This window comes from Sphingomonas sp. HMP6 (assembly GCF_013374095.1).
In the GTDB taxonomy this organism is placed as follows: Bacteria; Pseudomonadota; Alphaproteobacteria; order Sphingomonadales; family Sphingomonadaceae; genus Sphingomonas.
Genome location: NZ_AP022672.1, coordinates 1 through 57,671, shown reverse-complemented (window position 1 = coordinate 57,671; position 57,671 = coordinate 1). Strand labels below are relative to the sequence as shown.

The window sequence follows — 57,671 nt, the reverse complement described above, 5'->3', positions numbered from 1 at the left end:
TGAGAACCTTGTCGTCGGGCTTGATCTCAGTACTCCGGAGGATCACCTCGGTCGCAGCGAGACATTCCTGCGTCGCCTTGATTGGCGCGCTGTCCCGCAAACCTTGCGTTACGTTTTGGGCGGCGATACCAGTCGAAAAGGTATTACCCAATTTGAGCGTAGCGCCTTGGGCATTGCCGGTCGAATCGCCGTTAAAGGTGCCATAAACTGACAGTGCGTCAGACTTTTCGTCGCCCGTCTGTTCGTTTCTTTGCGCAAGTAGCGGCCCTAAACGCTCCCGCGCCTGATCAACCAACTTCGCAGATGCATTATTGTCGATGTCGATCTTGTCGACTTCGGCCTGAATCGCTGTCGCATCAAGCGCCGCCAACCGCGCTACCTTTGCCTTGATCTGCACCAGCTCACTTTCCTCAGACGGCGTTAGCGCACGAGACGGGGTGGCAGTGGATACACTCTCCAGCTCCGTTACGCGGCTCCGGGTCTTTGCAAGGTCGCTAATCTCGGCCAACTGAGCGGTGAGGACCCCTTTTTGGCGAGCACGTTGCTCGATCGCCTTGACCCCGTCATCGATGATTCTTCGGTCGGTTGCGATCTGTCTCTCATCTACTTTGCTCAGCCCGCTCACGGTGTTCATGCCGTTGATCGGCACGACATTATACGTGATGCCGCTACACGTTTGGCCTTGCCCGCATTGCTTGGCCACAGCCACCGGAACATAGGCGGCATCAAGCGCGCGAAATCCAATATGTACGTCGAGGCCTGGTGCGTCAGGCGCGCCTGATTTCACGCCAATGCCAAACTGCTTGCTCGACGAATATACCAGCGGCGCCTGCTCCAACGGCGCGCACCCTCCCAAAAGAGCAAGTACGCAGATCCATCCTCTATTTCGCGACATCTGATTTCCCCCTTTTTATTAAACAAATATCTGGACGCCCCGCGATCAGTTTACGCCATTCCTCGGCTTGCACGCGATCACTCGGAAGCTTGAAAATAATGATTTGGCATTTGCCTAAATCTTCCCTTAGTACACCCTCTTCGCGCTGCCATCCAAAGATGATCCCACGCTGCCCCCAGCGTAGGCCCAACATCTCACTCCGATATACACTTACCCCCGGCAGGTTTTTTGGCACGCCACTGCCCAAAGTCACATAGCTATCGCTAACACCGCCCGGCAGGGCCGCAATTTTGACGAAAGTGCAACCACTTATAATAAAGACAGCAGGTATTACTATACACCTGGACATATGCACATTTCTCTCCCCCACTTCACATAGTGACATCATTCTCCCGTATTAAACAGAGGCAATTACAGAAAATACTGATCGCAATATGTCGGGTCGATTTCCCCTAGACATTCCGCCGTCTAGGTCTTCGAAGATCATTTCCGTTGAGCTTTGGACGACGAGATGATTTTTAATTACAGTAACTTAGCGATGTTTTTGCGCCTCCATCTATTAAGGGGCTTTCGTACTTCTACTGTGTTTCCAAGAGAATGGAGTGCAGTGCCAGAACTCGGGGTAAGCAGCACACTGTGGCGCGTGCAAATGATTGCGTGAAAAAGTGCAGCGTCAGAATGCACGGACGAAACCGCTCACCCCTACCGCCACCGCACTTGCGCTAGATCCGGCAGAACCGGCGCCCCCGGCTCGTGCGGCGACACCCCCCGTCCCTCGCGTCGGGCCGCTTCCGCCACGTCATAATCCTCGCGCAGGCGTTGCTGGTTCGCTTCGTACATCGCGCCCAGCCGATAGCTGCGCGCTTCCTGCGATTCACCGCGGCGGCGCTTTATGTGCGGCGGCTCGGCGATCAGCCGCACTTCCTTCTGGTGGAGTTGCAGCACTTGCATCGCCTGGTCGAAGGTCAGCGGCGGCACCGGCGGGGGATCGTTGTGGCGCCACGCATCGTCGCGATGACTGTCGGCCAGGCTGGCCGCGATCAGCGCTGCCTCGACCCGTTCATAGCCCATCTCCAGCGCGAGCCGCATCTCGCGCGCGAAGGCCGGGTTCTTGCGGCGGCGGCGATAGAAGGCCGCGACCGATGCGCCCGCGGCCGCCGCCGACAGCCGCACGTTCGCGGTGGCGGACAGCGCCGACAGGAACGCCTGTTCGCATTCTCGCGTCAATTTGCCGGGCTGGGCGCTGCGCACTTGCAGCTTGCCGTCGTTGCGGCGCACCACCGTCACCTCGCCGCCACGCGTACGATGGCCGCGGTCGTCGGCGTCGCGCGCGGCCTTAGCGGCCAGCGGCGCGGCGCGACCCCCGGCAATCTCGCAATCGGCTTGCGCCAGCGTGAGCGCGGCGTCCCACTCCTGCGCGAACGCGGGGTGGTTCGCGCGGCGACCGTGGAGTGTCGCATGCGACACGCCGATCTCGCGCGCCGCCAGCCGGATATTCCCGCTGCGGCGCAACGCCTTCAGGAAGGCGGCATTCTGCAAATGCTGATGGCGGGTGAGCGGGCGCGGCATGTTGCCAGTTTGTTTCGAATCTTTTCCTACATTGCAACCCGCATTCAATACCATGGCGATCCGGCCGGATCGTGCGATCGTCCTCGCATCCGATCCGGCCGCCCCGCTTCCGTCAACGTGCACTTATTGCGCGAACAGCAATCCCCACATGAAGTCATAGGCGGTATAGCCCTTGGCCGGCGCATTCGGCCCGATTGGCGATCCGACATTGGCCGGCCCCGCGGCGTTGAACGACGCGCCCGCATGGCACGAGATGCACGACGATTGCGCGAGCGGGACGTTGGCGTTGAGCGTCTCGACCACCGAACTACCGAGCAGCGTCGGCTTGGCCGTGGTCCCGAAGGTGCTTTGCGATCCGCTCAGGCAATAATTGGCGAAGACCGCGGCCACATTGGCTTGCTGCATCAACCCGGTGACGTTGGCGGATTTCGGGCATGCACCATATTGACCCCACGGCTTCGCGTTCGCCGGGGTGGTTGGCGTCGTCGCGCCGAAGCTGTCGCTGCACCCGGTCAGATCGCAGCGTCCCGGCGTATAGGCATTTTCGAAATCGGCCCAGATCCAGTCGGGAAAGCCGGGGGTCTTGACCGAAATGTGCATGCTGGTCATCGCATAGGACGTGGCCGGGCCTTTACCGACATTCGCGCTCGACGTGTAGAAATTGGCGCTGACGAAGCTCGCCGGCTTGCCCAGCCATGTCGCCAGCGTCGCGACCGGAATCCAGTCGGCTTTCACTTCCAGCGCGTTCCACGGCGCGGTGACGGGCTTGCCGGTCGCGTAATATTGGCCGATCCCGGCCGACGACCACAGGCCGTTGCCGACCAGATAATCATAAGTCGCGCGGTCGCGGCGCACCTCCTCGCCGACGCAGCCCGTCGTGGGGAAGCCCGAACCGGCCGCCGCCCCGCCCAGCCCCGGTGGCGTGCCGCAGCCCTGCGCGGGTCCGATCACTTGCACGCCGAAGCCCCGCCGTCCGCTGCGCTGCGCTGCTGCCGCACGCATGTGCGCCATGCCGAGCAAACTGCGCTGGAGCGACTTGGGCGCCCGTTTGGATGTCGCGCTTGGCCAGGCCGGCACATTGCAGCCGGGTGCAGGATTCGTCGGTGCGCACGGATTGGAAACATAGATATCCTGGTCCGAGGCAAAGGTCTCATAGGCGACTTTGCCCGGCACACCCGACGGGGTAACGGCAAGGATGAATTGCTGCCACGAGACCAAGTCGGTCGAAATTGGCGGCGGTGGAACGATTTGGGCTGGTTTGGCGCTACTTTGCACGCCGCCAAGCGCGAGTGCGGAAACAGCAATCGCCGATAGTGACAGCGACACATAAGCACGACGTGATGTAACGGTCGATACAGACATGGTCTTTGCTCCCCATACAAATGATGAACGCGCTGTTACCCGTCGGTAGTCTCTCCGATACCGTATTAGAGACCGCAATTACGCATTGAGTCAACGTCAGTTCTGTAACACAGCTATATCCATTACGGCGCTACTTACGGCGTACGTCGGCGTTGCGACCATTGCCGGTTGCGAGAATGACGCAAAGCGCGGGCACAAGCATTTGCATCGCCGCGCGCATTCGGTTATGCGCGCCAGCTTCCAACGTCATATCGTCGGAACCATCTGCGGGAGATGGGCCATCGGCCCGTCGTCTGGACCGCTAAACTTGAAACAGAGTGAGGCTGCCACATGGCAAAAAAGATTACCGGCTATATCAAGCTGCAGGTCCCTGCAGGCAAGGCCAACCCCTCGCCCCCGATCGGCCCTGCACTGGGTCAGCGCGGCGTGAACATCATGGAATTCTGCAAGGCGTTCAACGCGCAGACCGGTGACCAGGAAGTCGGCACGCCGCTGCCGACCGTGATCACGGTCTATGCCGATCGTTCGTTCTCGTTCGAAACGAAGACGCCGCCGGCGTCGTATCTGATCAAGAAGGCCGCTGGCCTCAAGTCGGGTTCGAAGGAGCCAGGCAAGATTTCGGGCGGCACGATCAAGCGCTCGCAACTGTCCGACATCGCGACTGCGAAGATGAAGGATCTCAACGCCAACGATCTCGATGCCGCGACGCGCATCATCGAAGGCAGCGCCCGCGCAATGGGCCTCGAAGTGGTGGAGGGCTGAGATCATGGCATTTGTCAGCAAGAAGCAGAAGTCGGTCACGATCGATCGTGAAAAAATGCACGGCATCGATGAGGCCATCGCCCTCGCCCGCGCCGGTGCCACGTCGAAGTTCGACGAGACGATCGAAGTCGCAATGAACCTGGGCGTCGACCCGCGTCACGCCGACCAGATGGTCCGCGGCGTCGTAACCCTGCCCAAGGGCACCGGCAAAACGGTCCGCGTCGGCGTGTTTGCCAAGGGTGCGAAGGCTGAGGAAGCTCTGGCCGCTGGTGCCGACGTGGTCGGTGCGGAAGATCTGATGGAGATCATCCAGGGTGGCACGATCGATTTCGATCGCTGCATCGCCACGCCCGACATGATGGGCATCGTCGGTCGCCTCGGCAAGATCCTGGGGCCAAAGGGCATGATGCCGAACCCCAAGCTCGGCACGGTTACGATGAACGTCGCGGAGGCCGTGAAGGCAGCCAAGGGCGGCCAGATCGAATATCGCGTCGAAAAGGCCGGCATCATCCATTCGGGTATCGGCAAGGCGTCGTTCCCGGCGGAAGATCTGCGCGCCAATTTCGACGCGCTGGTCGATGCGATCGTCAAGGCCAAGCCATCGGGCGCCAAGGGCAAGTATGTCCGCAAGGTCGCGGTTTCGAGCACGATGGGTGCCGGGATCAAGGTCGATGTGGCGGAAGTTTCGGCAGCCTGATCGCAGCCGACTTTGCTGAGAAACGAAAGGGCCGGGGCGCAATCCCCGGCCCTTTTTCGTGAGCATTTGCTATCCGCGTGAAATGCGCCTAGGGCGGACAGGCTACTTTCGCAAATCGACGGTCTAGGGCGCTTTGCGGCACCATCTTCCTTCTTTCACTGCTGATTTCGGCACCCCCGGCGCGATGTTCGCGGCGGGCAACCAAAGAAGGTTCATGTTATGACCATCGGAACCGTAAAATTCTTCAACGCCGACAAGGGCTATGGCTTCATCGCGCCGGAAGGCGGCGGCGAAGATGCCTTCGTGCACATCACTGCAGTCGAGCGCGCCGGCATGGCGACCCTCGATAAGGACCAACGCGTCCAGTACGAGCTCGAGCAGGACAAGCGCGGCAAGATGTCGGCTGTGAACCTGCAGCACGCTTAATAGCGTCTGCTACAAGAAAGGGCGGTCCGGTTTCCCGGGCCGCCCTTTTTTTGTGTCGAGCGTCGCGACGGCATCCGAATACCCCCACCCGTTAGGGGAATGCCCGCACGCGCTATCGCAGCGCCTCGGCGACCGCGCTCGCGCAGCCGAAGGTCGCAGGCGGCGGGATCGGGATGTTGGGCGGAGTCTTGGTGATGCCCAGCGCTTGCCCAAGCGAACGGCCGAACACCTTGAGCAGCGCGCCGGGCGTCGGTTTGTCGGTGGTGCCGGCACCCGCGACCGAGACGGTCGGCGCGCTCAGCGTGCCGCCGATGCGGATCGGGTCGGCAATGCGGAGCAGCGCGCGGCTCTTGCTTGTGCCCGCAAGCGTCACGTCGATCCGCTCTTCCTCCAGCACGATCCGCCCCGCGCCGCGCCCGACCGAGCTGCCGGTGTCGATCCCGAGCGGATGCGGCACGAGCACACCATTGGTCGCTTTGAAATTGGCGACGAGGCAACGGAGCGGCACTTGCTGGCTCGGTCGCTCGATCGCGTGGACCACCGCGCCGCTCAAATTCTGGCCGAGCACATCGGCGACGATCCGCTTCACATGCCCTTCTGTCGCTACGATCGCGGCCTTGCCGGAGGCATGCGACAGCGCCTCGCGCACGGTGTCCCCCTGCCCGCTGAGCACGATGTGCCCGCGCACTTGCCCGCCGACAATATCGGGCTTGCCGATCAGCCCTTCGAGCGTCAGCCCGGCGAGGCGCAGGTCGACCGCCAATTTGGGCCGTCCGCTGCGGTGATCGACGCGCGCCGTGCCGGTCATCCGGCCATTCGCGAGCGTCGCGACGACATTGCTGACGGTCAACAGCTTGTGGTCGAGGCTGATCGTCCCCGACAGGCTCCGGAACACGGTGCCGCCCTTGGAAAGCAGCCGATCGGCGGAAAAGCGGATCGTGCCATCGGTCTTCCACAGTTTCGCCAAATTGATTCGCGTCGGCGGCAGGACGCGCGGGCCGATTGCGGCGCGGCGCTGTTGCGATGCGGCCTGGCCCTTGGCGTCGGCAAGATCGTCAAAGTCGAGCTGCGTCGCGTGAAGCCGCGCGTCGATCGCGGTGCGCTCGTCGATCTTGTGCACCGTCGCCACACCGGTGAAGCGCGAACGGCCGATGCTGCCGCCGATCCGGTCGACATACCAGTCGCGCCCCTCATGCCGGATCGTGCCGGTGACTGCGACGGCTTGCGTGCCAAACAGCCCCGCCTCGATGATCCGGTCGATGTTCTTGAGCGTCGGGGCGCGCGCCGTGATGTCTGCTTTGAAGTGCCGCGTGTCGAGCACGCCGTTCATCACGCCCTTGGCCGTCATGTTCAGCGCGGGCGACGTGAGCTTCGCGGCAAAGGGATAGGGCGCGGCGGGATCGATCCCGGTGATGCGCCCGCCGGACAGATCGAGCGTCGCGGGCGTATCGAGAAAGCTACCCTTGGCCGAAAGCCGCAAACCGCGCGCCGCATCGACCGTCAGCGGCCCCGCCACGACGAGGCCGCGCTTCGCATCGCGCAGTTCGATCTGCGTGTTGGTAACCGTGAGGTCGGACAAGCTGGGACCGGTCGAATCGCTCTTCCCCGATGTCGGGCCGTCGGGCTTCCAATTCGCGCGGCCATTGGCATCGCGCACCAGCACGATGCGGGCACCGTCGAGCGCGACCCGATCGGGGCGGAAGGTGCCGAACAACAAGGCAAACACCGGAACGCGCAGGCTGGCCGAGCCCAGCCGGACGAAATCGCCCGTCCCAGCCCAGGTCGGCTGCGCGATCCGCACGTCGCGTATCGCCACGACCGGCGTATAGGAAAACAGGCTGTCGCGCGTAATCGATCCGACCGCGACTTGCGTGCGCAGGGCGCTCGACAGGCGCTGCTCGACTACGCCCCGCAGCAGGCCGACCGGAAAGGCACCGAGCGCGAGCACCAGGATCGCAAGCGACGCCACGACGGCAAGGGCGATGCGCGGCAACAGCCAGCGCCAGCGCGGCGACCGCGCGGGGAGCGGTGGGATTTCTGGGATGGTCACAGCGGTAGAACCCGGCGACATGGAATTTGTTTCAGCCGCGTAGCGAAACTGTGACGCAAAAGGGCCGGAGGTCTCCCCCGGCCCTTCCGCAATGACACCTAGCGCGAGATCAAATGCCGATCACGCCGCCATCGGCCTTGGTGATGACGATCGTCGCCGATCGCGGGCGCGAGCCAGCAGCGGCCGTGCCGGACTGGTTGGCCGGCCAGTTGCTGGTGGCGGTCGTCGCATTGCCGTTTTCGCCGGGATGCTGGATGTTCACGAACAGCGATTTGCCATCCGGCGTCGAGTGAATGCCGGTGATCTCACACTCCTTCGGCCCGACCAGGAAGCGACGCAGTGCCGTCCCCGGCGTCTTACCGATGCGCGTCGTAACGGTGTTCGTCACGCCGCCCAGCGTGCTGGTCACGCTGCGCGGGCCGCCATCGCCGGTGACGCCCGGGATCGAGGCGAGCAACATGCAATTGGTCTGATCGACAAAGGCACCGTCGTCCGTCTGGATCCACATCAGTGGCGTGGATTGGCCGGTGATGTTGGTCGGCAAGCCAAACCACAGGCCATCGGGCGAGGAGAAATCATTGGTCGCATCGAGGCCCGACAGGTTGATATTGGTCGGATCCAGATCGCTGCCCGCACCGAAACCGTACACGTCCCAAGCAAAGCTGGTCGCCTCCGACGTATCACCGGTTTCGCGCAAGCGGATGATATGGCCGTTGGCATTGCCGTTGGTCGATCCACCGGTCGTACGCGGATCATTATAGGCACGCGGGTTGGCGGCATCGACCGTAGCGGCGGTACGCGACGAATTGTTGGTGAGCGTGCAGTACATTTCGCCGGTCGCCGGATTGACCGCAGTCCATTCGGGTCGGTCCATCCGCGTCGCCCCAAGCGCATCGGCGGCGAGCCGCGTATTGACCAGCACGTCGGCCTGATCCGCGAACGCATACGCCGCATTGGCGGCGGTCAGGGGGCCGGTGCCGAACACCAAAGGGAGCCACGTGCCGCTGCCATCAGCGTTGAATTTCGCGACGTAGAGCGTACCGGCGTCGAGATATTTGTCGCCAATCGCCAGCCGGTTGGTGATCGCCGCATCCGCCGCCGACCACGCAGCGGTCGAGACGAATTTGTAGATATATTCGTTCTGCGCATCATCGCCCATGTAGAAGGCCGGGCGGACGCCCGCGATCGTGCGACCGATCTGGCAGCCTTCATGGTTCATCCGGCCAAGCGCAGTGCGCTTGCGCGGGGTCGATGCCGGATCGAACGGATCGATTTCGACGATCCAGCCATATTGGAACGCCTCGTTGCGGAAATCGCCGGTCCCGTCGGCTGCCGCGGCCGGGTTCACCGTGATGTTCCACTTCGAATAGTTCGTGCTGGTCGCATCGGCGGGGACGACGGTCGCCCAATTGTTGTTGCCGGCGCGGCCTTCGGGAATGCCGTAACGCGCAAGGCTGACATTGACCTTGGAGGTCGCACCGCCGCGCGCGGCGACATCGCCGGTCGAGCGGCGGAAGTATCCGGCCCAATTCTCTTCAGCGGTCAGATACGTGTTCCACGGCATCGTGCCATTGGCGCAATTGTTGATCGTGCCGCGGCCCGCAACGCCAGTCGGCGAGAAGACCGTGCGCAGGATCGCGGCTCCGCGCACCGGGCCATTGAAGCTCATCGGCGTCAACGGCGTGATGCGACGGTTGAGCGACGATGCCTGAACATAGGACCAAGTGCCGCTGGCCTGCGCCACTTCGATCACCGAAACGCCGTGGCACTCGATTTCCTTCAGTGCCTCGGCCTCGGGCCGCGCGCCACCAACCGAAGTCTGCCCGGCGGGGTGGAGATAGGCCGCAGTGATATTCTCATGGTTGAGTGCGAGTACGCCGCGCGTGTTGCTCGTCGGATCGGGCGTGGTGCCGGTTGCGGCGAGCCCGAAAAAGGTCATGCCGTCATGATGATCGCCTGCCCTTTGCGCGAAATTCGTGTCGGTGCCGTTATTGGCGAAGGCCGATACCCCGCTCGCGATCGGATCGCCCAGGCGAAACAGCACGGTGACATTGTAGCCCGTCGGCACGGTGACGATGTCGGCAAGGCTTTTCGACACCGCGGTGAAGCCGAGCACGGCCGGAGCGACCACGACCGTGGCGTCGGAGGTGACCGCGCTGCCCGAATCCGGGGTGGCCGTGTAGCGGAAGGTCAGCGTCGTGCTGGTCGCGACTGATGGCGCAACGAAGCTCGCGATATTGCTGTTCGCGCCGGTCAGCGTGACCGCGGGCCCGCCGGTCTGCACCCAGGCGACGTTGGTCGCCGAACCGCCCGAAACCGCGCCGGTGAGCGTGACGGTCTTGCCGGAGGTCGTCTGGCCCGAAGATCCGGCCACAACCGTCAGGGGAATCGTGGGACCGCTGGAACAGGCCGACAGCAACGCCCCGCCGAACACTGCGGCAGTCGCCGCCGAGAGGCCGCCCATCAACGCCTGCCGTCGCGAATAGCGCGACGCGATCATGTCGTTCAGATGCGGATTGCTGGTGCGGTTGGTGTCGATATCGCCGTCAGTGTACGCGGCGATTGCAGTGTCGAACGAATCCATGATGTCCCCCGAAGCAACCTGAATGGTCGTCGGAGGCCCTCCTGTCGGGGAAGTTTAACGCTGGCATGACGAGTCCGCGTCAAAACAGCGACACTGCCGAGACGGTCTGATGACACCGCCCCGGCAACCCCGGAAATGCGCGGTTCAGCCCCGCATTTTCCGTCGGTCGATCAAGCGATTATCTTGTCGAGCGCGGTACAGAAAGCCTTCATCTCCGCCGCCGAGCCGACCGTGATGCGGCTGACCGTCGGCCAGATCGGCCACGACCGCCCAATCTCGACGCTTTGCTTGCGGAAGGCGGCCTGCATGTCCTTGGCCTGGCTCGTCTTCCAGTCGATCATGACCATGTTGGCAGCGGTCGGTTTGACATCGATCTTGCGCGCCTTGAGGTGATCGAGCGTCAACCCGCGCGCGGCCTCCATCTGCGCGCGCCGCGCGGAGATCAACGGGGCCGCCGTCAGGCTCGCGGTCGCGCAGGCGATGCTGGTGACCGGCAAGGCGCCCGATTGCATCCCGCCGTCATAGCGCATCATCTTCGCGATATTGGCGGGCTTGGTAATGACGTAGCCCATCCGCAGCCCGGCCATGCCGAACAGCTTGGAGAAAGTGCGCATGACGATCACGTCGTCATGCTTGACCGCAAGATAGGAGGCCGTCGGCACGCCCGCAAAATGGGTATAGGCCTCGTCGATCAGCACCATCGCGCCCTTGGGCTTGTTGGCGATCAGCCATTCCACATCGGCAAGCGGGGTGATCGTGCCGGTCGGGTTGTTCGGCGTGCAGATGTAATAGAGCCCGGCATCGGGGTTGGCGGCGAGCATCGCCTTCACGTCATGCGCATAATCCGCCGTCAGCGGCACCGCCTTGACCGGCGCGCCGAGCCAGGCGGCGGTGCGCCCGGCGAGCTCGAAGGTGGGGTCGGCGGTCACCAGTCCCTTGGTCGGCGAACAGAAAGTGATGACGCTGCGACACAAGGGGTCGCTCGATCCCGGCCACGGGGCGACGTGATCGTACGGCACCTTCTCGACCGCCATGACGGCCTTGATGAAATCGCCGCGTTGATCCTGCGGCGAATAGCGATTGCCCTGCGCGATCATCTTCGACGCGGCCAGCGCGCCGGGCGCGAGCGGTCCGGTCCAGCATTCGTTCGCGCCGATGCGGACCTTGGCGTTGGGGGCGGGATCGGGCACCCCACCCGACGCCCAGGCCGGCCGGCCGACGCTGGCGGCGATCGCGCCAGCCCCGAACACGGCGGCAATCCGCGCGAGATCACGGCGCGCGAAACCGCGAGTCAGCAAATCGTCCTGCGCTTCATCCGGAAGCGCTGCTGCGGGCAAGTGTGTGGTCATCGATCGGTCCCCTGCTTCAAGCGAGTTTCGATCCATCCTGCGTGGACTCATGCGGTCCTTGGGGGCGAGTGTTTCCCAGTTTCGGGTAAAAAGCTACTCTCTTTCTGGCGCTCCGCCAAAGGAACGGCGCGCCACCCAAGGTTGACTTCCGCAGCGAATCCGTTATCGGCGCGCACTCTCCCGGCAGGCTTCGGCCCGGCGGGACCGTCCGAGACAGTAGGTGACCGGGTTTGCCGGTCTTAATCTCCTACCGAGACGGGGACAGGATTTCCGCACGACTTACCGTCGTGACGATATGTCGCCTCCATTCGGGGCGTCGCTCCCATTCCCCATCGCTGGACAGTGCCGATGCGCATCTGCGTGTCGGTTTGTAACCGGTCATGTCGTGCAAGCGGCAGGACCAAAACGTGGAGAATGGCATGGATCGCGCTCAAAAGACCGAGCTCGTCGCCGAACTGCGCCAGACGTTTGCCGAAGTCGGCGTGGTGGTTGTCACCCGCAACCTCGGCATGACGGTGGCGCAGTCGACCAAGCTGCGCAACGCAATGCGTGACGCAGGGGCGACCTACAAGGTCTCGAAGAACAAGCTTGCCAAGATCGCGCTGGACGGCACCGACTATCTCTCGCTGGGCGACATGCTCACCGGGCCGGTCGGTCTCGCCTCCTCCATCGACCCCGTCGCGGCTGCCAAGGTAGCCGTCGATTTCGCGAAGACGAACGACAAGTTCGAAATCGTGGGTGGGGCCATGGGCGCGACTGTCCTCGACGTAGACGGTGTGAAGGCACTCGCGACGATGCCGTCGCTGGATGAACTGCGCGCGAAGATCCTGGGCCTCCTGGTTGCACCCGCAACCAAGCTCGCGACGATCACGCAGGCTCCGGCAGCTCAGCTCGCCCGGGTCCTCATGGCGTATGCCGACAAGGACAAGGAAAGCGCAGACGCCTGATTGGCGCTTCGAGATTTCAAACCGAACTAAAACTGGAGACTACACATGGCAGACCTTAACGCGCTGGTTGACCAGCTTTCCGAACTGACCGTCCTCGAGGCGGCTGACCTTTCGAAGCTTCTCGAAGAGAAGTGGGGCGTCTCGGCCGCAGCAGCAGTTGCAGCAGCTCCCGCAGCAGGCGGCGGCGCAGCCGCTCCGGCTGCTGAAGAGCAGACCGAATTCGACGTCATCCTGACCGGCGACGGCGGCAAGAAGATCAACGTCATCAAGGAAGTCCGTGCGATCACCGCGCTCGGCCTGACCGAAGCCAAGACGCTGGTTGAATCCGCTCCGAAGGCGATCAAGGAAGGCGTTTCGAAGGACGAAGCCGCCAAGATCAAGGCCCAGCTGGAAGCAGCCGGCGCGACCGTCGAGATCAAGTGAGCTGAAGCGGGAGAGACGATTTAGCCACGCTAAACCGCACTCCCGCAAAGCCGGTCGGCGGCACGTGTGCCGTCCGACGGCATTGGCTTTGCCAATGCCCGACCTTCGCAAAGAAAGAGGGGCGGCACCGCGAGGTGCCGCCCCTTTTTTCTTGCCTCTGCACCCAACCCCGCCGCTCACACCAGAACGGCGGCCCCTGCACGCCCGTCGCCTGCGGCCTCCTGCGTCCCCTCAAGCATCGCTCGCCCGCGCCGCTCGGCAATCGCGCGCGCAGCCCGAAGCTGGACCGCCGCAACCGCCACCACCATCACCGGAACGACGAGCGCATCGAGCAGGAGCATCGGCCAGAGCACCGCAGCGGGCTGCCCCGCCGCGAAATGGTTGAGCCGTCCGTGCGTCTGGCTGAACGGTATTCGCATCAGCAACCCCAGCGCGAGCGCCCAGAAATACCACCCGCCGGTCAAGCGCGCGGATCGCACCGGTCCGTATCCCGTCGTGCCGGGCCCGGCGTTGACAAACCACACCAGGAGCGCAGGCTCGAGCAGGAGCTGTCCAAGTCCGCCCACCGTCGCAATGTCATCACGTTCGCGGTGCTGACCAGAGCGGCCGTCCTGAGGTCGGCTCGGCATAGATCACGATCGCGGTCGGCACGAACTGGAACAGGATGACCCAAGCATAACGCCGCAGCGCCAGCCGCGATGGCCGCAGCGCCGTTCCGGCGTCGTGCGTGACGAGATACCGCAGCGTGAAGAACGCGACGCTCCACACCATCAGCATCTTGGGCCGATAAACGTAAAGAGCTTCAGCGTATTGCGGTCGTCGTATACGCCAGCGCGCCGACCGTGTCGTACATCCGCGCCGCAGCATCGCGCCGAAACGGCTGGAGCTTGGCATCCCCGCCACGATCGATGCCGATGACATAGGAGCGCGCGGTCTGGCCGCTGGCATTCGCGCCGTCCGCCTGCCAATCATAGGTCACGTTGACCGCCAGCACCGGCACGAACAAGCTGCGATCACCGACGGTCATCACCTCGAGCGTTTCCTTCGGGTGCAGCGCCATCCCGCCAAGATCGACCGTGGTGCCCGGCGGCAGGTCGAACGGGGTAGTGTTGGGCCGCGTGATCGGCATTTGGAACAGCGCGGCGATTTGCGCATCCTGGGCCGGCCCTGCACTCAACAGACGCACATCGACATGGATGCCGGTCGCGGCGGCCTGCCCGATATTCTCGATCAGGATCGAATATTCGACCGCCGCGCTCAGCAAATTGGTGCCCGCGCGCTTCACGACGATGCCGAGATCGAGCGTCGCGCGGATTTCCTCCGGGGCGCTTGCCGGTGTGGCGGCCACCGGTGCCGGTGATGGAGCAGGTGGCGGTGGGGCGGGTGGTGGCGGAGCGGGCGGCGTCGGCGTCGGCGTCGGCGTCGGCAGCGCGACAGGGACTTCCGGCGTGTCGAACACGAAGATTTCGTGCCGCCGGTCGTCGCGCTGCTCGGCTTCTTCGCGCACCGCGCGCTTGCGCCACCACCAGCCAATGCCCGTCGCCGCAAGCAGCGCCAGCAACGCCGCCAATGTCAGCCACATCCATGGCTCCACCACGAAACCCGGCTGGGCCGAAACCGGCGGCGCGAGCGTCGGCAACGGCGCTGGGCTCGCCTCGGGCAACGGCGCGGCCTCGGGTAACGGCAGCGGCGCGGGCAGCGGCGTATCGATGACCGGCGTGGGCGCCCCGACCAGAACGGGTGTGGCGAGCGGAGCAGCGGTCGCCGCCGCGGTCGGCACCGGGCGCGGCGCAGGCGTCGCTACGGACCGCGGCACGGCAGCGGGTGGCTGCACCGGAGTCGCGGTCGGGCGCGGCACCGGCGTCGCGCGGACGGTCGGCACGATCCGCGGCGGGGCAACCGCGCTCGGCGTGGCGGTCGAGCGCGGGTTGGTGGTCGGCTCGGGCGCAGGCGACAGGCGCGGCGTCGGGCGCGTTCCGGGCAGACTGAAATCGTCCAGACCGGGCAGCGTGCGCGGTGCCGGACTGTTCTGCGCAACCGCGGCGGCGGGCAGCAGGAGCGCAGCGGCAGGCAGCAGGAGCGCGGCGGCGGGCAGAAAAAGCGCAGCGGCGCCGGGGGGTAAGGTGGTTTTCACCCGCGCGGCCATAGCGAAGAATCGCGTCTTGCCAAAGCGATCCTGCGCCCCGTTGCGCCCGGACGCCGCAGCCGCCGGTCGGAACGTCAGGGGGTCGGCATCGCCTGGGTGAAGGTCAGGTCAAGGAACTCAGCCGGATGCGTCAGCGCCACCGTGGCAGTGACAATCATGGTACCGTTCAACACGTCCAGCGCGGTCATGGTCGAACCGACGCCGCATTGAACGCTGAAGGCCTGGCTCGGCGTTGCCCCCACCAGACCACCCTGCTCCCACAGCTTGGTCAGGAATGCCGAGACACTGGAAATCACGTTGACCCAGGTCACACCGTCATTGGCGGCAACGGCATAGCCTTCCAGCGCCGTTTTGATCGACTGTTCGATGTAAATCAGCGTACGACGCACCTGGAGGTAGCGATAATCGTCGCTGTTGCCGTCCAGCGTGCGTGCGCCCCACACCAGCGTACCCTGCATCGGAAAGCTGCGCAGGATGTCGACCGCCATGCCGTTGGTCGGCACGTTGAACGCAGCTTGTTCGGTGTCACTGACCGCACATAGCGGTTCCACCACACCAGCCGGACTGACATTGGCCGGGGCGACCCACACACCGTTGGTCTGGTCGTTCTGCGCCCACACCCCCGCCATCACACCGCTCGCCGGCTGGACGTTGAGATAACCGGCGACGCATTTGCCGATCACGACATAGATCGGCAGCGTCCTGGCGAGCAGCGCGTCGAGCGCTTGCTGCCGTGCGCCCAATCCGGCCGGGGCCGATGCCAAATAGGCCGACCCATCCCCCGACAGGGCCCGGGTGTTGGTCGGCACTTCCGAGATCGGAAAAGCAGCGGCGATCGCGGACTGCACCGCCGCGAGTGCGGACCCGGTGAAGAGTTGCACCGCTTGCGTCGTCAAAATGTTGTTGAGCGTGCGATCGTCATGCCCGGCCAGCGCGGCAAAGCGCACGTCAGGCGCCTGAAATACCGTGGTCGCCAGCGCGGGGCCATAAGCAACGCCGTAAGAGAGATTGGCGGTCTGCGCTGCCAGCGCGCGCCACAGTTCGTGCTGCGCCGCGGTCAGCGCGGCGATATCGGTAGCATCCAGGCAGCCGGGCAAATCCAAGATCGCAACCCGGTCGCGCAAGCTGGCCGCCTGGCCGAGCATTGCGCATACGACGGCCGCATAGTCGGCGCTTGGAAGCTGGCACGCCTCGGGCACGACCAGCATCGACGGTCCGACGACCTGCCCGACCGCATCGATCGCGGTGAGCAAATCGCGCGCAGTGATCTTGGCGCCGGGCTTGGCATAGCTGCCCGCCGACATGACCCAGCACGCGGCACCGCCATTTGCGAAGAAAAGCGTGATCTGGGCGTACAGGCAAAAGCGATCGGGGCCACCGGCGCACGCCGCGAGCATCAGATCGAAGCCCGTCCAGATCAAGGTGCCATCCGGCGCGGTGATGGGCGCGGTAAAATCGGGCTTATCCGACAGAATCTCCGCCACGCGAAAACGCGATTGCGCGGGTCCGCCGAAACAGCTCTGATATTCGGCCAGCGACGTGATCAGGATCGGCCGATCGATCGGCTGGCCAGACGCGGAATGGGTTGCCGTCTCGGTATAACCGACAAACGCCGGAATGCCGGTTTTCACCCCGACGATGCTCGACCCGAAGGCGTCGGTTTCCGTGATGTACACGCCGGGTGTCTTATAGGTCATCGCTGCCTCCGCCGCTTCATACCGTAATCGTAACGAAACGCGCGCAGGCTGGCCATGCGTAAAGGCGCATCTTCCGTGTCGTCTCACGCCCGCAGCGCGTCGATTGACAGCATCCAACACGACTCCTATATGGCGTGCCTCACCACAGTCTTCGGGAAATGATGTGCCGTCGCGCAGCGCATCGATCGTATTGGGGATTGCGGCTTCACAGACGCCAAGAGCTGCTGTCACTTCGCACCTGCGGAGGACGAGCAGCTTTTTGCGTCTTTGAATAGCGTGCTCGCCCGGGCGCATCCGGGCACGACTTATTGGCTTGAGGGCAAAATCTCCATGGCAACCAAAGCGATCGACGGCAGCACCCCAACGCGGCGCGCCGAAAGCGGCACGGCAAAACGCCGCATCCGCAAGGTGTTCGGCAACATCCACGAAGTCGTGCAGATGCCGAACCTGATCGAGGTTCAGCGCGAATCCTACGAACAGTTCCTGCGCTCCGACCCGTCGACCGGCTATGTTTCGGGCCTCGAAAAGACGTTGCGCTCGGTCTTCCCGATCCGCGATTTCGCCGGCACTGCCGAGCTCGACTTTGTCCATTACGAACTCGAACCGCCGAAGTTCGACACCGACGAATGCCGCCAGCGCGGCATCACTTATGCCGCGCCAATGCGCGTTACGCTGCGCCTGATCGTGTTCGAGGTGGACGCCGACACGGATTCGCGCTCGGTCCTCGATATCAAGGAGCAGGACGTCTACATGGGCGACATGCCCCTGATGACGGGCAACGGCACCTTCATCATCAACGGCACCGAACGCGTGATCGTGTCGCAGATGCACCGCTCGCCGGGCGTTCTGTTCGACCATGACCGCGGCAAGACGCATTCGTCGGGCAAGTATCTCTTCGCGGCGCGCGTCATTCCGTATCGCGGTTCGTGGCTCGATTTCGAGTTCGACGCCAAGGACATCGTCAACGTCCGCATCGATCGCAAGCGCAAGCTGCCGGTGACGGCGCTGCTGTACGCGCTCGGCATGACCGGCGAGGAAATCCTCAACACCTTCTACAACCGCGTCACTTTCGTGCGCGGCCAGGGTGGCTGGATCATCCCGTTCCAGGCCGAGAATTGGCGTGGGCAAAAGCCGATGTACGACATCATCGACGCCAAGACCGGTGAAGTGGTGTTCGCCAACGGCCAGAAGATTAGCCCACGCGCCGCCAACAAGTCGGCCAAGGACGGTCTCACCGACCTGCTGATCCCGACCGAGGAAATCTTCGGCCGCTACAGCGCTTATGATCTCATCAACGAGACGACCGGCCAGATCTATATCGAAGCCGGCGACGAAGTGTCGGCCGAGAATCTCGAACTGCTCGATCAGGCCGGCATCGACCGGATCGAACTGCTCGACATCGATCACGTCGCCACCGGTGCGTGGATCCGCAACACGCTCAAGGTCGACAAGGCCGAAGAGCGCGAGCAAGCGCTGTCGGACATCTACCGCGTCATGCGCCCGGGCGAGCCGCCAACGCTCGAAACCGCCGAAGCCTTGTTCTCCGGCCTGTTCTTCGATCCCGATCGCTATGATCTGTCGGCGGTCGGCCGCGTCAAGCTCAACATGCGCCTCGACCTCGACGTCGAGGACACGGTTACCACGCTGCGCACCGAGGACATCCTCGCGGTCATCAAGACGCTGGTCGATCTGAAGGACGGCAAGGGCGACATCGACGATATCGACAACCTCGGTAACCGTCGTGTCCGTTCGGTCGGCGAATTGCTGGAAAACCAGTACCGCGTCGGCTTGCTCCGCATGGAGCGCGCCGTGAAGGAGCGCATGTCGTCGGTCGATGTGTCGACCGTCATGCCGAACGACCTGATCAACGCCAAGCCCGCGGTTGCCGCGGTCCGCGAATTCTTCGGTTCGTCGCAGCTTTCGCAGTTCATGGATCAGACCAACCCGCTGTCGGAAGTCACCCACAAGCGTCGCGTGTCGGCGCTTGGACCGGGCGGCTTGACGCGTGAGCGCGCCGGCTTCGAAGTCCGCGACGTTCACCCGACCCACTATGGCCGCATCTGCCCGATCGAAACGCCGGAAGGCCCGAACATCGGTCTGATCAACTCGCTGGCATCGTTCAGCCGCGTCAACAAGTATGGCTTCATCGAAACGCCGTACCGCAAGGTCATCGATCACAAGGTGACCGACGACGTTGTGTATTTGTCGGCAATGGAAGAGGCCAAGCACACGATCGCGCAGGCCAACGCCGAGCTGAACGCCGACAAGGGCTTTGTCGAAGAACTCGTTTCGTCGCGTCAGGCGGGCGAATTCCTGATGGCGATCCCCAACAACATCACCTTGATGGACGTCAGCCCCAAGCAGCTCGTCTCGGTCGCGGCATCGCTCATTCCGTTCCTGGAAAACGATGACGCCAACCGCGCACTGATGGGCTCGAACATGCAGCGTCAGGCTGTGCCGCTGGTCCAGGCCGAGGCACCGTTCGTCGGCACCGGCATGGAAGAGACCGTCGCGCGCGATTCGGGTGCGGCGATCTCGGCCAAGCGTGCGGGTATCGTCGATCAGGTCGATGCGTCGCGTATCGTCATCCGCGCAACGGGCGATGTCGAGGCCGGTCAATCGGGCGTCGACATCTACACGCTGATGAAGTTCCAGCGGTCTAACCAGAACACCTGCATCAACCAGCGTCCGCTGGTGAAGGTGGGCGACGTGATCACCGCTGGCGACGTGATCGCCGACGGCCCGTCGACCGAGTTTGGTGAGCTCGCGCTGGGCCGTAACGCGCTCGTCGCGTTCATGCCCTGGAACGGCTATAATTATGAGGATTCGATCCTCATTTCCGAGCGTATCGTGAAGGATGACGTCTTCACCTCGATCCACATCGAGGAATTCGAAGTCATGGCGCGCGACACCAAGCTCGGGCCGGAAGACATCACGCGCGACATTCCGAACGTCGGCGAGGAAGCGCTTCGCAACCTCGACGAAGCGGGCATCGTGTACATTGGTGCCGAGGTCGAGCCGGGTGATATTCTCGCCGGCAAGATCACGCCGAAGGGCGAAAGCCCGATGACGCCGGAGGAAAAGCTCCTCCGCGCGATCTTCGGTGAAAAGGCGTCGGACGTGCGCGATACGTCGCTGCGCTTGCCGCCCGGCGTTGCCGGTACCGTCGTCGAAGTGCGCGTGTTCAATCGCCACGGCATCGACAAGGACGAGCGCGCGATGGCGATCGAGCGCGAGGAAATCGAGCGCTTGAAGAAGGATTCGGACGACGAGCGCAGCATCCTGAACCGTGCGACCTGGTCGCGCCTGAAGGACATGCTGATCGGCCAGACCGCCACCGCCGTGCCCAAGAACGGGCCGAAAAAGGGCGTGGTGATCGATGCCGACGTGCTCGACAGCGTCGATCGTCACGAATGGTGGAAGTTCGCGGTTGCCGACGACAAGGTTCAGAGCGACCTCGAAGCGGTCAAGACGCAGTATGACGATGCCGCCAAGGTGGTGCTCGACAAGTTCCACGATCGTCGCGACAAGCTCGAGCGTGGTGACGAGCTGCCGCCGGGCGTGCTCAAGATGGTCAAGGTGTTCGTCGCGGTGAAGCGCAAGCTGCAGCCGGGCGACAAGATGGCCGGCCGTCACGGCAACAAGGGCGTCATCTCGCGCATCCTGCCGGCCGAGGACATGCCGTTCCTCGCCGACGGTACGCCGGTCGACATCGTGCTCAACCCGTTGGGTGTGCCGTCGCGCATGAACGTCGGGCAGATCTTCGAAACGCATCTCGGCTGGGCCGCCCGCAATCTCGGACAGCAAGTCTATGCGGCGCTCGAGGAATGGCGCGAGGCCAACCCCAATCCGTCGCCGAGCGATATGCCCGACGCGGTGAAGGCACGGCTGCTCGAAGTCTATGGTGAGCATTATGCCGCCGACATCGAGGCACGCGATGGCGAGCAGATCGTTGAACTCGCGCAGAACCTGCGGACCGGCATCCCGATGGGAACGCCCGTGTTCGACGGCGCGCGTGAGGCCGACGTTTCGGCGATGCTCGAACTGGCGGGTCTCGATCCGTCGGGCCAGTCGGACCTGTTCGACGGACGCACCGGCGACAAGTTCGATCGCAAGGTGACCGTGGGCATCATCTACATGCTCAAGCTCCACCATCTGGTCGACGACAAGATCCACGCACGCTCGATCGGGCCGTACTCGCTCGTCACGCAGCAGCCGCTGGGTGGTAAGGCGCAGTTCGGTGGTCAGCGCTTCGGCGAGATGGAGGTCTGGGCGCTCCAGGCTTATGGTGCTGCGTACACCTTGCAGGAAATGCTGACGGTGAAGTCCGACGACGTGGTCGGCCGCACCAAGGTCTATGAGGCGATCGTCAAGGGTGACGACACGTTCGAGGCCGGCATTCCGGAGAGCTTCAACGTGCTCGTCAAGGAAATGCGCTCGCTGGGTCTGAACATCGAGCTCACCACGACCGAGCTGTTCGACACCGACGGCGTCGCGATCGCGGCGGAGTGACATCTTCTCCCTTTCCCGCTTGCGGGAGAGGGTCGGGGAGAGGGCAGTGCCTCTTTCCAATCGTTTCCAGGCCGGGTGAGAGACTGCCCCTCTCCCCGACCCTCTCCCCGCCAGCGGGGAGAGGGAGAGAAGGAAGAAACCATGAACGAACTCACAAACTTCGCCAATCCGGTCGTCAAGGCCGAGACCTTCGACCAGATCCAGATCGGCATCGCCAGCCCGGACAAGATCCGCTCGTGGTCGTTCGGCGAGATCAAGAAGCCGGAAACCATCAACTATCGCACGTTCAAGCCCGAGCGTGACGGCCTGTTCTGCGCGCGCATCTTCGGTCCGATCAAGGATTACGAGTGCCTGTGCGGCAAGTACAAGCGGATGAAGTACAAGGGCATCGTCTGCGAGAAGTGCGGCGTCGAAGTCACCGTCTCGAAGGTCCGCCGTGAGCGTATGGGCCATATCGAGCTGGCCGCACCGGTCGCGCACATCTGGTTCCTGAAGTCGCTGCCGAGCCGCATCGGCTTGCTGCTCGACATGCAGCTCAAGCAGCTTGAGCGCGTGCTGTATTTTGAGGCGTACATCGTGATCGAGCCGGGCATCACCCCGCTCGAAAAGTATCAGTTGATGACCGAGGACGAACTCCTCGACGCGCAGGACGAATATGGCGAAGACGCCTTCTCGGCCGGCATCGGCGCGGAAGCCGTGCGCATCATGCTGCAGGATCTCGATCTTGAGGGCGAGCGCAAGGAGCTGCTCGAAGAGCTCGCCGTCACCAAGTCGGAACTGAAGCCCAAGAAGATCATCAAGCGGCTCAAGGTCGTCGAGAGCTTCATCGATTCGGGCAACAAGCCCGAGTGGATGATCCTCGAAGTCGTGCCGGTCATTCCGCCCGAGCTGCGCCCGCTGGTGCCGCTCGACGGTGGCCGCTTCGCGACGTCGGATCTGAACGATCTGTATCGCCGCGTGATCAACCGCAACAACCGCTTGAAGCGCCTGATGGAGCTGCGCGCACCGGATATCATCGTCCGCAACGAAAAGCGCATGCTGCAGGAGGCCGTCGACGCACTGTTCGATAACGGCCGTCGCGGTCGCACGATCACGGGCGCCAACAAGCGTCCGCTCAAGTCGCTGTCCGACATGCTCAAGGGCAAGCAGGGCCGCTTCCGCCAGAACCTTCTGGGCAAGCGCGTCGACTATTCGGGTCGTTCGGTCATCGTGACCGGTCCGGAACTCAAGCTGCACCAGTGCGGCCTGCCGAAGAAGATGGCGCTCGAGCTGTTCAAGCCGTTCATCTACGCCCGTCTCGATGCCAAGGGTCTGTCGATGACCCTCAAGCAGGCGAAGAAGTGGGTCGAAAAGGAGCGCAAGGAAGTTTGGGACATCCTGGACGAGGTGATCCGCGAGCATCCGGTCATGCTCAACCGTGCCCCGACGCTTCACCGTCTCGGCATCCAGGCGTTCGAGCCTGTGCTGATCGAGGGCAAGGCGATCCAGCTTCACCCGCTCGTCTGCTCGGCCTTCAACGCCGATTTCGATGGCGATCAGATGGCGGTCCACGTGCCGCTGTCGCTGGAAGCACAGCTCGAAGCGCGCGTGCTGATGATGTCGACCAACAACATCCTCTCGCCCGCCAACGGCAAGCCGATCATCGTGCCGTCGCAGGACATGGTGCTGGGTCTGTATTATTTGTCGATGCTCAAGGAGAATGAGCCGGGCCAGGGCATGATGATTTCCGACATGTCGGAAGTGCATCAGGCGTTGGAAGCTGGCGCAGTCACCTTGCACACCAAGATCATCAGCCGCGTTCCGCAGACCGATGAGGCGGGCAAGCAGTACCTCAAGCGCTATGAAACCACCCCCGGTCGCATGCTGCTCGGCGAGTGCCTGCCGCAGAGCTCGAAGGTGCCGTTCGACACCGTCAACCGCCTCCTCACCAAGAAGGATGTGGGCGACGTGATCGACGAGGTCTATCGTCACACCGGCCAGAAGGAGACCGTGCTGTTCGCCGACGCGATCATGTCGCTGGGCTTCAAGCACGCCTTCAAGGCGGGCATTTCGTTCGGCAAGGACGACATGATCATTCCGGACGCCAAGATCGCGTTGGTCGATGAGACCAAGGGCCTGGTGAAGGATTTCGAGCAGCAATATCAGGACGGCCTGATCACGCAGCAGGAGAAGTACAACAAGGTGATCGACGCGTGGAGCCGTTGCGGCGACCAGGTGGCGAACGCCATGATGGACGAGATCAAGGCGGTGAAGGTCTACACGGACGGCCCCGACAAGGGCCGCGAGATGCCGATCAATTCGATCTACATGATGGCGCACTCCGGTGCGCGTGGTTCGCAGGCGCAGATCAAGCAGCTTGCGGGTATGCGCGGCCTAATGGCCAAGCCGTCGGGCGAGATCATCGAAACGCCGATCATCTCGAACTTCAAGGAAGGCCTGACCGTCCTCGAATACTTCAACTCCACCCACGGTGCTCGTAAGGGTCTCGCGGATACGGCGTTGAAGACGGCGAACTCGGGCTACCTCACCCGCCGTCTCGTCGACGTGTCCCAGGATTGCGTCATCATCGAGGAGGATTGCGGGACGACCCGTGCGCTGGAAATGCGCGCGATCGTGCAGGGCGGTTCGACTATCGCTTCGCTGGGTGAACGCATCCTCGGTCGTACGACCGCGGAAGATATCATCGACAGCAAGACCGGCGAGATCGTCATCCCCTCGGGCACGTTGCTCGACGAGGCGATGATCCTGAAGATCGAGGCGGTTGGTACGCAGAGCTGCAAGATCCGTTCGCCGCTGGTCTGCGAAACCAAGATCGGCGTCTGCGGCAAGTGCTACGGGCGCGATCTCGCCCGCGGTACCCCGGTCAACATCGGTGAAGCGGTCGGCGTCATCGCCGCCCAGTCGATCGGTGAGCCGGGCACGCAGCTTACGATGCGTACCTTCCACATCGGCGGCGCGGCACAGCTCAACGAGCAGTCGAACCTCGAAGCCGTTGCCGACGGTACGATGGAATATCGCGATCTGCGCATCATCTCGGATCAGCGCGGCCGTCGCGTCGTGCTGTCGCGCTCGGGTGAAATCGCGATCGTCGACATGGACGGTCGTGAGCGCGCGGTGCACCGCATCCCGTACGGCGCGTATGTGCTGTTCGACGATGGGCACATCGTGTCGAAGGGCGATCGTCTGGCCGAGTGGGATCCGTTCACCATGCCGGTGATCACCGAGAATCCCGGCGTCGTGAAATATGTCGATCTGATCGAGGGCAAGACGCTCACCGAGCAGGCCGATGAAGCGACCGGTATCTCGCAGCGTGTCGTGATCGAATATCGTGCGACGACCAAGGCGAAGGAGGATCTCCGTCCGCGCCTCACCCTCACCGGCGAAAGCGCCGAGGAGGCCGGTCGTTACATGCTCGTTCCGGGCGCCACGCTCTCGGTCGAGGATGGCGCGACGGTTTCAGGCGGCGACGTGCTGGCACGCGTTTCGCGTGAAAGCGCCAAGACGCGTGACATCACCGGCGGTCTGCCGCGCGTGGCCGAATTGTTCGAGGCACGCATCCCGAAGGAAGCGGCGATCATCGCCAAGGTTTCGGGTCGCGTCGTGTTCGGCAAGGATTACAAGGCGAAGCGCAAGATCGGCATCCAGCCCGAGGATGGCGGCGACGTCGTCGAGTATCTGGTGCCCAAGTCGAAGGTCATCGACGTGCAGGAAGGCGATTACGTCAAGCGCGGCGATAACCTCATCGGCGGTTCGCCTGATCCGCACGACATTCTCGAAACGATGGGTGTCGAGCCGCTGGCCGAATATCTCGTCTCGGAAATCCAGGAGGTTTATCGTCTCCAGGGCGTGAAGATCAACGACAAGCACATCGAAACGATCGTTCGTCAGATGCTGCAAAAGGTCGAGATCACCGACGGCGGCGACACCACGCTGTTGAAGGGCGAGCAGGTCGATCGCGACGAGATGGACGAGACCAATGCCAAGATCGGCAAGAAGGAGCGTCCGGCGCAGGGCAAGCCTGTCCTGCTCGGCATCACCAAGGCGTCGCTGCAAACCCGCAGCTTCATCTCGGCGGCGTCGTTCCAGGAGACCACCCGCGTCCTCACCGAAGCCTCGGTGCAGGGCAAGAAGGACACGCTCACCGGTCTCAAGGAGAACGTGATCGTGGGTCGCCTGATCCCGGCGGGCACCGGTGCGGGCATGAACCGCCTGCGCGTCACCGCCTCGTCACGCGATGCGGCGATGCGCGTGTCGCAACGCCGGATGGCCGAAGCGTCGATCATCGCGCCGAACTCGGCCAAGGAAGAGCATGACGCCGAACTGAAGCGGTCGGCACGCGATGCCGGCGGCACCGGCGACGATGCGCTTGGCGCGGTCGTCACGAGCGGTCATGGCACCGATGCCGATGCGGGTGAGTATCTGAACAAGGAGTAATCCTTCCGGTTCAGGCTCGCGCCTGACCGATACACCAAAGAAGCCGCCGTCCGGGGAACCGGGCGGCGGCTTTCGTTTGTAAGCTTGTGTTGCTGCCAGCTTGATCCTCCCGACAGCGATTGCGAAACGGTTCTGGCTGCGTCATCGCGAAGCGGGAACGTTGGGGATGATGATGATGCGGATTTTGGCACTGCTGGCGCTGCTCGCCGCCCCGGCCCTGGCCGCTACCGTAGCCCCCACCGTCGCCCATGCCCAGACCACGCCCACGACGAGCCCGCCTACGCCGCTCGTCCGCCCGCTCCCAATGTCGCTCGTTCCGCCAGGATGGAACATCACCGTCGGTGTCGCTGCGATCACCAGCCCGGCGTGGCAAGGGTCGCGCGATCAGGCGCTCTCGCTCTTCCCGAACGTGCGCGTGGCGTACAGTGACATCCTCTTCGCGTCGGTGTCCGAAGGGATCGGCTGGAACGCCATTCGCGACGACGGATGGCGCGTCGGGCCGTTGATCAAGGCGCGGTTCGGCCGCGACGAATCGAACGGCGGCTCACCGTTTCTGATCGCCGGGGGCAGCACTGCGCTGATCGGCATGGGCAATGTGAAGGTCGCGGGGGAGGCTGGCGGCTTTTTCGAAAAGCAGTTCGGCGCGAAGCGGCAGTGGCGCCTTCGCGGCGAAGTCCGGCAAGGCTTTGGCGGTCACCAGGGCTTGGTCGCCGATGCCTCGGTCGCCTACCGCACCCGCCTCGGCCGCCGGACGATCGCCAATATCGGCCCGAGCATCACCGCGGCCGGCAGCCAGTTCGTACAGACCTATTACGGGGTCGACGCGGGCCAGTCGCTGCGCACCGGCCTCGCCCGCTATGACGCCAAGGGCGGCATCGTGTCGTACGGCGTCGGCGGCACGCTGATCCGCCCACTCGACCGCCGCAGCGCGATCACGCTGTTCAGCAACCTCGAGCGCCTGGGCGGACCCGCCGCCGACTCCCCGCTCGTGCGGGAGCGCGGACGCCGCACGCAATTCACGCTCGGCCTCGGCTACGGCTTCCGCTTCGGCCTTTGATCGCCGATCGTATCGCAATCGATCGTAGCGCAACGATCGTTCATCAGCTGCTGCAAAAAGGTCGAGACCACGGGCGGCGGCACCGATGAAAAAGCCGCCGTCCGGATGACCGGGCGGCGGCGTCTTCGTTTCGCTGGAGCGCCGCGGACAGATCGCGATTATTGCGCCGTGTCTTCGGCAGTGCCCTTGGGCTTCCACAACGCCAGACCTTTCGCCTTCTTGGCAAAATCCTCGGTCGAGGCGGGCGACAGGTTGGCGCGACCGGACATCACGCCCATGCCGATGTTGCACTTCACGAAATAGGTTTCATCAGCCTCGACCTCGAGGTTGAGCACGTCCTTGGCCTCGCCTTCGGTATTGTAGCTGTGCTTGCCCGGCTCGACGACCGACACCCAATATTTGCCCGAGCCCAGCCGCGCGATCTGGGCTGCCCCCTCATGAACGGTACAGCCGAGTGCCGCCCCCATCAGCGAACCGGGACGATAGAACACGACCTGCCCCTTGCCCGATGCCGGCGTACCGATCGTGCCCGACTTGGTCTTCAGCTCGGGCGTCGCGCTTTGCGCTGCAACCATCGTCGCAGGTGCAAGCAGCGCGATGGCAGCGGCCGCAGCAATCGTTAAGACCTTCATGACGTCATCCTCTCTTCGTTGAACTCTACTGAACGGCGGGCACCGCAGGGGCGACCGGCAGCGCGGCGCAGGGCGAACCCGCCTCCGCGCGCACATCGACCGCGTTCTTCAGCCGCGCGGTGGCGGGAGACCCCGCCGGAATGAGCGACTCGCCGCCGCTGACGAACATCAGCGGCGCGGCGACCGCGCCGATCGCGGCAATCGCAACGGCCATTTCGGTCGACTTGTTCTTGCCGGAGTGTCCCAAATGAAATCCGCCCAAGGCGATATGCGCGTCACCACAGGAAAAATAGCGAGCGGCAAGGATCAGTTCCCCTGCCTTGCCGAGCGCGCGCGCCTTTGCGGCATGTACGACTTGCCCCTGACCCATCATTCCCGCTGGCAGGAGCGCGACGCCATCGACGGTGACGGGATCGACGAGTCGGATCGCGAACATTTGGTCCGGTTTGCTTGTCTTCGAACTGAGCGGATCGACGATCTCGAAATTTACGAAGGTGTTTGCCGGAACCCGGACAAAACCGGCTGGCGGCGGCGGCACCTCGGCCGATGACGCTACGGCGGGTTGCGCGGCGGGCGTGATCGATTCGGGCGCTGTGGTCGCTTGAATCGCAGCCGCCAACAGACAAAAAAGCACCGTCTGCGGACTTGTCGGCATTGCGTATTCCCCCCGGACCGGAGCAATTTGCCTTGGCTTAAACGGTTGCGCAAGCGCGAAAAGCATGATCGTCCGATAACCGCCATGCTCATCCCGCCGCGCGACGCGCGCCTCTGGCAGAACGCTAAAAACCGCTATATGTCCGCAAATATAGCTCCCCGAACGGACCGTGCATGAAACGCCGAATTCTGACTTACGCCCTGGTGGCAATGGCCGCAGCGCTGGCCACGTCGGTGCCGCTTATGGCGGCTACGCCAGCGCCCGTCACCGTCTTCGCCGCAGCCTCGTTGACCGATGCGCTACAGGCGGTCGGTAAGAGCTACACCGCCCGAACAGGGGTGCCGGTGCGCTTCTCGTTCGCCGCGAGCAATTTGCTAGCGAAACAGATCGAGGCAGGCGCGCGCGCCGATCTGTTCGTCTCGGCCGACCAGCTATGGATGGATCACGTCGCGCGCGCGGGCTTCCTCGTCGCCGGGAGCCGCAGCAACCTGCTGCGCGGTCGCCTCGTGCTGATCGCGCCCGCCGACAGCCGCACGCGCCTACGCATCGCCCCCAATTTCCCGCTCGCTCAGGCACTCGGGCCAACCGGACGGCTCGCGGTCGGCGATCCGGCCTATGTGCCTGCGGGCCTCTACGCCAAAACCGCACTCACCCGGCTCGGCATATGGCCCAGCGTGGAGGGCAAGCTCGCCCCCGCCGACAATGTCCGCGTCGCGCTCTCCTATGTCGCGCGCCACGCCGCTCCGCTGGGGATCGTCTACGAAACCGACGCCCGCGCCGAACGCGGCGTTATGATCATCGGCATTTTTCCCGAGTCCAGCCACCCGCCGATCGACTATCCCGCCGCGATCGTGCGCGGGGCGGGGCCAGCGGCGCGCGGCTTCGCGACGTACCTGGGCGGCGCCGAGGCCAAGGCGATCTTCCGCCGCTTCGGCTTCCGGACGTTCTAGGCGCGATGGCCCCGCCCCTTCCGTCATTCCCGCGAAGGCGGGAATCCATAGTCGCTGCCCGTGGGAAAAGGGCCGCTCGGCCTGTCAGTATGAATCCGCGCCTTCGCGGGGATGACGGGGGGGACGAGGAGGACGGGCGCGGGCACACCCCTTCATGCTGACCCCGGAGGAATGGAGCGTGCTCGCGCTCAGCGTTTCAGTCGCGGGGCGCGCGGTGCTGGTCGGGTTGCCGGTGGCGCTGGCGGTCGGCTGGACGATGGCGCGGACGCGCTTTCCGGGGCGGACTTTGGTCGATGCGGTACTGCATTCGTCGCTGTTCCTGCCGCCCGTCGTGGTCGGGCTGGTGCTGATCCTGCTGTTCGGCGCGGACGCACCCATCGGCAAGGCGCTGGCGAGCGTCGGCATCCGGCTGATCTTCACCGCCAATGGCGCGGCGCTGGCGGCGGGCGTGATGGCCTTCCCGCTGATGCTGCGCGCCTGTCGTCAGGCGATCGAGAGCGTCGACGCGCGGCTCGATGACGTTGCGGCGAGCCTAGGCGCGGGCTTCTGGGACCGGATGTTCAGCGTGACGCTCCCGCTCGCCGCCCCCGGCCTGATCGCCGCCGCGGTGATCGGCTTTGCCGCCGCACTCGGCGAATTCGGCGCGGTCATCACCTTCGCCGCCAACATTCCGGGCGAGACGCAGACGCTCGCGCTCGCCATCTATGCCGCGCTTCAGCAGCCCGGCGGCGAGGCGATCGCGCTCCGCCTCGCGGGCATCTCCTTCACCGTCGCGATTGCCGCGCTTTTGCTGTCGGAGGCGCTGCTCGCCTATGGCCGCAAGCGGGCGGGCGCATGATCTCGGTCGCGGTTGAGCGCCTCCTCGGCAGCTTCACGCTCGACGTCGCCTTCGAAGGACCAGCCGACGGCGTGACCGCGCTGTTCGGCCCCTCGGGCGCGGGCAAGAGCGCGACGCTCGCCGCCATCGCCGGAACCGGCGCGGTGACGCGTGGCCGGATCGTGCTGGGCGCGCGCGTGCTGACCGACACGGCGGCGGGCGTGTTCGTGCGCCCACCCGCGCGGCGGATCGGCTGGGTGGTGCAGGACGCCCGCCTGTTCCCGCACCTGAAGGTCGACGCAAACCTCCGCTACGGCCTCAAGCGCGCCCCCCTGCCCCACCGCATCGCGTTCGACCATGTCGTCGCGGTGCTCGACATCGCCCATCTCCTCGCCCGCGGCGTGGGGGATCTGTCAGGCGGCGAACGCCAACGCGTCGCGCTCGGCCGCGCGCTGCTGAGCCAGCCCGACCTGCTCCTCCTCGACGAACCCCTCGCCGCCCTCGACGGCGCGCGAAAGGCGGAAATTCTGGCGTATATCCAGCGGCTCAAGGCCGATTTCCGGCTGCCGATGCTCTACGTCACGCACGACGCCGACGAAGTGCGCAGCGTTGCTGACCACGTCGTGCTGATGGAGGCGGGCCGCGTCGTGGCGACGGGCGGCGTGGAGCTTGCGCCGGGTGCGCGGCGCACGGCGACGATCGTGGGGCGCGATGCGGAGGGGGTTTTACTGCGCGTCACGGGCGATGTGGCGGCGGGGGAGCGGGTGGATTTGGTGGTGGAGTGAGGGGCATGAGGTCGATTGCCGGAGCGAAAATCCTCCCCCGCCAGGGGGAGGTGGCGCCAAAGGCGACGGAGGGGGCGGTCAGCGATCAGCCCCGAAAGGTGTCCCGTCGCTCAACCGCAACCGCAATGATCTGACGCTCAACATGATCCAAGTCGCGCAGCACGTCGCTTGCCGGATAACGAACAACCAACAGCCCTTGTGCAGTCAGCGCCGCGTCGCGCTCAGCATCCCGGGCCGGGCGATCACCTCGACCATGCACCTCCCCGTCCACCTCAATCGCAAGGCGGGCAGGCGCGCAATAGAAATCCAGAACATAATCCCCGACTCCATGCTGCTTGCGAAAGCGCAACCCTGCGTCATTGTGACGGAGTGCAAGCCAGAGTGCGATTTCGGGCGGCGTCATCTCACGCCGGAGCTTCTTCGCGTTGCGTTTCCCGCTGGGTGACCCTTCCAGACGCATCGCCGACCTCCCCCTCCGTCGCCTTTGGCGCCACCTCCCCCTGGCGGGGGAGGATCATGCAGCAATATCTGCTTTGCACCACCCCCACACCCCCTGTCCTACACACCCCCAATCTGTCAGCTTCGACCAGCCCACTCTTTCAAACCATCGATCCTCCGCCGACCGCGCGCTCGAAAACAACGCCGATGGTGCGACTCGTGTGACTTTAGCGGAGTGTCCACCACACACCGTTCGGGCTGAGCCTGTCGAAGCCCTGCCCTCCTGTTGCGCGGTCCGGGTTTGAGGAGGACAGCCCTTCGACAAGCTCAGGGCGAACGGAAGTGGGTAAGACATCCGCGCGAAAACATGCGCTCCTGCCTAACTTTCCCCTAACCTTCCGCCACGCGCAGCCCCACTCCGGCCCCCTACCCCGCCTGCACCCGCCCGGTCCGCACCAATTTCCCCCACCCCACACGCGGCCCCCGCAGCGCCTGTGCAATAGCCTTCAGCACGACATAATACATGATCTGGCGATAGCCAATCCGCTGCGGGATCAGCAGCCACAGCAGCCGCCAATTCTCGCGCCGCTCCAGTGCAAACGCAATCGTCGCAGCGAGCAGATCGACCGCGGTGAAGACCAGCCAGTAGAGCAGCATCTTCTCCAGATCGCCCTGCGTCTGCGCCCAGCCATGCGCCTGCACCGCGAGATAGGTGGTCACGAAGCTGACGATCAGCGCGAGATCGATGATCGGCGAGATCGCGGCGAAGACGATCTGGAACAGGATCGCCTGCGGCAACCCGACGCGCGCAAGGCCAGCGGGCCGCCCGGTGCCCATGATGCTGCCATGCTTCCACAGGCATTGCAGCGTGCCGAACGCCCAGCGGAAGCGTTGCTTGGCGAGGCCCTTTATTGTCTCGGGCGATTCGGTCCAGGCGATCGCGTATTGGTCGTACGTCACCTTCCACCCGGCACGCTGGATCGCGATCGTCAGATCCTGATCCTCGGCCAGCGTATCGTCGGGATAGCCGCCGACCTCACGGATCGCCGACAAGCGCCACGCGCCTACCGCACCCGGCACCACCGTCATCGCGTCGAACCGCGCAAGCGCGCGCCGTTCGAGATTCTGCGCGGTGATATATTCGACCGCCTGGAACTTGGTCAGCAAATTCACGCGGTTGCCGACCTTGGCATTGCCCGCGACCGCGCCGATCGCCGGATCGGAGAACCAGCGCGACAACCGCGCGATCGTGGCCGGTTCGAACTGCGTATCGGCGTCGAGCGCGATGACGATCTCGCCCGTCGCCAGATCGAGCGCGCGGTTGAGCGCGCGCGCCTTGCCGCCATTCTCCAGCGTCAGCAGCCGCACGCGCGGGTCATCGGCAAAGGCTTCGGCCACCACCGCGCTGGTGCGGTCGGACGATCCGTCGTCGATCACGATCACTTCGATCTGCACGTCGTTCGACGCGAGCACGCCGCGCACCGCGCGTTCGATCACCATCTCTTCGTTGAACGCCGGGATCATCACCGTGACGAAACGGTCGCCGTCGATCGGCGGGAAAATCGCCCGCCCCTCGCGCCGCGCCTGGATCAGCGCGAGCGCCGACAGGATCACGGCGCGGGCGATGCCGACGGAGATCGCGATGAAGAAGAGCCACCCGAGCGCCTCGACGATGAAGCCGAGCGCGCTGAACAGGAAGAGATCGGTCACTGCCGCCGCGCGGTCGCTTGGCGAGAGCCTCGGCATCGCGACATCGCGCGGAATGCCGGCAAGTGTCGAGACCGGCACGAAAGTATAGCCCTTGGCACGCAGCGTATCGATAATGATGGGCAGCGCGGCCACCGTCTGCGACCGGTCGCCACCGGCATCATGGAGCAGCACGATGTTGCGACTGCACTGCGTCTGCGTGGCGGCGGTGCAGTGCGACGCGACCGGATCGGTCACCTGCGCGATCGTCGCGTCGATGATCGCTTGCACCCCCGGCCGCTTCCAATCGCCCGGATCGACATGCAGCCCGACCGAGATATAGCCGCGCTCCTGCGCTTGCAGCGCGGGGTCGATTTCGTCTGCCGTGGTCGGCTCGGCATCGCCGAAATAGGGCGCGCGGAACAGCCGGAGCGATCGTCCGGTAAACGCCTGGAACAGCCGCTGTGTGGTGTTGAGCTGGAACATCGTCTCGGTCTGCGACGCGCCCGCCAGATTGGGATGGGTATAGGTGTGGCTGCCGACCTCATGCCCTTCGCGGACCAGACGTTCGAGCAGCGGGCGCTGCGTCAGCGCATTTTCGCCGACGATGAAGAAGGTGCCCGGCACCTTCTTCGCCTTCAGAATGTCGAGTATGCGCGGCGTCCAAATCGGATCGGGGCCATCGTCGAAGGTCAGCGCGACCAGGCCGGGTTTGTAGCCGGTCCGCTCGACGATATAGGGCGAGGGCAGCGTCGGGAAGCGTACGTCGGTGATCGCGCCGGTCTTGTCGGTCAGCGCCTGACGCAGGCCTTCGACCGGCACGCCGCCGATCTTGAGGATCTCGCCATTGCCCTCGATATCGACATCGGTGACCGCCGGGATCGGGTTGATCACCGACGCGCCCGGCAAGGTGCGGTGCGATCGCCCGAAGATCGACCACAGGCCGGGGTCCTCCGCCCCCAGGCGCCACACCGCGACACCGCCCAGCCCGACAGTCTGCAGGAAGCGCATCTGGTTATAGGCGGATGCCGCATCGAGCATCCACACGACATGGCGGCTCTTGCCCTCTTCATAGGCGAAGCTGCTATTGCCGCTGGTCTTGTCCCAGACCGGCTTGGCGTCGGATTCGCGTGCGGCCTCCCACGCTTCGTCGATCGCGAGCGGATCCCCGCCGCCATCGTGCCAGTCATAGGCATAGCTGCCGATCGCCACGACGATCTTTCCGCGGGGAACGCCCTGTGCGGCGTGCGCGACCGATTGTTCGAACCAGGCTTGCGACGCGATGGGGCCGGCATCCCCGCTGATTTCATGTTCGTCATACGCCATCAGGAAGACGCGATCGACGATCTTGGCGAAGGCGGCGATGTTCCACCCGCCTTCGCCGTCCACCGCGCCGACGGGGACGGCGATGCCGATGACCCATTTGTGCTTGGCGAAGCGCGTCTTGGCTTCGGCGAGGAACGTCAGGTAGTCGGCCTGGCCGCGCGGCGACAGGGATTCGAAGTCGAAGAACGCGCCCCCCGCCCCGTTCGCCGCGAGCCACGGCTCAAGCCGGTCGAGCAACGCCTTGCGCTGCGCCGGATCGTGCAACAGCGCCTCCATGCCCGCGGCGTCCCACTCCCCGCCGATCGCGTTCTGGATCATCGGCAGGATCAGCGGCCGCGTGGGCGCGCTATTGATGATCGCGCGGCCCGCCGGATCGCGGAACACCGTGATGTGATGGTTGGCGCCGGTCACCGACACCCAGCCGGGAATCAGCCAGTCGAGCTCCCCGATATGGCGGCGCAGCGACGCGGCGGACGATTGGTCCCACGGCACGTGAAAGCCGATCGCCAGCGGCTGATCGACGCCGACGCCGCGCGGCTGCGCGCCGAGCAGCCGGGCGTAGCTATTGAACCCACGCCGCGCCCGCTTGAGCAACGGCCCGGTTGGCGGCGGCAGTTTGGTCAGCGCGGGGTGCTCCGCCTCGAACGGCAGCAACGGCGCACGCGGCACCGCGCCGATCGACACGCCAAGCGCCGTCACCGCGACCACGATCAGCAGGACGAACGCCACCACCGCGAGCGCGAAGCGCCGCCGCCGCCGACCCGAAGCATCGTAGAAGATCGGAGCAGGGCTCATCGAGGCGGCATCCTAGAACGCAATAAGGGTGCGCCCGCTTCGGCCATTTCATATGGCCGGAAGGCGACGCGCGGATGACAATTGCGTCACCAACGCCATCTCGGCTCTTTATAGGATGGTGTATCGGGGGAACATGCAATGGTCGGGGCGATAGGATTCGAACCTACGACCCCTGGACCCCGAGACCAGTGCGCTACCAGACTGCGCCACGCCCCGACACATTGCAGAGGGCTGCGCGTAGCGGGCGCACCCTGCGCTATCAAGTCAAAAATGTCCGGGCCACAACTTCGGTGCGCCGAGCCCGACCCGTGTCCGGCCATGACGAAATCCATCGCCAGCAAACTGCTCGCCCGTTGCGTTGCACGAATGCAACACGGCACGGAATATTGAGGCAGCGTCGAGATTGTATCGAATCAGCCCCAAACACGCTTGAGATTATCAAACCAGACTTATAACTTCGCGCGATCAAAGATGGCGCAGCAGGGGCAGCGCCACGACTTAGGGGTGTACTTCATGATAAAGTCGAGCGCTGCGATGATGCGGCTTCGTCCGTTCTTGCTCGCAGGTGTTGCTGGCATCGGTCTTGTTACCGGTGGCGTCGCGCAAGCGCAGGTCGCGACCGGCCCAACCCTCCCCGCCGAACAGCCGGGCAGCGGCGCTCGAGTTGACGGCTCCGGCGTGCTTCTTGAAGCGCATACCACTGGCGGCACGCAAGTCGCGGTTGTGGCACCCGAACCCTATATCGCGATCGCCAATCCCGGTACGCCGACCACCGCGCGCGATCCCGTCAATATCACCGGCGTCGGCCAGATGATCGTCAGCACGCCCGGCGCGACGCCGGGCAGTGTCAGCCTCGGCCTGTGCACCGGGTCGTTGATTAACCCGCGCACCGTCCTGTTCGCCGCGCATTGCGTCAACTCTCGCCCGGCCACCGATTATGGGTCGGGCTCGGGCGGCGTTGCGATCAGTTTTGGCTTTAACGCGTCGAACAATTCGACCCTGCCCGGCGCGCCTGCCGGAACCAGCCCACTCCGTAACTGGCTGTTCGGCGCGACGGGCCGGGCGGCTAACACGACCAGCATCGCCGAGAATTTCTACACGGTGAACAGCGTCGTTTATAATCCTCTGTCGACGCAACCCGGCAACGGCTTCCTGTACGGCGACGTCGCGCTTGCCTCGCTCGACACGCCGACCCGTGGTATTCCCACTTGGGCCCTGCTGTTCTCCGCGCTTCCGGGACCTGCCACGGCCGGGGCAGCCGGCACAGGCTATCACGTCGCGATCACCGGGTATGGCAACAACGGCACCGGCGAAACGGGTGCCAATGGCGGGATCGATTATCGCCGTCGCGTCGCCGAAAACTTCCTGGGTGGGCTGACGTCACTCGATGATTTCCAGAATTTCATATTCGGCACCGCGCCCGGCTCTTTGCCGCAGAATCTTTACTGGATCGATTTCGACGACCCGCGCCGTGGCACTGCGGCCGCCAGCCCGTATGATTTTAACAGCTTCCGCGACAATGCGCTGCCCAATGAAGGTGGCACCGCGCCCGGCGATTCGGGCGGTCCGCTGATCCTGGACGCAACCTTCTCCAGGAAGGTCATCCTCGGCGTGCTGTCGGGCGGTTTCAGCCGCTTCTACAATGCGGCGCCCGTCAACGGATATGGCTCGAACAGCTTCTATCAACCGCTCTATCTTTATTGGGATTATATCGCTGCGAACAATCCGTATCGTTATGTCAGCGCGCTGGCCGGCGACGGGAATTGGTCGGATGCGTCGCGCTGGGTCACGAACATCGACCCAAATTACACGATCATTGGGCCGAATGGCCAGCTCGTGAACGGCGTCCCCACAACCCCCGGGGGCACCACCACCGACGTGAGCGGAAAGTTCGGGCAGATCTGCTTCCAGAACCCGACCTTGAGCGACTGCCTCAATGTTGCGACCGGCGTCGAGACGCTCAACACCAACCCGATCGGCACGGCGGGGCTGAGCAACGACGCCGCAACGGTGACAATGACGCGGCCTGAGGGCGGTGCACTCGGAACCGAAAGCGACGTGGTCGGCGAACTGCAAAGTCAGGCCACGGCAGGCGCGCAGGCACTTCCCGCTGCCACGATTGCGAATGGCTTGCCCGGGGCGACCAATTTCGTGCCCAACAACATCGATCCGGTCCGCACGACCGGCGCGATCGGGCGCTATTTCGACGTGACGCTGTCCGCCAACGGCACCACGACGCTAAATTCGACCGTCACGATCGACCGGTTCACGCTCTCGGGCGCAGGGGCACGGCTCAACATCGATTCGACCGGGTTCCTCACCAGCCTGATCGACGTGACGCAGATGACCGGCACGATGCAAGTCAATGGACGGTTGACCACCCAGGGCGACTATTTTCTGATGGCTGGCGGTCTGAACGGCACCGGCACGATCAGCACGCCGTTCTTCACGAGCGTGCTTGGGACGATTTCGCCCGGAGCGACGGGCAATGTCGGGTCGATCGGCACGCTGACCTTCAACGGCAACGTGATTCTGTCCTCGGGCAACCGGTATCTGGTCGATCTCGGCGCGAATGGCGTGTCCGACCGCATCGTTGCGACTGCCGGAACCGGCGGCAGCACGGGTGCTGCCAATGTCGGTGGCGTGATCGGCTTCAGCTTCTCGCCCACCACGCTCCGCGCAGGCAACGTCTACACGATCCTGACTGCAGCGGGCGGCGTAACCGGCACCTTCGTCAACCCAGGCGCTTTCAGCGCGATCCTGACGCCGCGGCTGAGCTATAGCGCGACAGCAGTGACGGCGACGATCGACGCCGGGCTCTATGCCAATGTCGTCGGCACCTCGCCGGTGCAGCGTGCCTATGCGCAACTGCTCGATCAGAACCGCGCAAGCGGTGGTTATCTCGACATCTATGGCCCGCTCGATTTGCAGAATGCGACGACGATCCAATCGACGCTCGATAGCCTCGCGCCGCGTAATCAGACTCTGCAGCGCTCGCTCGGCACGCTGGTCATGGATAATTCGCAGCGCTTTACCGAACAGCGGCTCGCGGCGTTGCAGCCCGGCGCGCTCGATGGGACGCTGGCGATCATCGGCAACCCTCTGCAAGTCGCAACCGCAAGAACAACGGCAGCCGATGTGACGCGCGGGACGAACGGGATTGCGACCGCCGAAGTCAATCAGACGGCGCGCCTGCCCGAGGGGACCGGGGCCTTCATCGCTGCCGGATATCTCGACGGCGACAGCCGCCCGATGGCGACTGCGATCCCGCTTGGCGGCCGCGATCAGTTCAACGGCTATTATGTCGCTGGTGGCATCGAGACCGAGATCGGCACCAATGCGGCGCTTGGGTTTGCACTGTCTTACACCAACGTCGACGGAACCACGACGGCCGCGCAAACCGCCAAGGGTGAACTGTACCAGGGCACTGTGTACGGCAAGGTGAAGGTCAGTCGCGGCGTCGTGCTGGACGGGCAAGCCAGCATCGGCATTTTCTATACCAACACACGTCGCGATGTCAGCATTGTAGGGTCGACCTTCACGCTGACTGGGCAAAACGAATCGCAGGCGCTCGCCGGCGAATTCGGGGTCAGCACACCGGTAGCACTCGACAGCCTGTCGCTGGCTCCGCGCTTTGCGCTGCGCGCCAGCCGCCTGGCGTTCGGTGGCTATAGCGAAAACGGGGGAGGCCCGGCGCTGCGTTACGAGCGTCGCAATTTTGACAGCATTCAGGGGCTCGCCGGTGTCGTCGTCAGCGGCGGGAAGGCGATCAAGCCCTATCTCTCGGCTTACTATGTTCACGAATTCAACGATCGCGCAGGCGTGTTCGGGGCAAACTTCGCAGGGGGCAACGGCCCAAATGCAATCTTCGCGCTGACGAACCAGGACCTCAACTGGGCCGAAGTCGCCGGTGGCATCTCCTATGGCTCGCGCAAAGTCAGCGTTTCGGTCGGGGCCGACACCACGATTGGCCGCGGCGACGTGTCGAACCAAAGCTATCGCGCGTCGATCAAGATCGGGTTCTGATCTCTTAACGCGTAGGCGGAAGGGCCGTCCGGGTAACCGGGCGGCCTTTTCCGTTTGGGGTCCCGGCAAGCCTGATCGAAAATAGCGGGTTCAATCACCCGCGATCTGCCGATAACGCGGGGCGATGTCCGGTCTAGAAATCGTCGCGTTCCTGCTGGGTATCGCCAATGTCACGCTCGTCGTGCGGCGCAGCATCTGGAATTACCCGTTCGGCCTGGCGATGGTGGCGCTATATGGCCGGATTTTCCTCGACGCGCGGCTGTATAGCGATGCGATCCTGCAAGTGTTCTTCTTCGTCGTGCAACTCTATGGCTGGTGGAACTGGTCGCGGAACCGGGCGCGAAGCGGGGCGGTGACGGTCGTCCGTCTCGACAACCGCGATCGCGCGCTGTGGGGCATTGGCTGCATTGTCGCCTCCGCTGCCTGGGGCTATGCGATGCATCGCTTCACCGATGCGTCCTTCCCATGGGCCGACGCGACGCTCGCTATCACCAGCGTGGCCGCGCAGATCCTCATGTCGCGGCGTGCGATCGAGAATTGGTGCTTGTGGATCGCGGTCGATATCGGGTCGGTCGGGCTTTATGCGGCGAAGGGGCTTTGGTTGACCATGCTGCTCTACGCGATCTTCCTCGGACTCGCGATCTGGGGCCTGATCGACTGGCGCAAGGCTGAGCGGCAACAGGCGGCGGCATGACGCGCGGCTTCGTCCTCGGCAAGTTCATGCCGCCGCACAATGGTCACGTCCTGCTCTGCGAAACCGCGCGCGCGCTGGTCGACAGCTTGACGATACTGGTGTGCTGGCTACCTGACGACCCGATCCCCGGCCCGCTGCGACTGGCGTGGATGCGGGACCTCTTCCCCGATTGCCGCGTGATCGGCCACGACGCCATGGCCCCGCAGGAACCGGCGGACCATCCGGATTTCTGGGCGATCTGGCGTGGCATCGTTCACACCGCACATCCCGAACCGATCGACCGCCTGTTCGCTTCCGAGGCCTATGGCGCGCGGCTTGCCGCCGAGGTGGGTGCGCAATTTCATCCGATCGACCCGCGACGCGAGGCCGTACCCATCGCTGCGAGCGCGATCCGCACCGACCCTTGGCGCGCGTGGCGGTATCTGCCGCCAGTGGTGCGACCCTATTATGCACGCACGATTTGCCTGCATGGCCCCGAAAGCACCGGCAAATCCACGTTGCTGCCGTTACTCGCTACGCACTACGAAACCTGTGCCGTGCCCGAATATGGCCGGACCTGGTGCGAGCAGTTCGGCATCGATTTGACGATGGCCGATTTGGTCGAGATCGCGCGCACCCATGATGCCATGACGCACGCTGCGCTGCGACAGTGCAACCGCCGCCTGTTCCTCGATACCGATCCATTGATGACCGCGGTATGGGCGGACATGCTGTTCGGCACGCGCGACCCGTGGTTCGACGCGTGGCGGAACACCGCCGACCTGTACCTGCTGCTCGACATCGATCTGCCGTGGATCGACGATGGTACGCGGATGTTCGGCAGTGCGGCCGAACGCCGACGCTTTTTCGATCTGTCGCGCGCGGAGCTTGACCGGCGTGGAGTGCGCTACGCCGTCATCGGCGGCCAAGGGCCCGACCGCCTCGGTGCTGCCTTGGCAGCGATCGAAGCGATGGGGTCGAACCACTAGGCCAGTCCTATTTGCCCTTGAGCGCCTTCACCGCGGCCATCGTGCCGCTGACATGGCCCGCCGGGTTAAGGTCCGACAGCACATAGGCGACCTTGCCCGTCTTCGAAATGACGTAGGAGGTGCGATTGGTCCAGCCGGTCTTTTGCGGCAGTGTCACGTCATAGCCGGTAATCGTGGCAGGCGTAGCAAGGCCGACGGGGAATTTGCTGGCGCATTCCTTGACCGAGAATTCCTTGATTCGCTCGGCATTGCCCGCGGTCAGGCCGATCAGCGACGCACCATTCTTGGCGAACTCGGCGCTCGCCTCGGCAAACTCATGCGCCTCGACCGTGCAGCCCGAGGTGAAGGCGGCGGGGAAGAAGTAGAGCACGACCGGCCCTTTCTTCAGCGCCTTGGCAAGCGTGAAGGTAAACGACGTACCACCCAGCGCGGCTTCGGTGGTGAAAGCCGGTGCCTTATCGCCCACTTTCAGGGCGGCGGTGGCGGGGGCGACCGCCACAAGAGCAAGCGCGGCGGCGGCAAAGGGGGCGGTGTATTTCATCGATCGTCTCCAAATCATGTGCCGTCACGCTACCCCGCCCAGGGGGCCGCCGCCAGTGCTTCCCCGAACGATCAGCGCGACGGGGCGAGCTTGGTGTTGATCACCCAGCCGACATTGTCGTTTTCATCGGCGACTTCCCACCACAGGCCATTCTTGTTGCCGGTCGGATAGACGACCGACCCGGGCGGCAAGGTCCGCAACACGCGGCCCGACGCACTGGCGCTAGAGCGGAGCGCGAGCGCCCCCTGCGCCGTGAAGGTCTTGGCCGGTGCGGCCTCGGCCGTTCCGGTGTCGCCGGCACCGATATACCCGAGGTCGTTGACCAGCTTGGCATAGGCCTGGATGAACGCCAGCGTCACGATCCGCCCGATATCGGTGTTGTCATACCCACCGCCGACCGCGCCGCCACCAGCGACGCCCGCAAATACACCGCCGCCACCGCCAAAGCTGAGGCTATTCTTGGCGGCATAGCCATCCTCGGTGGCCAGCGTCTCGGTCGTGCGGACGTTGGTGATCGACAGGACGACATTGGCTTCCATCTTGCGACTACGCATGCCGCCGACGATCCCGCCGATCGGTCCGCCAAGAATGCCGCCGAGGCCCGCAGCGACGCCGCTGCCGCTGGCATTGCTGTTCGCGCCCTGCACTTCCGCTTGCAGCACATAGTCGGCGGCCTTGATCTGGCCCTGGCCGACATTGGAGCGGCGCTGCAGGCCGAGATCGTTACCGATGTCGCGCTCGCGCTGCGCTGCCTGCAGCCCGCTGCCGCGATCGACGATGTTGAAGCAGCCCGAGCGCTGGACGAGCACCTTGAGCAGTTTCTGCGGCGGCGCCAGATTATACTGAGTCCAGCCGCGCGAATCGTCGCCGTCGACGATTGAGATCGTCCCATGCTTGGTTGCGCAGCGCGGCACGTCGTTCATCGTCGCCTCTTGCGTCTTCTGCGTGCCCGACGGCTTGGCGAGACGCTGGGCCTGCGCTTGCGTCGAAACGAGTGCCAACACGATTGCCGTCGTTGCTCCAAACCGTAGCTTTGTCATGTACCCTGCCCCCCCAACGATGAATCGCTTTATGCGCTGATTACGCGATTCCGGGTTGCAGGAACAGGACCCTTTGCATCGATGCGGGCGGGCTTTGTGCGGGCGGGCCGGCGATGCTATGGCGACGCACATCCTCTTCAGCACGAACCCGGGCGAATACGTGACCCCTCTTCAGAACATCCGCAATTTCAGCATCATCGCTCATATCGACCATGGCAAATCGACGCTCGCCGACCGCTTGATCCAGGCGACCGGCGGCCTCACCGACCGGGAGATGTCCGAACAGGTCCTCGATAACATGGATATCGAGAAGGAACGCGGGATCACGATCAAGGCGCAGACGGTGCGCTTGCGCTATGTGGCCAAGGACGGGATCGAATATGCGCTGAACTTGATGGACACGCCGGGCCACGTCGATTTCGCCTATGAAGTCAGCCGCAGCCTCGCCGCGTGCGAGGGCGCGTTGCTCGTGGTCGATGCCGCACAGGGCGTCGAGGCGCAGACGCTGGCCAACGTCTATCAATCGATCGAGCACGATCACGAGATCATCCCGGTCATCAACAAGATCGACCTCCCCTCTGCCGACCCCGACAAGGTGAAGGCCGAGATCGAGGAAGTGATCGGCCTCGACGCGAGCCAGGCGGTGTTGACCAGCGCCAAGGCCGGGATCGGCATCGCCGAAGTGCTCGAAGCGATCGTCACGCGCATCCCGCCGCCCAAGGGCGATGCCGAGGCGCCGCTCAAGGCGATGCTCGTCGATAGCTGGTACGACCCCTATCTCGGCGTCGTCATCCTCGTGCGCGTGATGGCGGGCGTGCTGAAAAAGGGCCAGCAGATCAAGTTCATGCAGGCCGGCACCGTCCATCTGGTCGACCGCGTCGGCTGTTTCCGCCCGAAGATCGAGCAATTGACCGACCTCGGCCCCGGAGAAATCGGCTTTATTACCGCGCAAATCAAGGAAGTGGCACAGACGCGCGTCGGCGACACGATCACCGATGCCAAGCGCCCCGCCACCGAGGCGTTGCCCGGGTTCAAGGAAGTCCAGCCAGTCGTATTCTGCGGGCTGTTCCCGGTCGATGCCGCCGATTTCGAGAAACTGCGCGAGAGCATCAGCAAGCTGCGCCTCAACGATGCGAGTTTTTCGTTCGAGATGGAGACGTCCGCCGCTTTGGGCTTCGGCTTCCGTTGCGGGTTCCTCGGGCTGCTGCATCTGGAGATCATCCAGGAGCGCCTGACGCGCGAATATGACCTTGATCTGATCACCACCGCGCCAAGCGTGGTCTATGAAATCGAGCTGACCCACCCCGATCCCGCGGGCACGACGCATTTCGAGCTGCATAACCCCGCCGACATGCCAGAGCCCAACAAGATTGCGTTGATCCGCGAGCCGTGGATTGAAGCGGTTATCTACGTGCCCGACGAATATCTCGGCAGCATCCTGAAGCTGTGTCAGGAGCGGCGCGGCATCCAGAAGAACCTGACCTATGTCGGCGGCCGTGCGCAGGCGACCTACGAACTGCCGCTCAACGAAGTGGTGTTCGATTTCTACGACCGGCTGAAATCACTGTCGAAGGGCTATGCGAGCTTCGATTATAGCCAGATCGGCAATCGCGAGGGTGACCTCGTCAAGATGAGCATCCTCGTCAACGAAGAGCCGGTCGATGCGCTGTCGATGATCGTCCACCGCGGCACCGCCGAGGTTCGCGGGCGCGGCATGGTCGAGCGGCTCAAGGAACTGATCCCACGGCATCTGTTCAAAATCCCGATCCAGGCAGCGATCGGCGGCAAGGTGATCGCGCGCGAGACGATCAGCGCGATGCGCAAGGACGTGACCGCGAAATGCTATGGCGGCGACGCCAGCCGCAAGCGCAAGCTGCTCGACAAGCAGAAGAAGGGCAAATTGAAGATGCGCGAGTACGGCAGCGTCAGCATCCCGCAGGAGGCGTTCATCGCGGCGCTGCGGATGGGCGAGGAGTAAATCCGGCCCGTGTCGCAAAACCGTCATGCCAGTGACCGGCAACTGACATAAAAATGCAAGGCTGACGACATGTCCCGCCCCTAGGGCCGACCGCAATTGGGGTTGATTCGGGGGCGTTATGACATCGCAGACTAAATGGTTGCTCGCGTCCAGCGCAGGCGCGCTGGCTTGTATCCTGGCGACGCCGGCGGTGGCCCGGCCAGAGGCACCGGCTCCGACCGGGTCGGCCGCACCGACCGCGCCGTCAGCCGTGGCGGCGGAGGAAGACCAGGAGATCGTCGTCACCGGCGCACGCCCAATCGCCGAATCGGAAGCAGCGGCGCTCAATATCCAGCGGGATTCGGATTCGCTCGTCACCGTCGCGGCGGCCGATGGCGTCGGTCGGCTACCCGACCAGAATATCGCGCAGGCGGTCGGTCGTCTGGCCGGTGCCGCGGTCGAGCGAGACCAGGGTCAGGCGCGTTACATCAGCTTGCGCGGCGCACCCAATTACTGGACGACGCTGTCCTTCGACGGGATCAACGTGGTCAGCCCCGAAGGGCGCGATGCCCGCTTTGATTCGATCCCGTCGGCGATCGCGTCAAAGATCATCGTATCCAAGGCGGTGACGCCCGAAATGCCCGGTGAAACCGTGGCGGGCAACGTCAACGTCATCACGCGCTCGGCATTCGACTACAAGGGTCTGAACGTAAGCGGCAAGGCCGGGTTCGGCGTCGCCGAATATGGCGACCGCAACCAATATGAAGCCTCGCTCGTGGCGTCCGACCGGTTCCAGGTCGGCGGTGGCGAGATCGGGATTTTGGTCTCGGGCAGCTATTTCGAGCGCGGCCAGATCACCGACAATTTCGAAACCGATTATGAGCGCGTCGGCAGCGAAATCGGTGCGACCAATGGGCTGACCGCGCCCACGACGGGCAACGACAAGCGCCCCGGCTGGGAAAATCGTTTCTGGGCGCAGGAGACCGAGAACAAGCTGTATCGCCTCACCCGCCGCAATTGGTCCGCCTCGGGTCGGCTGGACTGGAAACCCGACGACGCCAACACCATTTCGCTGCGGTCGATCTACACGATCTTCACCGACGACGAAGCACGCGACAATTACCGCTTCGATCTCGACGATCGGCAGGGCGATCTGGCGCTCAACACCGCTGCCTGCCCGACCACGGTGAACACTACGCCGACGACGAGCGGCTATGGCGATGTCTGCGTCGGCAACACGCCGCAAAAGGGCACGATCTACGGCATCGACATCCGCCAGCGCTCGACGCTGCGTGCCTTCAAGCAATCGATCTTCACTAACACGGTCGCCGGTGACCATGACTTTGCCGATGGCTGGCATGCGATGTGGCTCGGCAATTACACGCAATCTAAGGACGATCGCTCGGTCGTCGGCGAAGCATCATACGAAAGCCCTTCGACGCGCACCCTGCGCCCGACGGTAGGCTATGACTTCAGTGACCCGAACCGGGGCAATCTGACGCTGTTCACCACCAATCAGTTGAGCGGCCCGACGCGGTTTCAGGCGGGCACGCAAGTGACGGCGATCGACACCTTCACCAAGCCGGCATCGTCGTTCACCGTGCTCGACGCCGTCGACACGACCGATGCCTATACGGCCAAGCTCGTCCTTACCCGGCGGACTGGCTTCCTCGGCGCCGATGCGACGTTCAAGGCGGGCTTCCAGTTCGACCAGCGCACCAAGGTGGCCGACGAAAAGAACATCGTTCTTGGCTCGGACAGCGCAACCCGCGCGGCACAGTTCGCCACGATCGGCTTGCCCAGCGATTACAACCAGTTCTCGCTCGACCACGGGTTTCTCGGCAAGCTGCCGATGGGCTACACCTTCCGCTATTTCGATACCGACAAGATGCGTGCGGTGTCCGCGGCGGCGCGCGCCAACTTCGCTTTCAGCCCCGTAACGAGCAATAATTACGACGTGCGCGAGCAAATCTTCGCCGGCTATCTGATGGGCACGCTGAAATATGACTGGGGTTCGATCCTGGGCGGCGTCCGCGCCGAGCATATCAAAAATCGCGGGTCGGCCGTTAAGTTAATTGGCAGCACGCCAAGCGGATTGGTTACCGCGGAGTCAAGTCAGACGCTGTTTTTCCCGAGCCTTCACATGAACTACAATGTTGACGACACCAAGAAGCTGCGGCTCTCGTTTAACTCTGGCGCAGCGCGCGCGGACTATGACCAGCTCCGCCCAAATATCGTCATCAACGACCCGAACCAGACGATTTCCAGCGGCAACCCCGATGTGAAGCCGGAACGCGCTTATGGCGTCGATGCTTACTTCGAATGGTATATGCGTCCGCAAGGCTATCTGTCGGTCGGCGCGTTCTACAAGAAGGTGAACGACGTCCTGTATCGCCAGACACGCAAGTACGGATCCACCGACCTGGACGTTGGCGCGAATCTTCGGTCGAACTATGATTTCTCGCGGATCACCAACGGTGGCGATGGACGCGTGTTCGGTGTCGAAGCCGCTGCGCAGCTGCAGCTTGAGCCCTGGACGAAGAACCTTGGCCTGCCCGACTGGATGGGTGGTTTCGGCATCAGTGCCAACCTCACACTTAACGACAGCCAAGTTACCAAGCCCGCGATCGGCCTGATCCCCACGCGCAAGGTACGGCTGCCCGGCACATCGGACATGGTCTACAACATCGGCGGCTATTACGAAAAATACGGCCTGTCGCTGCGCCTGCAATATCAGCGCCGGTCGAAATGGCTCGACGGCATCGCCGACGATCTGACCGATGCCGGAGACACCTATTGGGCGGCGGATGACGAAATGGATTTCTCGGCACGCTATGCGATCACCAAGAATTTCGAAGTTTTCTTCGACGCGACCAACCTGCTGAACCAGCCGGGGCGGCGCTTCTCCGATCCGGGCAATCTGTTGCGCGCGACCGGCACCCCTTCTCCGGATACCTCGGCGCAGACGATCGAGTGGGAGCGTTTCGGTCGTCGCTATGCCGGTGGTGTGCGGATCAACTTCTGATGCGGACACTTCACACCGCCGCGCTGTGCAGCCTGCTGTCCCTCGGGATGGCAGGTTGTGCCACCACCGCGACCCGCCCCGCATTCTCGACCGCGCCGACGGCGACGGTGCAAGCGCGCGGGCAGACCGACGCGGTCGGCACCGCCAACGCCGATGCCGCCGATGACCCCGCGATCTGGCGCAACCCGGCTGATCCAGCCGCCAGCCTGATCGTCGGCACCGACAAAAAGGCCGGGCTCTACGTCTATGACCTGCAGGGCAAACAGCGCTCGTTCATCAATGCCGGCCGGGTCAACAATGTCGATCTGCGAGACATGGGTGCGGCCGGAATCATCGTCGCGGCGAGCGACCGTAGCGATCCGCTAAATGCGCAACTCGCACTGTTCCGGCTCGATCCTAAAGCCGCGACGCTGACCCCGCTCGGCAAAGTCTCGGCGGGCACGGGCGAAGCATACGGCGTGTGCCTGTACCGCGAAGGCGGCACGCTGTTCGCGTTCAACGTGATCAAGGACGGCACGATCCGGCAAGTCGCGCTGACGCTCGGCAACGCGGCGCCGACCGGCCAAATCGTGCGCACGATGAAGCTCGCCACGCAATCCGAGGGCTGCGTCACCGACGAGCGGACGCATCGGCTGTACGTGGCGGAGGAAGATGTCGGCCTGTGGCGTTTTGACGCCGCGCCCAACGGCGCGACCGCTCCAGTCAAAATGGCGTCGGCCGACGGCTATCAGATCGTTGCCGATACCGAAGGCGTAACGATCGCACCCGAAGGTCAGGAGAATGGCGGCTATCTGCTCGTCTCAAGCCAGGGCGACAACGCCTATGCGGTCTATCGGCTTTCCGATGACGCCTATCTTGGCCGCTTCCGCATTGGCGCGGGCGCGATCGGATCGACCGAGGAGACCGACGGTATCGACGCGGTGGTGGGCGATTTCGGACCCGGCTATCCCGGCGGGCTGTTTGTGGCGCAGGACGGGCAAAACGCCCCGGCGGCGCAGAATTTCAAGCTGGTCACCTGGGCCGACATCAAGGCAGCTCTCAGCTTACCGTGACAGCCGGGGTGACGGCCGCATAACCGCGGTACGTCACCCCGCCGAAGCCCAGCGGACCTCGTCTTGGCTCCACGAGATGAACGCCTCTTCATCCATCGGCGATGCGACGGCATACCCCTGAATCACGTCGCACCCGATGATCCGCAGGATCTCGGCTTGCGCATGGCTCTCGATCCCCTCGCCCACCGCCTCGCAGCCCAGACCATGGATCAGGCCAATCACCGCATGCGCGATACTGCGCGCGTCGGCATCCTCGGCGATATGTTCGATCAGGCTGCGATCGAGCTTGATCCGGTCGATCGGCAAGCTGCGCAGGCGCGCCAGGTTGGAATAACCGGTGCCGAAATCATCAACGGCAATCGTCGCACCGTCGGCGCGGAGCAAGGCGATCGCCTCGATCACCTCGCTACTACAGTGCATCGCGAGCGTTTCACTGATCTCCAGCTCGAGCAGATGCGCCGGCGCATTGGCCGCGCGCATTGCCTCGCGCAGGCGACGAAAGAAGGTCGCATGGTCGAGTTCACGCGGCGAGACGTTGACGGCTAGCCGTTGCTCGATCCCGATCCGGCCCCAGCGTGCGATCGTCTCGGCAACGGTGTGGACGACCCACTCGCCGATCTCGACGATCAGCCCGGTCTCCTCGGCACGTTCGAGGAAGCTGCCGGGCAAGCGCAGGCCGTCGCGCGGGTGACGCCAGCGCAGCAGCGCCTCGGCAGCCACGATGCGACCGTCCTCCGCGCCGACTTGTGGCTGGAACACGAGGGTGAATTCGTCGCGATCGATCGCCTCGCGCAAATCGCTTTCCAGCACGGCGCGCTCGGCGATCTGCGCGGCGAGCGCTTCGGTGAAATGTTCGGCGCGACCACGGCCGCTCGCCTTGGCGTGATACATCGCGGCATCGGCCGCGCGCATCAGGTCAGTCAGCGATTCTCCGTGTTGCGGGCGCAGTGCAATGCCGATCGACGCACCGATCGTGACCTCGGCACCCGCGAGATCGAACGGCTCGGCAAGCGCGAACAACACGCCGCGCCCGATCCGCGCGGCCTCGACGCTATCGCCAAGCGTGCTGAAGAACATGGTGAATTCGTCACCCGCCAATCGCCCGATCAAGGGGGCCGGACTGCCTGGTGGGACCGCCACGCTTTCGGCGACTGCACGCAGCCGGTTGGCAACCATCCCGAGCAACATGTCGCCACAGGCATGTCCCATCGTATCGTTGACCGCCTTGAAACGATCCAGATCGATAAAGAACAATGCCCCGCCCCCGCGCGTGCCGGGGCCGATCGGCGCCTCGACCAACAGGCGTTCGCACGTGCGCCGGAAGTTGGTGCGGTTGGCAAGACCCGTGACCGAATCAAACATGGCGAGGCGGTGAACACTGTCGAGGTTGGCATTCAACTGTTCGAACAGGCTTTGCATTGCCGCCGCGAGTTGCGGCACGTTCACGGCGATTTCCGGGGGAATCTCGCCGCTTAGATCGCCGTGCGCGGCACGGGTGAGGCGCGCGATCGCCGCATCGATGGCGGCGGCGGTTGCAGAAATGCTGCGCTCCGCCGATGCCCAGCACATGGTGGCACAAACCACCGCCGGGATCAGCGCGCGCGAGATATTGGTGATGTCGACGCCGCCGCTCGACGTCGCGACAAGCGCCAGAATGAACGCAACCGCCCCGGCGCACATCGCGAACACGATCGCGCGGCTTTTCAGCGATACCTCGTCCATTGCGATGTCGCGTGACTCCCACCCCGGGCACAGTGCTCGGACCCGGAAGGACCATGCCAGCTAAAGGTTAAGACTTTCGCGAAGGTGCCGTCTGCGGACGCGGCTTGCGAAGGATGATATACAGCGCCCCTGCCCCGCCGTGGCGCGGATGGGCGGCGCGCACCGCCGCAATCGACGAAGCATGACGCGAGCCGGCCAGCCAATCCCCCGTCGCCGCCCGGATCGCGCCGCGCGCGTGCGGCCGTTCGCTGGTGGGGCGCGGCGGCTTGCCGGTGATGAGCAGGATCAGGCGGTTGCCGCCCCGGATCGCGGCGTCCAACGCGGCATCGAGCAGGTCGTGCGCGGAGTGGAGGGTGTGGCCGTGCAGATCGATCGTGCGGTCGGGCGACACGAGACCGCGGGAGAGTTGGCGGTCCCACGTGCCGTCAAGAGTGTTGGCGGGCCCGGATGATGCGGACTCCGTCCGCTTTGCGCCAAGTCGAGGAGCCATATCCGGGACTGTGGCCCGCACTATGGGGGTGGCCCTGTGACGAGCCGGTGCCACGTCGACGTTCGGCACGAACGGCTTGGGTGCAGGTGCAACGAGCGACTTGGCGACGGTCGATGCCGGATCGATCGCCCGTTTCGCCTTCATCGGCCGCACGCCTGCCATCACGCGCGCCCATAGCGCCGCTTCGTCAGGGCTGAGCGGACGCGTTCCCATTGGCCCTCTCATTGGACAGGCGGGCAAGCGTACCGACCGGCAGCAGCAGGAACGCGGTACCGCGCGCCGCCATGCCGCCGGCGGTCGCCTCGGCATCGGCACCCGCGCCCCAGAAGGTATCGATCCGGTTGGAGCCCTTGATGGCACCGCCGGTGTCCTGCACCACCCACAGGCGGCTTGCATCCGCACGGTCCATCGACAGCAGGACGGGCGCGCCGAGCGGCACGAAATGAGGGTCGGCAGCAGCACTCACGCCGCCGGTCACCGGCAGGCCCAGCGCACCGAGCGGCGGGCCGGAAAGCTCGCGGAAAAACACGTAGCTCTTGTTTTCGCGCATGATGTCGCGGCCCTGCTCGGGATGATCATGCAGCCATTGGACCAGGCCCTGCATCGAACTCTGCCCCGGCGCGAGCAGACCGCGCTTCTTCATCAACGCGCCGATGCCGGTGTAATCGCGCCCGTTCTGCGTGTCATAGCCGATCCTGACGACCGAACCGTCGGGCTGCCGCAGCCGGCCAGACCCCTGAATTTGCAGGAAGAACAGCTCGACCGGGTCGGCCGCCCAAGCGATCACGGGTGCGCGTCCGTCGAGCGTGCCCTGCTCGATCGCGGTGCGATCGTCATAGGGCACGAAGTTTTGCCCGACGACGTGTCCGCGAATCCGCTTGCCCTTGAGCGTTTCGCTGAATGCGCCCAGATCGACCTCCGCCAGATCGCGCGGGCGGGCGTAAACCGGAACGTCATAGCCACTGCGCCGATCACGCGATCCACGGATTTCGGGTTCGTAATAGCCCGTTGCAAAGGCTTTGCCGTCGCCGACCTGCACCGCCTCGAAATATTGCGCGAAGAACGCGCGCGCCTCGCCACTGGGCACGGTGGCAGCGGCGGTGCAGGCCGGCGTCCAGTCGCTGCCGCGCGTCAGGCCTGAAATGTCGGGCCGACGCTGGAGCGACGAACAAGAGGATCGGAAGGCAGTCAGCACGCGCGCCGCAACGGGCTCGTCGATCGGCAGCGTGTAAAGCGGTGGCCCGGCGATCACGCCCGCGCTCGCCGCGTTTGCGGTACCGGGAGCGACGACCGGCGCCGGTTGCGGCGCGATCGGGGTCGCGCGAATTGGCACAAGGGCGGCAGCGGGGCGATATTGGCTGGGGCGCTCGATCTGGCCGCCGCCGCAGGCCGCGAGCAGGAGGGCCAACCCGACACTCGTTTGTCGCCGCAAGATTTTGTCGAGCCGCAAGCGCGCTACCCCTGAATCATGCCGGACCTTTTCCAGCAGCCACCGTACGTCAAAACGACGGCGTGATCTTTGCGGCATGGTGACCCGCGGAACAAGTCTGGCGTGCCGATATTTCGAATGGAGCGATCGGACGGCGCCCAGCGCGCGCGTTATGCCTCGTCGGTATCGGCGAGTTTCCAATTCACGTCTTTGCTCTTGAGCGTCCGCGCAAAGGTCCAGATGTCGTGCGTCTCAACCGCGTCGGTCATCGATCCGGCAATCACTGTGCCGTCCGCATCGCGGGTCACCGCAGCGATATCGGCATCGAAGCGCACCGTAATCCGCGCCAGCTTACCTTCGAGCGCCGCATCGGCGATCATGGCACGCTCGATCGACACCAGACGGTTGTCGAGCACATGCCCCGCCGTGGTGCGCGCGAGGATCGCCTGAGTGAAGGCGTCACGCACCTCGTCCTCGGCGAGCCAGCCGAGCTGTTCCTCATCACCCTTCCAATAGGCTTCCAGGATCATCCGATAGGCCGACTGCGCGCCTTCAAGGAACCGTGCAACATCGAACGACGAATCCGCTGCGATGATCGCGCGGACGCCGGCTTCTGCCTTCGGCTCGACTGCGCGGCCGATCGGCTCGCGGCCGTCGGTCACCGCCTCGATCGGGCGCTGTACGACGGTCAGCCGCGCACGTTCTTCGGCTGGCCGGGGAAGCGGCTGCTCGTGGCCGGTACGCTTGCCGAGCACGCGGTACAGCTGCAACGCCATGAACCCGGCCACCATTGCGAGAATTACAACTAAGAACACTTGGCCTCCGGTCCGTCCTGCGATCCTGCTACATAGGCGTAACGGGCCGCGGATTCAAATGATGCGATAGCAACCCCAGCGGCGGGCCATGTTGAACTCGGCGTCACCCCCTGCTAGGCGCGCGCCTTCGACAGCGGCACATAGCCGTGGCTATACGGACAGGAATAGGACGAAGTTCCATGAGTGAGCAGGACGACGGCACGATTAACGGCGACGGCCCGTACGAAAATGGCGGCGCACCGCTCGCCAATGGCGAGGATACGGCACCTGCCGCAGGCCTGATCTCGCAATATGTGAAAGACTTGTCGTTCGAAAATCCGAACGCGCCGGCGATCTATCAGAACCAGATCGCCCCCGCGATCGATGTGCAGTTCAACATTGCGTCGGCGCAGGTCGGCGACGACGTGTATGAAATCGTGCTGCGCATCGAAGTGAAGGCAGAGGCTGAGGGCACCGTCGCGTTCCTCGTCGACTTGTCGTACGCCGGCTTGTTCGGCTTGCGCAATTTCCCGGCCGAACATCTCCAGCCGTTCCTGCTGGCCGAGGCACCACGCTTGATCTTCCCGTTCGCGCGACGCGTACTGGCCGACGCGATTCGCGACGGCGGCTTCCCGCCCTTGATGCTCGAGCCGATCGATTTCGGCGGCGCGTTCATGGCGCAGCAGGAATCGGGCGACGTGATGGGCACGATCGGGACGGCGTGATCACTACTCGTCACCCCGGGCTTGTCCCGGGGTCCACGGTGCCGCACGATAGTCGCCGAAATGTCGCGCGGCCCGGTGGACCCCGGAACAAGTCCGGGGTGACGGTAATGATTTCGAGATTGGCGCGATGAACCTCGTCAAATCGCTCGGCTCGGTGGGGGGCCTCACGCTTGCCAGCCGCGTGTTGGCGTTGCTGCGCGATTCTCTGGCCGCGCGCTATGTCGGCGCAGGCTTCGCATCGGATGCGTTCAACGGCGTCGCCTTCCGGCTCCCCAACATGTTCCGCGCGCTGTTTGCGGAGGGTGCCTTCTCCGCCGCCTTCATCCCGATGTTCAATAAAAAGGCCGCCGGACCCGACGGGATCGCCGGCGGGTACGTCTTTGCCGAGCGCGCACTGGCCGTCCTGCTGCCGGTGCTGATCGTGTTCACGGTCGCACTGTTACTGGCGGCCTATCCGATCACCTGGCTGTTATCGGGCGGGTTCGCGCGACAGAATCCCAGCCTGGAGCAATTCGCCTTTGCGGTGATGCTGTCGCGGATCACGCTGCCCTATCTCGCACTGATTTCGCTGGCGTCGCTGCTGGGCGGGATCCTCAATTCACTCGACAAATTCTGGGTCAATGCCGCAGCACCGATCCTGCTCAACCTCGCGATGATCGTCGGGCTGTGGGCGTTCCACGGCGCCAACGAATATGAAACCGCGCGGGTTCAGGCGATTTCGGTCACGGCAGGCGGCGTTTTGCAGCTCTTATGGCTGATCTGGGCGTGCCGCCGCGCGGGGGTCGACATGCGGCTGCGAATGCCGCGGCTCGACAAGGACGTGCGCGAGATGTTGCGGCTGATCGTCCCCGCCGCAGCGGGCGCAGGTGCAGCGCAGATCAATCTGCTGATCTCGACCTCGCTGGCCGGGAGCCTGCTTGCCTCGGGGTCGATCACGTACATCTATTATGCCGACCGCCTGAACCAGCTTCCGCTCGGGCTGATCGGTATCGGGCTTGGCACGATCCTGCTGCCGACGATCTCCAGACTGCTGTCGACCGGTCAGGACGAAGCGGCGATGGACACGCAGAACCGCGGGATCGAATTGGCGCTGTTCCTCACCCTACCCGCCACCGTCGCCTTCATGATTGCAGCCGAACCGATCGTGCGCGGGCTGTTCGAATATGGCCGATTCACCGCCGAGGATGCCCGCAAATGCGGCTGGGCGCTCAGTGCCTTTTCGATCGGCCTGCCGTCCTATGTGCTCGTGAAGGTGCTGACGCCGGGCTATTATGCGCGCGGCGATACGAAGACGCCCGTCCGCTTCGCCATGTTGTCGATCGTGGTCAATATTATCGGCAATCTTATCATGATCCCGTGGATCGGCCATGTCGGCCCGCCACTTGCCACCGCGCTCGCCTCGACCGTCAATGTCGCGATGCTGTATGCGACGCTCGCCAAGCGCGGGCATTTCGTGGCGGATGCGCAATTGCGGCGGCGTGTCCCGCGGCTCGCACTGGCGGCGGTGCTGATGGGGGCGACGGTGTTCGCGTGCAGACAGTTGCTCGATCCCTATCTCGGCGGACCGCTGGTGATCCGCTATGCCGCGCTCGGCGTGCTAGTCGGCGCGGGGATGGCGATCTATGTGGTCGCTTGTTTCCTCACGCGCGCTTATCGCATTGCCGATCTCAAAGCGCTGTTGCGCAAGCGTGGTGCCACCTCGAAACCCGTTCAGGAATAACCCATGCGCCCCCATCCCGCCCGGATCGTCTCCGGCATCCAGCCCACGGGCAACCTTCACCTCGGCAATTATCTCGGTGCGATCAAGCAATGGGTTAGCATGCAGGATGCGATGCAGCCGGACGAGGAGTGCCTGTTTTTCCTCGCCGATTTACACGCGCTGTCGCAGCCGGTCGTGCCCGGCGAGCTCAACGCGCACACCACCGAAATGGCCGCGACGCTGCTGGCGTGCGGCATCGACCCGCAGCGTTCGATCCTGTTCAACCAGGCGCGCGTCGCCGAACATAGCGCGCTGCACTGGATCCTCGGCGGCACCGCGCGGATGGGGTGGCTCTCCCGCATGACGCAGTGGAAGGACAAGGCCGGCAAGAAGGGCGAAAGCCAGAGCGTCGGGCTGTTTACCTATCCCGTGCTGCAAGCCGCCGACGTGTTGCTCTATCAGGCGACGCACGTGCCGGTTGGCGAAGACCAGAAGCAGCACCTCGAACTCGCGCGCGACATCGCGGTCAAGTTCAACAGCGATTACGGCGATACGTTCACGCTGCCCGAGCCGTTCATCTCCAAAGCCGCCCCGCGCATCATGAGCTTGCGCGATGCGAGCGCGAAGATGTCCAAATCCGATCCGAGCGATGCCAGCCGCATCAATCTGGTCGATGACGACGACACGATCGCGGGGAAAATCCGCAAGGCGAAGAGCGATGCCGATGTTCTGCCGGACGCGATGGCGGGGCTGGCCGAACGGCCCGAGGCCAAGAACCTGGTGACGATTTATGCGGCGTTGGCGGATGTCACGCCCGATGCGGTGCTGGCGCAGTTCGCCGGGCAAGGTTTCGGCGCGTTCAAGCCTGCGCTCGCCGATCTGGCGGTGGCGACGCTCTCGCCGATCCGGGAGCGGCTGACGGCGCTACTGGCGGACCGTGCGGCGGTAAGCGCGGTGCTGGCCGACGGCGCGGCGCGCGCACGCGCGCTGGCGGCCCCGACATTGTCAAAGGTGCAGGCGGCGGTGGGGCTTCAGGTCTGAGATCGCGCTCCTGCGAAGGCAAGGGTTCGACCGCAAGGCGCGTCGCTTAGCCCTCAAGCTCGCGCAGCAGCACGCGCACCGCGGTGTCGATCTCACGATCCTTGTCGCGCAATTCCTCGATCCGGCGGACGGCGTGGATGACGGTCGAATGGTCGCGCCCGCCGAACTTGCGACCGATTTCGGGCAGCGAGCGCGTCGTCAGGCGCTTGGCGAGGTACATGGCGATCTGGCGCGGGCGCGCGACCACCACGGCGCGACGCGCCGAGACGAGATCGACCGGCTTTAGCTCGAAATGCGCCGAAACGGCTTTCTGGATCTCGTCGATCGTGACGCGGCGTTCCGCACCCCGCAGCACGTCGCCGAGCGTCGCCACCGCGAAGTCCAGGTCGATCGCGCTTTCGGTCAGCTGCGCATAAGCGACGACACGGTTGAGCGCGCCTTCGAGATCGCGAATGTTGGCGGTGATCCGGGCGGCAAGCAGATCGAGCACGTCCGCTGGCACCGATACGCCGGGCATATCGACGAGCTTGCGGTCCAGCACCGCGCGGCGCAGCGCGAGATCGGGCGTCTTAATATCGGCGACAAGACCGCACGAAAGCCGCGAGGTGATCCGCGCCTCGACCCCATCAAGTCCCTGCGGGCAACGATCAGCCGAAATGACGAGGCGTTTACCCGCGCCCATCACTTCATTCATCGTGTGGAAGAATTCTTCCTGCGTCGAATCCTTGCCGGCGATGAATTGTAGATCGTCGACCAGCAGGAGATCGGCCGAGCGCAGCCGCGTCTTGAAGCTGTGCGTGTCGCGATTGCGCAGCGCGGATACGAAATCGAACATGAACCGTTCGGCCGACATCAACAGCACGCGCGCCTCGGGCACCGCCGCCAGATAAGCCGTGCCGATCGCATGCATCAGATGCGTCTTGCCCTGCCCGGTCCCCGAATGGAGAAACAGCGGGCTGAACCGCGGCACGCCCGGCTCGGCCAGCGCGCGCGCGGCATTGAACGCCACGCGGTTGGAAGCATCGACCACGAAACGATCGAAGCTGAAGCGCGGGTCGAGCGGCGGACGATCCGCAATCTTCGCCTCTGCCATTGGAGCGGCGGTTGCGGGCGCTGGGAGCGATTCGACGGTCAGGACCGGCACCGGCGCGGCGGCCACGCCCGTTTCGATCGTGACGCGGCGGACGCCCGGCAGCACGGCGCGGAACTCCTGCAGCAGACGATCCGAATAATGGTTGCGCACCCAATTGGTCATGAAGGCAGACGGCAGGGTGAGGCGGACGGCATCGGATTCCAGCGAAGCGGCCAGCGCCATCGGCTTCAGCCACTGATCGAACAAGCGCGCGCCGGCTGATTCGCGCAAATGTGCGCGTACCGTGCCCCAGGCACGCGTCACCGAATCGTGGTCGGCGCCATAGCTGTGGTTCCCGCTCACACGCGTGGCGACAGTGACTGGCTCCCCCTCATTCATCAC

Annotated in this window: 41 protein-coding genes and 1 tRNA gene (1 of these 42 running past the window's edge); 20 read left to right on the top strand and 22 right to left on the bottom strand. The window is 64.2% G+C overall.

Features of this window, described 5'->3' with window-relative positions:
- From HMP06_RS00210 to HMP06_RS00200, 3 genes are all read right to left on the bottom strand, one after another.
- Positions 1 to 838, bottom strand: the 5' portion of a protein-coding gene (locus HMP06_RS00210) for a hypothetical protein (protein WP_176495263.1). The gene continues 47 nt to the left of window position 1, outside the view; the window shows 838 of its 885 coding nt (coding positions 1-838); it begins with the start codon at positions 836 to 838; the stop codon falls past the left edge of the window.
- Between the two features lie 759 nt (positions 839 to 1,597).
- Positions 1,598 to 2,464, bottom strand: a complete 867-nt coding sequence (locus tag HMP06_RS00205) for a hypothetical protein (protein WP_176495262.1) — start codon at positions 2,462 to 2,464, stop codon at positions 1,598 to 1,600.
- Positions 2,465 to 2,587: 123 nt separating this feature from the next.
- Positions 2,588 to 3,826, bottom strand: a complete 1,239-nt coding sequence (locus tag HMP06_RS00200) for a hypothetical protein (protein WP_176495261.1) — start codon at positions 3,824 to 3,826, stop codon at positions 2,588 to 2,590.
- Positions 3,827 to 4,156: 330 nt separating this feature from the next.
- On the opposite strand from HMP06_RS00200, the gene rplK reads away from it, so the two are divergent.
- From rplK to HMP06_RS00185, 3 genes are all read left to right on the top strand, one after another.
- Entirely contained in the window at positions 4,157 to 4,588 is a 432-nt protein-coding gene (gene rplK, locus HMP06_RS00195; protein ID WP_176495260.1) for a 50S ribosomal protein L11, read from the top strand.
- A 4-nt stretch (positions 4,589 to 4,592) separates the two neighbouring features.
- Entirely contained in the window at positions 4,593 to 5,285 is a 693-nt protein-coding gene (gene rplA / locus HMP06_RS00190; RefSeq protein WP_176495259.1) for a 50S ribosomal protein L1, read from the top strand.
- A 219-nt stretch (positions 5,286 to 5,504) separates the two neighbouring features.
- A complete protein-coding gene (locus tag HMP06_RS00185) occupies positions 5,505 to 5,711 on the top strand; it encodes a cold-shock protein (RefSeq protein ID WP_133190054.1) in 207 nt (68 codons plus the stop codon).
- Between the two features lie 112 nt (positions 5,712 to 5,823).
- Here HMP06_RS00185 and HMP06_RS00180 read toward each other — a convergent pair whose 3' ends face one another.
- The 3 genes from HMP06_RS00180 to HMP06_RS00170 form a co-directional block, all read right to left on the bottom strand.
- The gene (locus HMP06_RS00180; RefSeq protein ID WP_232089785.1) at positions 5,824 to 7,761 is read right to left on the bottom strand and encodes an AsmA family protein; all 1,938 of its coding nucleotides are present in this window, start codon (positions 7,759 to 7,761) and stop codon (positions 5,824 to 5,826) included.
- Between the two features lie 109 nt (positions 7,762 to 7,870).
- Complete coding sequence (locus tag HMP06_RS00175) at positions 7,871 to 10,345, bottom strand: PhoX family protein (protein WP_176495257.1); 2,475 nt, start codon at positions 10,343 to 10,345, stop codon at positions 7,871 to 7,873.
- A 170-nt stretch (positions 10,346 to 10,515) separates the two neighbouring features.
- Positions 10,516 to 11,694, bottom strand: a complete 1,179-nt coding sequence (locus HMP06_RS00170; RefSeq protein ID WP_176495256.1) for an aminotransferase class I/II-fold pyridoxal phosphate-dependent enzyme — start codon at positions 11,692 to 11,694, stop codon at positions 10,516 to 10,518.
- Positions 11,695 to 12,113: 419 nt separating this feature from the next.
- Here HMP06_RS00170 and rplJ point away from each other — a divergent pair, with 419 nt between their 5' ends.
- A complete protein-coding gene (rplJ, locus tag HMP06_RS00165; RefSeq protein WP_176495255.1) occupies positions 12,114 to 12,641 on the top strand; it encodes a 50S ribosomal protein L10 in 528 nt (175 codons plus the stop codon).
- 45 nt (positions 12,642 to 12,686) lie between these two features.
- Positions 12,687 to 13,064 carry a 50S ribosomal protein L7/L12 gene (gene rplL, locus HMP06_RS00160; RefSeq protein ID WP_176495254.1) on the top strand — a complete coding sequence of 126 codons (378 nt, stop codon included), beginning with the start codon at positions 12,687 to 12,689 and terminating at the stop codon, positions 13,062 to 13,064.
- 176 nt (positions 13,065 to 13,240) lie between these two features.
- Here rplL and HMP06_RS00155 read toward each other — a convergent pair whose 3' ends face one another.
- The 4 genes from HMP06_RS00155 to HMP06_RS00140 form a co-directional block, all read right to left on the bottom strand.
- Positions 13,241 to 13,630, bottom strand: coding sequence for a hypothetical protein (locus HMP06_RS00155; protein WP_176495253.1), 390 nt, complete (start codon positions 13,628 to 13,630; stop codon positions 13,241 to 13,243).
- Between the two features lie 13 nt (positions 13,631 to 13,643).
- A complete protein-coding gene (locus HMP06_RS00150; protein WP_176495252.1) occupies positions 13,644 to 13,835 on the bottom strand; it encodes a hypothetical protein in 192 nt (63 codons plus the stop codon).
- Between the two features lie 31 nt (positions 13,836 to 13,866).
- Positions 13,867 to 15,198 carry a hypothetical protein gene (locus HMP06_RS17830; RefSeq protein ID WP_232089783.1) on the bottom strand — a complete coding sequence of 444 codons (1,332 nt, stop codon included), beginning with the start codon at positions 15,196 to 15,198 and terminating at the stop codon, positions 13,867 to 13,869.
- An 86-nt stretch (positions 15,199 to 15,284) separates the two neighbouring features.
- Positions 15,285 to 16,907: a phage tail sheath family protein gene (locus HMP06_RS00140; protein WP_176495251.1), complete on the bottom strand. Its 1,623-nt coding sequence runs from the start codon at positions 16,905 to 16,907 to the stop codon at positions 15,285 to 15,287.
- A gap of 330 nt (positions 16,908 to 17,237) precedes the next feature.
- On the opposite strand from HMP06_RS00140, the gene rpoB reads away from it, so the two are divergent.
- The 3 genes from rpoB (at position 17,238) to HMP06_RS00125 (ending at position 26,910) form a co-directional block, all read left to right on the top strand.
- Positions 17,238 to 21,419 carry a DNA-directed RNA polymerase subunit beta gene (gene rpoB, locus HMP06_RS00135; protein ID WP_176495250.1) on the top strand — a complete coding sequence of 1,394 codons (4,182 nt, stop codon included), beginning with the start codon at positions 17,238 to 17,240 and terminating at the stop codon, positions 21,417 to 21,419.
- 141 nt (positions 21,420 to 21,560) lie between these two features.
- Entirely contained in the window at positions 21,561 to 25,853 is a 4,293-nt protein-coding gene (rpoC, locus tag HMP06_RS00130; protein ID WP_176495249.1) for a DNA-directed RNA polymerase subunit beta', read from the top strand.
- 172 nt (positions 25,854 to 26,025) lie between these two features.
- On the top strand, positions 26,026 to 26,910 hold the full coding sequence (locus HMP06_RS00125) for a MipA/OmpV family protein (protein WP_232089781.1): 885 nt from the start codon (positions 26,026 to 26,028) through the stop codon (positions 26,908 to 26,910).
- 158 nt (positions 26,911 to 27,068) lie between these two features.
- Here HMP06_RS00125 and HMP06_RS00120 read toward each other — a convergent pair whose 3' ends face one another.
- Entirely contained in the window at positions 27,069 to 27,542 is a 474-nt protein-coding gene (locus HMP06_RS00120; RefSeq protein WP_176495247.1) for a DUF2846 domain-containing protein, read from the bottom strand.
- A 25-nt stretch (positions 27,543 to 27,567) separates the two neighbouring features.
- Positions 27,568 to 27,978: a hypothetical protein gene (locus tag HMP06_RS00115; protein ID WP_176495246.1), complete on the bottom strand. Its 411-nt coding sequence runs from the start codon at positions 27,976 to 27,978 to the stop codon at positions 27,568 to 27,570.
- A gap of 392 nt (positions 27,979 to 28,370) precedes the next feature.
- Here HMP06_RS00115 and modA point away from each other — a divergent pair, with 392 nt between their 5' ends.
- The 3 genes from modA to modC all read left to right on the top strand — a co-directional run bounded on the left by modA (position 28,371) and on the right by modC (position 30,749).
- Entirely contained in the window at positions 28,371 to 29,147 is a 777-nt protein-coding gene (modA, locus tag HMP06_RS00110) for a molybdate ABC transporter substrate-binding protein (RefSeq protein WP_176495245.1), read from the top strand.
- A gap of 154 nt (positions 29,148 to 29,301) precedes the next feature.
- Entirely contained in the window at positions 29,302 to 29,985 is a 684-nt protein-coding gene (gene modB, locus HMP06_RS00105) for a molybdate ABC transporter permease subunit (RefSeq protein ID WP_176495244.1), read from the top strand.
- Complete coding sequence (gene modC / locus HMP06_RS00100; protein ID WP_176495243.1) at positions 29,982 to 30,749, top strand: molybdenum ABC transporter ATP-binding protein; 768 nt, start codon at positions 29,982 to 29,984, stop codon at positions 30,747 to 30,749. Before modB ends, modC begins: the two co-directional genes overlap by 4 nt.
- Before the next feature lie 85 nt (positions 30,750 to 30,834).
- On the opposite strand, the gene HMP06_RS00095 is transcribed toward modC, so the two are convergent.
- From HMP06_RS00095 to HMP06_RS00085, 3 genes are all read right to left on the bottom strand, one after another.
- Positions 30,835 to 31,209, bottom strand: a complete 375-nt coding sequence (locus HMP06_RS00095) for an endonuclease domain-containing protein (RefSeq protein WP_176495242.1) — start codon at positions 31,207 to 31,209, stop codon at positions 30,835 to 30,837.
- 404 nt (positions 31,210 to 31,613) lie between these two features.
- Entirely contained in the window at positions 31,614 to 34,994 is a 3,381-nt protein-coding gene (locus tag HMP06_RS00090) for a polysaccharide deacetylase family protein (protein WP_176495241.1), read from the bottom strand.
- 139 nt (positions 34,995 to 35,133) lie between these two features.
- A tRNA-Pro gene (locus HMP06_RS00085) sits at positions 35,134 to 35,210 on the bottom strand.
- 297 nt (positions 35,211 to 35,507) lie between these two features.
- Here HMP06_RS00085 and HMP06_RS00080 point away from each other — a divergent pair.
- The 3 genes from HMP06_RS00080 (at position 35,508) to HMP06_RS00070 (ending at position 40,682) form a co-directional block, all read left to right on the top strand.
- Positions 35,508 to 39,020 carry an autotransporter outer membrane beta-barrel domain-containing protein gene (locus tag HMP06_RS00080; RefSeq protein WP_232089779.1) on the top strand — a complete coding sequence of 1,171 codons (3,513 nt, stop codon included), beginning with the start codon at positions 35,508 to 35,510 and terminating at the stop codon, positions 39,018 to 39,020.
- A gap of 124 nt (positions 39,021 to 39,144) precedes the next feature.
- A complete protein-coding gene (pnuC, locus tag HMP06_RS00075) occupies positions 39,145 to 39,714 on the top strand; it encodes a nicotinamide riboside transporter PnuC (RefSeq protein WP_176495240.1) in 570 nt (189 codons plus the stop codon).
- Complete coding sequence (locus HMP06_RS00070) at positions 39,711 to 40,682, top strand: AAA family ATPase (protein ID WP_176495239.1); 972 nt, start codon at positions 39,711 to 39,713, stop codon at positions 40,680 to 40,682. The genes pnuC and HMP06_RS00070 overlap by 4 nt, the downstream gene beginning before the upstream one ends.
- Positions 40,683 to 40,689: 7 nt before the next feature.
- Here HMP06_RS00070 and HMP06_RS00065 read toward each other — a convergent pair whose 3' ends face one another.
- Both HMP06_RS00065 and HMP06_RS00060 read right to left on the bottom strand, forming a co-directional pair.
- Positions 40,690 to 41,223, bottom strand: coding sequence for a peroxiredoxin (locus HMP06_RS00065; RefSeq protein WP_176495238.1), 534 nt, complete (start codon positions 41,221 to 41,223; stop codon positions 40,690 to 40,692).
- A gap of 71 nt (positions 41,224 to 41,294) precedes the next feature.
- Complete coding sequence (locus HMP06_RS00060) at positions 41,295 to 42,263, bottom strand: CsgG/HfaB family protein (RefSeq protein ID WP_176495237.1); 969 nt, start codon at positions 42,261 to 42,263, stop codon at positions 41,295 to 41,297.
- 118 nt (positions 42,264 to 42,381) lie between these two features.
- Between HMP06_RS00060 and lepA the strand changes: the two genes are divergently transcribed.
- The 3 genes from lepA to HMP06_RS00045 all read left to right on the top strand — a co-directional run bounded on the left by lepA (position 42,382) and on the right by HMP06_RS00045 (position 48,297).
- Entirely contained in the window at positions 42,382 to 44,241 is a 1,860-nt protein-coding gene (gene lepA, locus HMP06_RS00055) for a translation elongation factor 4 (protein WP_176495236.1), read from the top strand.
- Between the two features lie 118 nt (positions 44,242 to 44,359).
- Entirely contained in the window at positions 44,360 to 47,245 is a 2,886-nt protein-coding gene (locus HMP06_RS00050; protein ID WP_176495235.1) for a TonB-dependent receptor, read from the top strand.
- Positions 47,245 to 48,297, top strand: a complete 1,053-nt coding sequence (locus tag HMP06_RS00045; RefSeq protein ID WP_176495234.1) for a phytase — start codon at positions 47,245 to 47,247, stop codon at positions 48,295 to 48,297. Before HMP06_RS00050 ends, HMP06_RS00045 begins: the two co-directional genes overlap by 1 nt.
- A 33-nt stretch (positions 48,298 to 48,330) precedes the next feature.
- On the opposite strand, the gene HMP06_RS00040 is transcribed toward HMP06_RS00045, so the two are convergent.
- From HMP06_RS00040 to HMP06_RS00025, 4 genes are all read right to left on the bottom strand, one after another.
- A complete protein-coding gene (locus HMP06_RS00040; RefSeq protein ID WP_176495233.1) occupies positions 48,331 to 50,019 on the bottom strand; it encodes a putative bifunctional diguanylate cyclase/phosphodiesterase in 1,689 nt (562 codons plus the stop codon).
- A gap of 67 nt (positions 50,020 to 50,086) precedes the next feature.
- The gene (locus HMP06_RS00035; RefSeq protein WP_232089777.1) at positions 50,087 to 50,722 is read right to left on the bottom strand and encodes a Smr/MutS family protein; all 636 of its coding nucleotides are present in this window, start codon (positions 50,720 to 50,722) and stop codon (positions 50,087 to 50,089) included.
- The gene (gene mltA / locus HMP06_RS00030) at positions 50,697 to 51,908 is read right to left on the bottom strand and encodes a murein transglycosylase A (protein WP_443026521.1); all 1,212 of its coding nucleotides are present in this window, start codon (positions 51,906 to 51,908) and stop codon (positions 50,697 to 50,699) included. Before mltA ends, HMP06_RS00035 begins: the two co-directional genes overlap by 26 nt.
- A gap of 200 nt (positions 51,909 to 52,108) precedes the next feature.
- Positions 52,109 to 52,753, bottom strand: coding sequence for a Tim44/TimA family putative adaptor protein (locus HMP06_RS00025; RefSeq protein ID WP_176495231.1), 645 nt, complete (start codon positions 52,751 to 52,753; stop codon positions 52,109 to 52,111).
- 179 nt (positions 52,754 to 52,932) lie between these two features.
- Here HMP06_RS00025 and secB point away from each other — a divergent pair, with 179 nt between their 5' ends.
- The 3 genes from secB (at position 52,933) to trpS (ending at position 56,197) form a co-directional block, all read left to right on the top strand.
- Entirely contained in the window at positions 52,933 to 53,457 is a 525-nt protein-coding gene (secB, locus tag HMP06_RS00020) for a protein-export chaperone SecB (RefSeq protein ID WP_176495230.1), read from the top strand.
- 127 nt (positions 53,458 to 53,584) lie between these two features.
- On the top strand, positions 53,585 to 55,177 hold the full coding sequence (gene murJ, locus HMP06_RS00015) for a murein biosynthesis integral membrane protein MurJ (RefSeq protein ID WP_176495229.1): 1,593 nt from the start codon (positions 53,585 to 53,587) through the stop codon (positions 55,175 to 55,177).
- A gap of 3 nt (positions 55,178 to 55,180) precedes the next feature.
- The gene (gene trpS, locus HMP06_RS00010) at positions 55,181 to 56,197 is read left to right on the top strand and encodes a tryptophan--tRNA ligase (RefSeq protein WP_176495228.1); all 1,017 of its coding nucleotides are present in this window, start codon (positions 55,181 to 55,183) and stop codon (positions 56,195 to 56,197) included.
- Positions 56,198 to 56,243: 46 nt separating this feature from the next.
- On the opposite strand, the gene dnaA is transcribed toward trpS, so the two are convergent.
- Positions 56,244 to 57,668 (bottom strand): chromosomal replication initiator protein DnaA, encoded by a 1,425-nt coding sequence (gene dnaA / locus HMP06_RS00005; protein ID WP_443026520.1) that lies wholly within the window; start codon positions 57,666 to 57,668, stop codon positions 56,244 to 56,246.
- Positions 57,669 to 57,671 lie beyond the last annotated feature (3 nt).

Bases quoted from the DNA above. Each gene is read 5' to 3' on its own strand.
- HMP06_RS00205 (WP_176495262.1), bottom strand. From the start codon at position 2,464: ATGCCGCGCCCGCTCACCCGCCATCAGCATTTGCAGAATGCCGCCTTC.
- HMP06_RS00200 (WP_176495261.1), bottom strand. From the start codon at position 3,826: ATGTCTGTATCGACCGTTACATCACGTCGTGCTTATGTGTCGCTGTCA.
- rplK (WP_176495260.1), top strand. From the start codon at position 4,157: ATGGCAAAAAAGATTACCGGCTATATCAAGCTGCAGGTCCCTGCAGGC.
- rplA (WP_176495259.1), top strand. From the start codon at position 4,593: ATGGCATTTGTCAGCAAGAAGCAGAAGTCGGTCACGATCGATCGTGAA.
- HMP06_RS00185 (WP_133190054.1), top strand. From the start codon at position 5,505: ATGACCATCGGAACCGTAAAATTCTTCAACGCCGACAAGGGCTATGGC.
- HMP06_RS00175 (WP_176495257.1), bottom strand. From the start codon at position 10,345: ATGGATTCGTTCGACACTGCAATCGCCGCGTACACTGACGGCGATATC.
- HMP06_RS00170 (WP_176495256.1), bottom strand. From the start codon at position 11,694: ATGACCACACACTTGCCCGCAGCAGCGCTTCCGGATGAAGCGCAGGAC.
- rplJ (WP_176495255.1), top strand. From the start codon at position 12,114: ATGGATCGCGCTCAAAAGACCGAGCTCGTCGCCGAACTGCGCCAGACG.
- rplL (WP_176495254.1), top strand. From the start codon at position 12,687: ATGGCAGACCTTAACGCGCTGGTTGACCAGCTTTCCGAACTGACCGTC.
- HMP06_RS00150 (WP_176495252.1), bottom strand. From the start codon at position 13,835: ATGGTGTGGAGCGTCGCGTTCTTCACGCTGCGGTATCTCGTCACGCAC.
- HMP06_RS00140 (WP_176495251.1), bottom strand. From the start codon at position 16,907: ATGACCTATAAGACACCCGGCGTGTACATCACGGAAACCGACGCCTTC.
- rpoB (WP_176495250.1), top strand. From the start codon at position 17,238: ATGGCAACCAAAGCGATCGACGGCAGCACCCCAACGCGGCGCGCCGAA.
- rpoC (WP_176495249.1), top strand. From the start codon at position 21,561: ATGAACGAACTCACAAACTTCGCCAATCCGGTCGTCAAGGCCGAGACC.
- HMP06_RS00125 (WP_232089781.1), top strand. From the start codon at position 26,026: ATGATGCGGATTTTGGCACTGCTGGCGCTGCTCGCCGCCCCGGCCCTG.
- HMP06_RS00120 (WP_176495247.1), bottom strand. From the start codon at position 27,542: ATGAAGGTCTTAACGATTGCTGCGGCCGCTGCCATCGCGCTGCTTGCA.
- HMP06_RS00115 (WP_176495246.1), bottom strand. From the start codon at position 27,978: ATGTTCGCGATCCGACTCGTCGATCCCGTCACCGTCGATGGCGTCGCG.
- modA (WP_176495245.1), top strand. From the start codon at position 28,371: ATGAAACGCCGAATTCTGACTTACGCCCTGGTGGCAATGGCCGCAGCG.
- modB (WP_176495244.1), top strand. From the start codon at position 29,302: ATGCTGACCCCGGAGGAATGGAGCGTGCTCGCGCTCAGCGTTTCAGTC.
- modC (WP_176495243.1), top strand. From the start codon at position 29,982: ATGATCTCGGTCGCGGTTGAGCGCCTCCTCGGCAGCTTCACGCTCGAC.
- HMP06_RS00095 (WP_176495242.1), bottom strand. From the start codon at position 31,209: ATGCGTCTGGAAGGGTCACCCAGCGGGAAACGCAACGCGAAGAAGCTC.
- HMP06_RS00090 (WP_176495241.1), bottom strand. From the start codon at position 34,994: ATGAGCCCTGCTCCGATCTTCTACGATGCTTCGGGTCGGCGGCGGCGG.
- HMP06_RS00080 (WP_232089779.1), top strand. From the start codon at position 35,508: ATGATAAAGTCGAGCGCTGCGATGATGCGGCTTCGTCCGTTCTTGCTC.
- pnuC (WP_176495240.1), top strand. From the start codon at position 39,145: ATGTCCGGTCTAGAAATCGTCGCGTTCCTGCTGGGTATCGCCAATGTC.
- HMP06_RS00070 (WP_176495239.1), top strand. From the start codon at position 39,711: ATGACGCGCGGCTTCGTCCTCGGCAAGTTCATGCCGCCGCACAATGGT.
- HMP06_RS00065 (WP_176495238.1), bottom strand. From the start codon at position 41,223: ATGAAATACACCGCCCCCTTTGCCGCCGCCGCGCTTGCTCTTGTGGCG.
- HMP06_RS00060 (WP_176495237.1), bottom strand. From the start codon at position 42,263: ATGACAAAGCTACGGTTTGGAGCAACGACGGCAATCGTGTTGGCACTC.
- lepA (WP_176495236.1), top strand. From the start codon at position 42,382: ATGGCGACGCACATCCTCTTCAGCACGAACCCGGGCGAATACGTGACC.
- HMP06_RS00050 (WP_176495235.1), top strand. From the start codon at position 44,360: ATGACATCGCAGACTAAATGGTTGCTCGCGTCCAGCGCAGGCGCGCTG.
- HMP06_RS00045 (WP_176495234.1), top strand. From the start codon at position 47,245: ATGCGGACACTTCACACCGCCGCGCTGTGCAGCCTGCTGTCCCTCGGG.
- HMP06_RS00040 (WP_176495233.1), bottom strand. From the start codon at position 50,019: ATGGACGAGGTATCGCTGAAAAGCCGCGCGATCGTGTTCGCGATGTGC.
- HMP06_RS00035 (WP_232089777.1), bottom strand. From the start codon at position 50,722: ATGGGAACGCGTCCGCTCAGCCCTGACGAAGCGGCGCTATGGGCGCGC.
- secB (WP_176495230.1), top strand. From the start codon at position 52,933: ATGAGTGAGCAGGACGACGGCACGATTAACGGCGACGGCCCGTACGAA.
- murJ (WP_176495229.1), top strand. From the start codon at position 53,585: ATGAACCTCGTCAAATCGCTCGGCTCGGTGGGGGGCCTCACGCTTGCC.
- trpS (WP_176495228.1), top strand. From the start codon at position 55,181: ATGCGCCCCCATCCCGCCCGGATCGTCTCCGGCATCCAGCCCACGGGC.
- dnaA (WP_443026520.1), bottom strand. From the start codon at position 57,668: ATGAATGAGGGGGAGCCAGTCACTGTCGCCACGCGTGTGAGCGGGAAC.